Source organism: Gluconacetobacter brunescens, from assembly GCF_048695475.1.
Taxonomy (GTDB): Bacteria; Pseudomonadota; Alphaproteobacteria; order Acetobacterales; family Acetobacteraceae; genus Gluconacetobacter.
Genome location: NZ_JBLHEN010000002.1, coordinates 1,029,736 through 1,087,406, shown reverse-complemented (window position 1 = coordinate 1,087,406; position 57,671 = coordinate 1,029,736). Strand labels below are relative to the sequence as shown.

Sequence of the window (57,671 nt, the reverse complement as noted above, 5' to 3'; positions counted from 1 at the left end):
TGCGGGCGGGGCATGGCTCGGAAGTCTCCGGATCGGTCTGGCGGGGCATCGATACCAGTTGGACCGATGAATTCTTTCGCATTCCCGTTATCGACGATCCTGGAACAACCTATGTTTATTCCAGCGCCGCGAGCTATATGCTTTCGGCCATCGTCACCAAGGTGACCGGGGAGACGCTTCACGATTACCTGCGGCCCCGCCTTTTCATGCCGCTGGGTATCCACGGCGAACAGTGGGATCTTGGTCCCGATGGTATCAATCCTGGCGGCAACGGCCTGAGCCTGACGACCGAGGACATGTTACGTCTCGGTATCCTGCATCTTCAGAACGGGCAGTGGAACGGCCGCGCGATATTGCCGGCATCATGGGTGGCGGCGGCCACACGCCCGCAGGGGGCACCGACCTATGGCTATCACTGGGTGGTCGGGGATGATTATTACGCGGCCCTTGGTGTCTTCGTTCAGGCTGTCCTTGTTTTCCCTGGGCAGGAAAGCGTTCTGGTGATCCAGGGCGCCATGGAGAACAGCGCCGCGATCCTGCCGTATATCAGGCAATATTTCCCTCATGGCTTCGTTGCCGGCGGGCGTGCGTCAGGGGATGCCGGATTGCGGGCACGGTTGCTGGCGTGGAAGGAACGCCCGCCGATCTCGGGATGCGAGGAAGCGGGGCGGGCTGTTGCGGGAACACGATGGCGCGTGCATGCCAACGCCCTGGGTGTCTGTGAGATCGCGTTCGATGGCAGTCCCGGGATGATCGGCTTTACCCTTGTGGATGCGATGGGGTGGTACAGCGTCCAATGTGGCCTGACGGAATGGATCGGCGGGGTCTCGATGATGCCCGGTGCATCCCTGCATCATGGTTATCCGCTTCGCGGTACGCCGATTGTCGCGGGAGCGCGCTGGGTGGCTGCCGACCATCTCGAACTTATCTGGAATTTTCCGGAGACGGCGTTTCGCGATAGGGTTAGTATTCGGTTCGCCGGTGATCGATTGACGCTGGACCGCGAAGTCAACATGAATTCGGGTAGTCGCCGCTGGCCGACATTGCAGGCCGATCTGATGCCTGCCCTGGAAGGACCAGCAGGCGCCTGAAGGGCGGTTGTGTCGGCAGGTCGCCGAGCGGCGCGGTGTCTCGCACCGACGGCGGAAGATGGAACGTATCCTGAAAATCCGTAGGAAGATGTCCCGTCCTATTGGGTGGTGCGGTATGTTTTGCGCGGACAAGGTGTGCAATATGTACAAAGAATATTGAATGATATGTCTTATTACATATTCAATCTGATAGATCGTGCAGGCACCATATTTTCCGATAGCAGAATGACAGGGAATATCATGGTCCAGTATGTCGGCATCGAGAATCTCATACAACTGGTGCGTTCCGTCGGCGTGGAAAGCTTCCTGACCGAACTGGCCGATTATGTCGAAGACGATTTCCGGCGCTGGCCCGATTTCGAGAAGACGCCGCGCCTGGCGAGTCATTCGCGAGATGGCGTGATCGAACTGATGCCGACGGCGGATGCCGCGCTGTACGGTTTCAAATATGTCAACGGTCATCCCAAGAACACGCGCGACGGATTGCAGACGGTGACCGCGTTCGGGGTCCTGTCCGATGTACGGTCCGGCTATCCGCTCCTGCTCTCGGAAATGACGCTGCTGACCGCGCTGCGGACCGCTGCGACGTCGGCGGTGGCGGCCCGCCATCTGGCGCGGCCCGATAGCCGGGTGATGGCCATCATCGGTCTGGGCGCACAATCGGAATTCCAGGCCACGGCCTTCAAGGCGCTTCTCGGGATCACGCATGTGCGGGTTTATGACGTGGACCCGGCGGCTTCCCGCAAGTTCCACGAGAACATGCGTGATGGCGGACTGGATGTGATGGTCGCGAACAGCAGCCAGGATGCTGTCCTGGGGGCCGATATCATCACTACCGTAACCGCGGACAAGTTGCAGGCGACGATCCTGTCGGACAACATGGTTGCGGCCGGTGTTCATATCAATGCAGTCGGCGGGGATTGCCCAGGCAAGACGGAACTCCAGGCCGATATCCTGAACCGTGGGCGCGTGTTTGTTGAATTTCCCGAACAGACGCGCATAGAGGGCGAGATTCAGCAGATGCCCGCAGATTTTCCGGTCACGGAACTTTGGGAGGTCATTGTTGGTCGCGAGCCGGGGCGCCGTTCGGAACGGGACATTACGATCTTCGACTCCGTGGGCTTCGCGACGGAAGATTTTTCAGCCCTCCGCTACCTGCGCGACAAGGTGCGGGATACGGAATTTTATACGGATATCGATTTGCTGGCCGAGCCGGAGGACCCCCGGAACCTTTTTGGACTACTGAAATAGACTCGGTTTGTTAATTTCTGCTGAGAATCGACCCACCCCCTGGGGCCAATCTGGAGCGTATAACATACAAATAATTTGTTATCTTATTCGTTATTGTTGTTATCTGTTATCACGGGGAGAAAACGTCACATCGGCCTGGGGTGTCAGACGCGCCCGTTTGGCACGGGTCCGGCCCTACACCGCAGGAGATCCGCAGCCTGCGGCATTCCTCGATGTCATGATCGCTGCAACAGGATGCAGGAGAGAATGCGGGAATGATCGCTCGTTCCAGCTCTGGTTTTACCAGTAATATTCATGGGGCTGTCAGGTGCCGGTATAGGGGAAGACGGCCTCGAGTAGATGGCTGCACCAGTTGGGCGATTCCGAGGCATCACGAGATCCTCCATACCCACAGCGATCTGCGCGATTGGCCCAACGATGATCAGGACCGTATTGGCGGCTGTGATGATAGGTTCGAGACATCGGAGCTTTCCTCTCCATGACGCACGGACTGATTTCCGAGCGTACCTACATCGCTCGTTCTCCTTCACTCAGAATCGGCAGCCGTCTCATCCGGCGTGAGCATAGGCTTCGCGCACGGCTTCCGGTTGATTGGCAATGGCACGCAGATAGCTTTTAGCTGCGGTATCGGGTGTGCGCTCGCCGCTTTCCCATCCCTTGATGGTTTCCTCCTCCAGACCGTACCACAGCGCGAACTGGCGGCGGCTGAGCCTCAGCCGCTTGCGGATGGCGGCGACATCCACCTCGGCCCTGTGATCGTTGTGAACGGCCCGGATACCGGACCCTCCGAAATCGGCGATGACGGCCTCGACGGTATCGGTATGGGGCAGCAGGACAGCAGCGTGCCCGAGCCCCTGATCTTTCGATTTCGCGATTAGCGCCTCGATGGCGCGCTTGGCGGCCAGCATCGTCATCCCCCGTTTGGCGAGCGCCATTGTGGCGGCGATCGCGTTCAAACTAGGCCAGTCCTTATGGTCCAGGGTCAGGGATCCGGCAATGGCGCCGGGCGAATGAATGAGGCTGGGATCCCGGTGCTCTATGAGAGCCCTGGCGCCAGAGACGACGTTGGCCGAATTACGGCCGTCGCTGGGCGTCTCAGCCACCTGTCGCAATCTGATGTCGGCTGTTCATCCGCACCGCGATCAACCGGGCCGAACCGTGTTTTTGATGACCGACATGGAAACCGGCACGTCGGAAATCGATCGGCTACGGGCGGCACTGGCGGCATCCGAGGCGGCACCCCGGCACCAAGCAAGACAAGATCAATCCTCATGGTCGGCTCACCTTGAACAGGGTCAGTTCTCGCCGGACCCGAGGAGACGCGTACGCAGGGCTGCGTTTTCGGATTCGAGCAGACTCAGCCGGTCGCGTAGAGCCTGCGTACCGGCGCGGATCTCGGCTTCGGTGAAGCGCGGCATGATGTGCTGCGGGCAGTTCCAGTCAAACGCCGCGAGGTGCAGCAGGAAGATCCGTTCCAGCGAGGCGCCATAGGCCTTGTCCGTCACCGCTGCGGCCAGTTCCGGTTCGGCATCGAGCGACACCGTTTGGGCGGTCGCGTAGATCTTAAGCCGGGTCCGGTTCGGATAGTCCATCAGGAACAGGCAGACCCGGTCATTCGCCGCGACGTTGCCGGTGCTGATATATTGCCGGTTGCCGCGGTAGTCGGCGAACGCGAGTGTCCTGTCGTCGATGACCTTGAGGAACCCGGCGGGACCGCCGCGGTGCTGGACGTACGGCCATCCTGTTTCGGAGACAGAAGCCATGTAGAAACTGTCGCGCCGGACGATGAAGTCCTGCTCGCGCCGGCCGAAGCAGTCGAAATCGCGATGGCCCTTGAAGTCCGACCAGAGCCGGTCGGCGCCCATGTCGGCTTGCACCCGGCGAACACTGGGGGTCATTGCGATATCCATGAATCCGTAAGGCATTTCCGTGTCTCGCTTTCTGTCCGTTTCAGTTCGCCGGGCGGCTTGCGCCACGGGCTCGCTTAGCTTGCTTGGAGCGCGGCCTGCTGCGCACGGGCGTAGCTTTCCGCGACCAGGGGCCACCAAGCCATAGAGTGCGCCGATCTCGGCCGCTTCTGGCCGCGCCCAGGTAAGGTGCGGTTCGGACAGCAGCGCGTGCGTGGTGGTCTGTATCACGTCGGAGTGTTCACGGGATTGATCCTTGTTTGATGATGTGCTGTCCGAAAGCTCCGGGCGCGCGGGTCAGTTACAGATTTTGCGGTCGAGGAAGTTGCGGATGAGCGGGGCCATCACGTCGAGCTTGTCCTCGAGCGCGAAATGGCCGCTGTCGAGAATGTGCATTTCGGCGTCGGGCAGGTCGCGCAGATAGGGATGCGCGCCGGCTTCTGGAAAAATATGGTCGTTCTTACCCCAGACGATCAGCGTCGGCGGCTTGCGCTCGCGGAAGAAGGCCTGAAACTGCGGATAGAGCGGCACGTTGCTGCCATAATCGCCCAGCAGATCGAGCTGAATGTCGCGGTTGCCCGGCCGGTCGAGTAACGCCTGGTCGATCACCCAGTTATCAGGGCTGATACGCGTCACGTCACCCATGCCGTCGCTATATTGGAACTTGGTCGTTTCCAGCGTGACCAATCTCTCCAGCGCCTTGCGCCGGGCCGGGGTCTTTTCGGCCCAGTAGGCCTTGATCGGATTCCAAAACGCCTTCAGCCCTTCGGTGTAGGCGTTGCCGTTCTGGACGATCAACGCCTGCACTTTTTCAGGATGCTTGAGTGCGAGCCGGTATCCGATCGGCGCACCATAATCCATGACGTACATGCTGTACTTGTCTGCGCCGACTTGCTGGGTGAGCTTGTCGACGACGTTGGCCAGATTGGCGAAGGTGTAAGAAAACGCCTTATGATCCGGCGCATCACTCTGCCCGTAGCCGGGATAGTCGGGCGCGATCACGCGGTAGCGATCAGCCAGCAATGGGATCAGGTTGCGAAACATGTGCGACGAAGTCGGGAAACCGTGTAGAAGCAGCAGCACGGGCGCACTGCGCGGACCGGCTTCGCGGTAGAAAACCTTCACGCCGTCGATCGTGGTAATCCTGTAGTGGATAACGGGCACCGACGCCGCCGCCAACGCCGGCTTATTTGGAGCGCATTGCGCAAAGGCGGCAACCGGGGTGGTGGCTACAAGAATGGCCAGCGCGCCGACGAGGTTTTTTTTCATCATAATCCTTGCCTTTCGAACATGGTGTCGATGGACATCGGCGTGCTGCTCTTCCAGGAGCAGGCAATGCAGGTGGCCATGGTGTGCGTCGGGTTCACGGCGGCCGAGGCGGACGGCCTGCGCCGGGCCATGGCGACCTTCAAGAACACTGGCACGGTATCGAAGTTCCAGACTCGCCTGCTCGAAGGAATGACGGAGAACGGCTATCCAGAGGAATTCACCGAACGCACCGGCCGGCCTTCGGGTTGGCCCGGCATGGGGCATTGTGGGCGATCAAGGCGCTATCCCGTGAACCTGCGGGATCGCTCGGGTCGGGGCTGAATCCTCCCCATAGGATCGCGCGTTAACGATTTCCGGCGTCCGCGTGAATCGCCCGCTTTTCGGCGGACTCCGGGGGTTAATTGCGCTGTTTCGTGGAGAATCCGAAGAATCGTCGCGGCGGGCCGGGTTGACGACAGGCAGGCGAGAGGGGGAGACGCATTGCCTTGCCAAAATGTTGCTGAGAGAGGACCTGTTGCCTCACCTAAAATGTTCCCTTGGCCATGCGATGCCGACGGCCGATATCCGTGCGAAATTGCTGGCAATGAGTGCCGCGACGATCGACCCTGTCTTGAGCCACAGCAATTGCCGCCACTGGCAGCCCGTGGTGACGATATAGAGGATCGCCTCCATGACCCGGCGCAAATCCGAACGTCGTGGTCTCCCCAGTCGTTTCCTCTCGGGCATCAGCGGCGCAATCAGCGCCCACTCCGCATCGCGCAGGACGTTTGCATACTCCAGCTCGTCCCGGCGATACTGCGCTCGGGTGATTTCAGTTCAGGCCATCTTGATCTCAACAGGTTCTCGCAAAACCCATGAATCATAACCTTCTAAAATCACTCGACTCATTTCCCGTCAGGCTCTAACATGGCCTAGGGCGGATCGACATTCAGGATTCCCAAAGGAATTGATCACTGATTCATAGGTATCCGTGTTGAGGCACGGAGCGTGTGATGGTGGCCAAGCGGTATGAACTGAGCGATGCGCAGTGGGGCAGGATCGCGCTCCTGCTGCCCGGCAAGTCGACTGACCCTGGTCGGTCTGGATCGGATAACCGCCTGTTTGTGAACGGATGTTTGTGGGTATTGCGGTCCGGTGCGCACTGGTGCGACCTCCCGGAGCGCTATGGCAAATGGAAGACGGTGCATCGGCGCTTCAGCCGCTGGTGCCATGCGGGCGTATGGGAACGGGTATTCGACGCGCTCACCGCCGATCGGGACAACCAGTATCTGATGATCGACAGCACCATCGTTCGCGCGCACCAGCAGGCGGCGACCGGAAAAGGGGGGCGTGCGATCAGGCGCTGGGGCGTTCCCGAGGCGGGCTGACGACCAAGGTTCACATGTTGGCCGATACTCTCGGCCGGCCGCTGCGCTTCATCATCACGCCCGGCCAGACCGGCGACATCACCCAGGCATCCGCCCTGCTTCATGGCCAGGGCGCTGACGCCGTGCTTGCCGACAAAGCCTATGACAGCAACGCCTTCCGAGCCACCATCGCGCAGATGGGAGCGGAAGCGGTGATCCCCTCCAACCGCTGCCGCAAGGTCGCCATCCCTCACGATGCGATCGTCTACAAGCTACGCAACCGCATCGAGCGATGCTTCGGCCGCCTCAAGCACTTCAGACGCTTCGCCACCCGCTATGACCGACGCACCATCCACTTCGCCGGCTTCGTCCACCTCGCAGCCGCTATGATCTGGCTACGATGAATGTCGATCCGACCTAGCAGGCTGTCGGGTTGGGGTACCAGCCTCTGGCGATCTGGGGTAAGCTTTCAGGATGAGCAGCTTCATCCCATTTGATCGATCGCAGCCGTATCTTCTGCCGCCGGATGTGAAGTCATGGCTGCCGTCGGACGATGTGGCGCATTTCATCGTGGCGGCGGTGGAGCGGGTGCCGCTGGGGGCCTTTTCGGTGCCCCGGCGGACTGGCGGCAAGGCACAGTATCATCCGCGCCTGATGCTGGCGCTGCTGATTTACGCCTATGCGAACGGCGTATTCTCATCGCGTCGGATCGAACGGGCGACATATCGTGACATCGGTATGCGCTTTGTGCCGGCGAACCTGCATCCTGACCATGACACGATCGCGACGTTCCGGCGCGGCAATCGCACGGCGATCGAGGCAGCGTTCCTGCATGTGCTGGAACTGGCACGCGAGACGGGGCTGATGCGGCTTGGCACGGTGTCGATCGATGGCACGAAGATTGATGCCAATGCCCCGAAATACCGTTCCATCCGTTATGATCGCGCGAAAGAATTGCGCGAGAAGCTGACCGCCGACATCGCCACCCTGATGGAGCGGGCAGAAGCGGCAGATGCGACCAATACGGATCACCAGGCCTTGCCGGAGGAACTGGCCCGCCGGGAGGCTCTGAAGGCAAAGCTGGATGAAGCCTGTGCGCGGCTGGAAGCGGAAGCCCGGGACCAGGCCGAGACCGCCCGGCCCGAATACGAACGCAAGAAGACAGCCTTTGATGCGAAGCGGGGACGGCGCGGTCGGCCGCCGAAAGAGCCGGACGATAAACCGCCACCAGACCGGCAGATCAACCTGACCGATCCGGACAGCAAGCTGATGCGTCGCTCCGACGCCCATGAATACCGGCAAGCCTACAACGCCCAGGCCGTGGTTTGTGCCGAGGGTAGCCAGTTGATCCTGGAACATGGGGTCGTTGCGACGACGGCGGACGCGCCCAGCTTCGCCGCCACCATCCTGGGCATGGAAAAAAGGATCGGCCTGCCACGCACCGTCCTTGCCGACACGGGTTTCGCCAGCGGCAAAGCCATCGGACTATTGCAGGCCAGCGGCGTGGATCCGCTGGTCGCCATCGGACGCATGGACCGGCGCCCTTATGACTTCCGGGCGGAACCGCCACCCAGGGAGCCGCGCCGGATCACCGAGCCCTGGCGCCTGGAAATGAAGGCCAGGCTGCAACAGAACCCGGCAAAAGCCCTTTACGCCTTACGCAAGCAGACCGTCGAACCGGTCTTCGGCATCATCAAAAGCGCCATGGGTTTCACCCGCTTCCACCTCCGTGGCCTCGCCAACGTCGCAACAGAATGGACGCTCGTCGCCCTCGCATAGAATTGCCGCAGCATCACACGGCTGACGGCCGCGTAAACGCCCTCGCCACTTATCACTATAGCAGGGCCCAACCCGACAGCATGCTAAGCTGGATTTTGGCGGTTTTGAGCGTTGAATCGAATGTGAAGAAGCATCGGATTCCTGTGCGCCTTGGGTCGGGCGAGACTCTCCTGCGAAGGAAGCGGGAGATTACCAATGGCGGGAGAGGGCGGCAGCGATGTCGGGTTCAGCGGGATAGCCTCGTGGCTGGCGCGGTTCCGGACGACCTTCACGACGCCGACATGGCGTCGGGTTCTTGTTCTGACATCCGGTGCGATCGTGTCGCCGGGACGACGGACAGTCTGTTCGGCACTGCGTGCGATGGGCCTGGAGGACGCGGCGGATTTCTCCTCCTTTCATCGCGTCCTGAACTGCAATCGCTGGAGCGCCGTAAGCGCCGATGTAAGGCGGCGTTGACGTAACGACTATTTGGCCTTTCGCTGGCGGGGTGCCCATTTCTTTGCCAGGGCAGTGAAGCGGGTTTGGATCAAGTCGACGTTTGGCTGAGTGTGGAGATCATGGGCGTCCCCCAGGGCTTCCAGTGCGTCCTCATGAAATTCATGCGTCGGATCAGTGAGGGCCTCCAGCTTTTCAGCATAGCCCCAGGGGCCTCCCGAGTCCTCGGGCGGACACATTCCGGTGGCCTCGAGCAGGCGTGGATAGCTGGCGTGCGGGTCGGCAGGGGCGATATCGTGGATCCTGACGCTATGCTCCCAGCCATCGCCGAAGTCGTAGAGGTATCGGAAGGACTTGCCTCGCATTTCCTCCAGAGCCTCAGCCAAGGTCGTCTTGCGCGCATCGAGCGGACCATCGAGACCATAGGAGGGGTCGGGGATGCCGAATCCCGTGCGTCCGAAGGTCAGTTCCCACAAGTGGCTGTCGGTCCATGCCAGCGCAGCCTGGAGGACGGTGTGCAAGCGATCGAGCCTGATACCCAGCGGCACTTCGATCATACGGCTCACAGCCGGTGTCACGTCATCCAGTGTGATCGTCATCCGCACGACGAAGGCATTGCTCAAGCAGCATGCTCCAGTTTTTGGATCTCTCTCGCTGCCTGCCAGTTCCAGGGCAGGAGTTCGTCGATCCGGTTAATCGGGTGGTTGCCGATACGTGCGATGACGTCGGTGAACCAGGCTTCGGGGTGCACGCTGTTCAGGCGGCAGGTCTCGACCAGCGAGTAAAACAGGGCCGAAGCGTCGCCCCCCTTGGTCGAACCGACAAACATCCAGTTGCGGCGGCCAAGGGCAACCCCACGCAGGGAATTTTCGACCAGATTATTGCTGATTTCGAGCAGACCGTCATCGCAATAGCGGACCATCGCCGCCCAGCGGTTGAGCGGATAGCGGCATGCCTTTGCCAAGGCACTGTCCGATGACAGCCCCCGCATCCGCGCTTCCAGCCATGGTCGCAAGGTAGCCAGCTTCGGGCATGCCAACTGCTGGCGAACCTGCCGTCGTTCATCGGGAGGCGCCCCCTTGATGGCGCGTTCGATCGCGAAAAGCTCGCCGATCCTTACCACGGCCTCGGCCGCGATCGGCGACGGGTTCTTTTCCAGGATGTCGGTAAACTTGCGTCGCGAGTGGGCCCAGCAGCCGACCTCGGTTACCTCGCGCGGTGCCTTCGTGCTGGGATCACGGTACAGCGTGTTGTAGCCGGCGTAGCCGTCCGCCTGAAGATATCCCCGATAGCCGGCGAGATGAGCTGCGGGATGCTCACCACCGCGACCGATTGTAAAGCGGAACGTTACGGCGGGCGGGCGCATGTCACCGCTCGAACGATCGTCGCGCAGATAGACCCAGAAGTACGCGGTGTGGCTACCGCCCTCGCCTGTGAGCAATGTGACCGGCGTCTCATCACCATGTATCTTGGAAGCTTCGAGAATGTAGGAGAGCAGCCGTTCGCCGAGCGGGGCCATCAGCCAGGCCAGTTTGCGGGACCAGCGGCCCATCACATCGCGATCGATGTCCACGCCCAGGCGACGCAGGATCATCGATTGACGGTGCCAGGGCTGATGATCGACGAAGCGGCTGACGAGAAGATGCGCAAGCAACGCGCTGCTCGCCATCACCTTCGGCAACGGCAGATCAATGGCTGGAGCCTGGCCGATTTTCTCGCAGGAACGACAGGCGATGCGGGGACGAACATGGCGCAGGACGCGGAAGCGGGCCGGAACGTAGTCCAGCACTTCGGTGACGTCCTGGCAGATGATGGTTTCGGCGCCGCCACAACCGCATGGCTGCGGGCGATGCTCCGTCGTCACGCGCGGGATGTGCGCGGGGATCGGCGCCCGGGTTCCAGCTTTCCGTGCAGATTGCGGCTTTGACGCTGCGGGAGCATCATCGTTGGCGAGTTGGGAGGCATCGACCTCTTCGAACATCAGGCGCAGTTGCGCGATGTCCATCTTCTCGGAACTGCGACCGAACTGGATGCGCAGAAGCCGAGCAAGGCGATGCTCCAGCTTTTCGATTGTCAGGGTCTGGATTTTGACGGTCTGCTTCGTTGCCCTCAGTTCGCTCCGTTCCAATTCCATGGCTTCGGCCATCTCCCGCAGCATTTTCTGCAGGAGAACCGGATCTGTGGGGAGGCGATCAAGGTCGAACCGCATGCCTTGAACTATAGCGCGAGCAACGTTCCGATCCTATATAAAACCTCAGTTTTCTGCGGTTTTACCGTTCACGCAAAGGTCGGTGCAGGCACCTCGTCATGGATGATCGCCTGCCTCCAATCGAGACCTTCAATCAGCATCGCCAATTGCGCAGCCGAGAGTCGGGCTGCCGCCCCGTCCTGGGTTCGGGGCCACACGAACTTCCCACGCTCAAGGCGTTTCGCATACAGGCAGAGCCCCGACCCGTCCCAGACCAGCGCCTTCAACCTGTCACCTCTTTTGCCGCGGAACAGGAATACAGCGCCGGAGAATGGATCGAGTTGCAGGATATTACTAACCTGGGACGACAATCCGTCGAAGCCTTTGCGCATGTCGCACGGCGCCAGCGACAGATAGATCTTCGCCGACGGCGGCAGCGTCAGACTCAACGTTCAAGCTCCCCGACGATGTCGAGGACCAGCCTCAGTGCTTCCCGGTCAACGAGCCTGTCGACCGATACGGTGAAGCCGCCCTCCCGCCGAATGTCGATGCGGCCGACCTCCGATGGCTTTGCAGGAGACTCGGAACTCACCAGTTCGACCGGCACGAACCCGGCCATCGCACCGCGCACCAATTGCTTGCGCCATGTGTATAGCTGGCCAGTTCCGATCCCGTAGCGTCGCGCCACTACCGCAACGATAGCGCCTGGCTGCGTCGTCTCTTTCAGAATCGCGAGTTTTTCCTCATTGCTCCAATGCCGCCGCCGCTCCATTCGCACGACCGCTCCACCATCCCGGCATGCGCTCATACGAGGCTCTTTTGACTGCTCAATATCCACTCGCAAGGCCTCCATGTGCCTCGCCAGCTTCACGCTATTCCCGCCCCGAACAAGGTCGGGTTCCGTCGGCGCTTACGGAGCGCCCTGTCCCTGTCCCTGTCCAGGACGCTGATTGTCTGGCTGGTCTCGGTTCTGGTTCCTGACGGTCCGGTCATCATCGGGATCGACGATACGCTGGAACGGCGGACAGGGCGCAGGCTCAGCGCGCGTGGCATTTATCGTGATCCGGTTCGGTCGTCGCGCGGACACTTCGTGAAAGCCAGCGGCCTGCGCTGGCAAGCGTTCATGCTTCTGGCGCCGTTGTCATGGACCGGACGGGTGTGGGGATTGCCGTTCCTGACTGTGCTGTGTCCCTCGGAACGCTACGCGCATGAGCGTGGAACGTCCCACCGGAAGTTGACCGACCGGGCACGGCAGGGCCTGCTTCAGGTCGTCCGCTGGCTTCCCGGACGCAGGATCATCGCCGTCACCGACAGTTCCTACAGCCGCATTTCCTGTCACATCTTGAGGTCAGACGGGATCGGGGGGATCGCCGCATGAACGTCGCACAGCAGGCCGAATTGAAAGCCCTGGTCGAGGCGGGTCCGGATCGACAGCGCGATGGCGTGGTACGCTGGCGCCGTGTCGATCTGCAACGCGTGATCGAAGAGCGCTTCGATGACGGCGAGACACTGAACCTATCTGCATTCCACCATTTCGACGCGGAACCAGCGGGTCCGGGTGCCGGAAATTCCGATGCACCTTGATGCCCTGCTGGTGGACCAGCCGCTTTCGGGCGGTCTGGAACCTTTTCAGCAGGGCACGAGTATGAAGCCGCTCTGCCTTCGTCCGAAGTTGGCGCGAACGTCGGACTGGACCAGCCGGGCCCTCCATCTGCCGCGATGGGCCGAGCTGCACCGTCTGGAACACCGCAGGCGTATTTGGGCGGCATGGATATTCTGGTGCAGTCCTGAATCTTTCCAGTTCCAGGGCAGGAGTTCATGCAGGCGTGAGACGGGCTGATCGTTGATCCGGGCAAGGATTTCGGCGAGCCATGCCTGGGGATCGATATCGTTGAGCTTGGCGGTGACGATAAGGGAATACACGTTGGCGGCGCGCTGCCCGCCACGATCAGAGCCGACGAACAGCCAGGCTTTTCTGCCCAGGGCGATGCCGCGCAGTGCGCGTTCGGCGGCATTGTTGGTCAGGCAGATCCGTCTGTCGTGGAGGAAACGGCAACGGGAACCGTCATCGACAGGCGGGCACCACTGTCACGCATCCAGACCAGTAGGTCATCGACCATGGCGCGATGCGCTCCTGCCGCACGGCGAGACGCTGCGTCGGCGTTGCGCCATTGATGGCGTGCTCGGTCTCGAAGATCGCATCGATCCTGCGCACGGCTTTCACAGCGAGCGGCGCCCACCCAGTCGGCCAGCGTTGAGGTGTCGAGATCGATCCCCTCGCGGGCAAGGGTCTCAGAGCCTGACCTGAAACGCGCGCTGGCGGCGATCCAGCGCGCGTTTCCTGTGCTTCGGTGCTCACGGCCATCAAGGCCGCTCCGCTCGATGCTCGGAAACACACGCTGAACGCGCACTGGTTCCTGATGCTTGCGGATGCACGCGAAAAGTTGGAGGCTTGGCGCAGAGACTACAACGAGGTCCGCCCGCATGGGGCGATTGGCAACAGGACGTCGATCTCGCTGCATATTCCCGGTGACATATCCAGCCCATTACCGTGAAACCACGCCGAAAACTCTACCATCCGGCGGTCCAACGTTTGGGAGCAGATCAGAAAGAGCGGTCAATTCGACAGTCTGTTAGAGGAGTTGCGTCTCTGGGCTAGGTAGCGCGCATAGAGGCTAGAATTCTGACTGTATGTAAGGACAATCTAAGTGTGTCTTCTACATGGGTGGAATGTTTTTTTTATCTGGTTTTTTTACTAGGTGAATGTCGGAGATGGGGTTGCCGAGTTTTTGCGTATTATCGACTGGATGATGAATAACGGATTGTCGCGTGAGCAGGTCAGAGTTATTGCGGCCGCACGGCGAGCAGACATTTTTATCGACGCTTGAGGAGGAAGAGCATGGATCAAGCACATCGTTGGCTTAATGAGAACCCGAGTCTGGGCACTGGGCCGATCCCAATCGAACCTTACATCTCGAAGAGCTATTATGATGCCGAATGTGATAAGATTTTCCGCCAAGTATGGCTCTGTGTCGGGCGGGTTGAAGAATTGCCTCGGCCGGGTGACTATAAAGTCAAACGGATCGAGGTCGCGAACACGTCCGCGATTCTGATCCGTGGCAAGAATGAAGAAATTCGTGCCTATCATAATATGTGCGCGCACCGGGGCAATACGGTGGTGACTGAGAGCGGGGAGGAGACGTTTGGCGGCAATCGTGCTGCCGTGTTGACGTGCCGCTTCCACGGCTGGGTGTATGGCGCAGATGGGGAGCTCAAATCAGTTCCGCAGGAGAGGCGATTCTATCCTTGCTTTCATAAAAACGAAAATGGTCTGACGCCCATTCACTGTGATGTGTGGAACGGCTTCATCTTTATCAATCTGTCGGAAGCGCCGGCTACAGATCTCCGTCAGTTTCTTGGATTATATGCCGATCACCTGGACGGGTATCCGTTCGCCGAAATGGACTATGAATTCAAGTATCATACTTACCTGAACTGTAACTGGAAGGTTGCGCACGACGCGTTTGCCGAAGCTTATCATGTCGATACCATTCATGCGGGTTCGTTTCCCAATACCTTTTCATCCGGATTGCAGAATGTGAAGCTATTGGGGCCTCATCGTACATGCGCAGTGTGCTTGACGGCCGATGCCACTCCGACGCGGATTGGGGCTTTGGCGAATAGTCTTGCTCGTGGGTCGCTGACAACGGTCGAAGGCAAGACGTCTGTCTTGCCTTCGACGATCAACCCCGACGGACGTGGTGACTTTGCCTTCGAGTTGGGAGTGCTATTTCCCAATACATTGATCCACGTCTCCGAAGGAATTTGGTTTACGCATCAGTTCTGGCCGATGGCGCATAACAGAACATTGTGGGAAGGGCGGTATTATGTCCGGGCACCGAAGACGCATAGCGAGCGCTGGGCATTGGAGCACGCAATGATTCTACAACGTAATGCGTGGCTTGAAGACACCGCGACCATGGAAGCCACACAACGGGCGATGGAATCGGGCGCCAAACGCTTTCAGATTCTGCAGGATGACGAAATTCTTATTCGTCACGGTGCAGCAGTCGTCGATCAGTATGTAAACGGATAAAGGGTGTATGAGGTAATGAATAAGTCATGTCTTAAAGGTTTCGAGGAATTGGCAATATTCTCGATGTGGGATCTGGATACACCCGATGCCCGCCAGGCCCAGCGTCAATCTTCATCGCCGGAACAGCTTCAGATGCTTTATGACGGTATTACACCGCATCTTGAAGCGATTATGGAAGAGCTTGATCGTTTCCCGCTTGGTGAATTACCTGAAACCCGTCGATTCCTACTTAATCTGGCATTTTCGATGGCAGAAGTGGCCCCGCATGTTGAATTATACCGCTGCGATCCCAAAGTGCCCTATGCTTTCGAGGAAAAACGTCTGATTGCCATCCATGGAGGACAATCAACGTGGCACGGTAACCCTCCCAGGAGTCGCGAGCGCTGACACAGTGCTATTGAGTGCTATGACGCTTCGCTTGTACAATATGATGATTGTTGAATTCTCTACGAGATGATGAAAAAAATCGTACTTGTGCTTCCTATGAGAAGGGGATCCGGGGGGTGATGGTTATCCTGGACAATTGATAGCGAAGCTTGTCCCATGATCCGTGCCGATTACGAAAAGATAACTGACTTACATAAGTGAGATTGAATTCAAGTAACATAAAGGGAACGTTTTTGTGGCTATTGCATCATCGATCGATGACTACGCATTAGAGTCTGTGCCAGTCGAAGCACGAAAAAGTTGGATTCATCTAGCCTGGAGTACGACGGGCATCGTCACGACGTTGATCGCGGTTTTCATCGGTGCACTCACCACTTTTGTGGCGGGTTTCTATATTGCGCTTTTGGCCAGCCTCATCGTGGCACTCGTTGGCGGATCATTCGGTTGGGCTGTGGGTCACGTGGCATGCGTCACCGGCCTTTCCAGCACCGTGATCGCACGTGATCACGGTTTTGCCCGGCGGGGCGCTATGCTTCCGGCGCTGTTGTTCAGTTGCATGATGATTGGTTTTCTAGCAATGGAAAACCTTTTGCTTTATCATGGTCTTTTGTTTTTCTTTGATCGACCAGACACCATATGGATACGTTTCTCTATTTGTGGTATGATGGCACTTGCCTGGATCGTTCTTACGACTTACGGGTTCAAGATCGTTACGTGCACCTCTTCCGTTTCCCAGATTTTGTTTTTGATTTCTCTCTCAATGATCATTGTCAGTATTGTAGACAAATCGAAGTTGCCGTTTGCGGTCATGGTTGCGTTTCCTAGCCAACTTCCACAAAAAATGCTTGGTGCGATGGCAATAAACAGCAATAGTGACAAACTGATCTTCTGTATCAATCTCATGATAGGGCAAGCTGGGGCATTGGCACTCGTCGATGCGGATCTCGGCCGTTATGCGCGTCGCTCCCGAGATATTGGGATTGCAGCCTTTTTGGGGGTGGGAGCAAATGCCCTCATGGTCGCGCTAGGAGGCATCATCATGTATGCTGGTATGCCGACCCTTGTTACTTATTTCGAGAAGAGTGGCCATGTTTCGGCAGATGCGGCACAAGCTATGGCGATAAGAAGCCCAGACCAGATCGTTGCGGCTTTCATCGTCTTTGGCGGTGTAATTGGTACGCTTTTGATGATCTGTGCCCAGCTCAAAGCGCAGGTACTTAATTCGTATTCGTCGTCTCTCTCGCTTGCTAATCTGTTTGATACATTGTTCGGGGTAAGACCAGGTCGTCTGGCCTTCGTGGTCTTCGCAAATATAATCGCTCTGGTTCTTGTGTTCGGGAATTCTCTCGAAATTTTCGAGAAATTTTTGGCATTTTTTGGTATCGTTAGCACATGCATTGCCACATTGATGGTAGCTGATTTCGTCCTTACCAATGCGCTGGGTGGGCGGGCACCGACAAGATGGGACGTCAACTGGTTAGGGATATTCTCATTCATACTTGGAGTTGTTACCGGGTTGATTGCGCCTACGCGATTCGATCGAATTCCATTTATCTCAGCAGTCGCGGTGACATCGATTGTCTATTCTGGATTACGCATCTTCGAATTCTTTCGTCGTGCGAGACGCAATGCCACCGTCCGCTAAACTCCCGAAACATTAAGTAAATCGTAAGATGGATTATGTTTCAGAGTTTCTGATCTGCTCCCGACAAACTGGATCGTTTTTGGTTAGAGTTTTCCGCGTGCCTTTTCTCTGGCTAAGAGGAGCGGAAAGCGATGAAGGCATCGAAATTTTCGGACGCACAGAAGGCGTTCATTCTGAAACAAGGGGCTGACGGCATCCCCGTCGCGGAGATTTGTCGGAAGGCTGGGATCAGCCAGGCGACATACTTCAACTGGAAGAAGAAGTATGACGGTCTGCTGCCGACGGAGATGCGGCGACTGAAGCTGCTTGAGGATGAAAATACCAAGTTGCGCAAGTTCGTGGCGGATCTGTCGCTGGATCGGGAGATGCTGCAGGACGTGATCCGTCGAAAAATCTGAGGCCTGCTCGCAAGCGCACGCTGGTCGACGCGATGCGTGGGGAGTGGGACATCTCGATCCGGCGTGCCTGCCGGGTTCTGGAAGTCGATCCGTCCACCTACCATTACAAGCTCCGTCGACACGATCAGGCCGCACTTGAAGCCAGGATCAAGGAGATCTTGACCCTGCCCCGAACATGCCCTCAGTTTTGAGTTAGGGTCTGTGGGGTTGTGAAGTGCTCCCCGACTTTGGGCCAGCGTGAACTGGAAACTTCCGGGGTCAAGGCTCAACCGACAGATCCGCCGGAGAGCCGTTCAGTAGCGATATCGGGGGTTGGGCGCTGTGTGGCCGGACCTCGTTGTAGTCCTGACGCCAAGCCTCCATTTTTGCCCGGGCGTCGTCAAGGCTCATGAACCAGTGCGTGTTCAGACACTCGGCCCGGAATTTGCCGTTGAAGGACTCGATGAAGCTATTGTCGGTCGGCTTGCCCGGGCGGGAAAAGTCGAGCACGACCCCCTTCTGATACGCCCATAGATCAAGATCCCGGCTGACAAACTCCGAGCCCTGGTCGACCCGGATGCTCCTGGGATAACCCATTTGCCCGCAGATCCGCTCCAGGGTCTGGACGACATCCTCGCCGCGATAACTGAACCGGGGATCCGTGGCCGGCGAGAAACGGGAGAAGGTGTCGATCACGGTCAGGATCCTGATCTTGCGGCCCGTCGCAAGCTGGTCGTGAACAAAATCCATCGCCCAGCTATCATTGGTGTGCGCCGCAGGACGACGGTCCTCGCGCACTTTCGCCTTGACCCGGCGCCTGGGCACCTTGTTGCGCAGTTGCATGCCCAACTCCTTGTAAAGACGATAGATCTGCTTCGGGTTCACCGCCCAGCCATCCCGCTGCAGCAGGATATGAACACGGCGATAGCCATAGCGCACACGGGTTGCGCAGATCTCCCGGATCCGCTGTGTCAGTTCGGCCTGCGTGCCGCGCTTCGACTTGTAGACATAGAGGGAACGATCGATCTGCAGCACCGCACAGGCGCGCCGTGTCGAGATCTTCCACTCCCCCTGAAGCTTGTCCACGAGTTCGCGCTTGCGCGCAGGCCTCAGAGCTTTTTTGACAGCACGTCCTGCAGCATCGCCTTGTCGAGTGACAGGTCCGCCACGATCCGTTTCAGCTTCGCGTTCTCGTCTTCAAGTTGCCGCAGCCGCTTCATCTCGGACGGCATCAGGCCCGCATATTTCTTCCGCCAGTTGTAGAACGTCGCATCCGAAATGCCGGCCTTCCGACAGACCTCGGCGACAGGTGTTTCCCCTTCCGCCTGCTTCAATACAAACGCGATCTGCGCCTTGGTAAACTTCGATGCCTTCATGAAACTCTCCTCGTCCCGCTTACGGGATCTTACGTGGAAAATTCCAACTCAAAATGGCCGTGTTTTCGCGGAGCATGTCAGTCGGCAAGCGTCAGGTCATCTTGCTCGTCGATCCGGCCTGACAAGCGATCGCCGCCGTGCGGCTTCAGCGTAGCACAGCCAGCCTCTCGAGCCAAGGTGCACCAACGGTCAGGGGGCACCAACGGATAGCATTGGCAGGGCTGACATCAACTTGAATCAGATTATGCCAGACAAGAGAAGCCCAAATGATGCAAATCGGGTAGAAACTGCTCTGGAGGCGTGACACGCAGCGTTCGCGTTCGCGCCGCAAGTCGCCTCAGGGCAGAGGTCGAAAAGTCATCCCGTAGCTGAATCGCCCTTATCATCAGCCGATTCTCCCGCATCAGGAGAATCAGAGCCGGCGCCGCCCGTCACTTCACACACGAGTCAACTGCTACGTCCTTTAGTATTGCGATATTTGTAATTCGACTCTCTTCGAAGTTTCGAGTTTGGAATGTGTTTCGCGCATTGCCTTCTATATAAGAACTGGGGCTACCCGCGCCGTTGCCCGCCACATCAATGGTTTCTACAATCCCATCGGGCGACATTGAGCGTTAAACTTCAAAAGCCTCATCCAGTTTGAGAAAATGATGGCACATGGATCAATGTCTCCTGGTTTTAACAGGGTAATTCCAAGGATATGGTAGCTCATTTGGCAACGTTGAAAATAGCTTTGAGTGACACGCTTGGGTCGCCAAGCTGATCCGGGTGTACTTCTGTTCCATTGGCGACGAGGGCCTTACCTTGCATAAAGTCTTTGGGCGCATTGATGCAGTCGAGGGCTATGACACGACCACGTTTAAGGTAAATGATCGAGAAGCTACGGCTCATTGGATCGCCGCGAACGATCTCCTTCTCATATCCTCCAGACAGTCCAACGGTTTGGAGTCGTAAATCGTATTGGTCGGACCAGAACCACGGGACTGCACAATACGGCTCAAATCTGCCGGTAATGGTCTTGGCGACAGTCCTGGCCATATCATTGGCGTTCTGGACGGACTCCAGGCGGATCGCCCGGCCTCCGGCGAACGCGTTTTCGTGCAGTGCGCAATCACCAACAGCGAATATATGCGGCAACGAGGTTCGACCATAAGCATCGACCGACACGCCGTCTCCGCCGCGTGCGCCAGCCTTGAGTAAAGGCGCTACGGCTGGAACAATGCCGATACCTGCGATCACCATGTCAGCATGCAGGATGGTTCCGTCGGCCATACCAACACCCTGGACCTTGTCATTGCCTTCAATACGATCGATGTGTGCGCCAAGACGGATGTCTACGCCCTGAGCGCGATGCTCGGTTTCGTAGAATCGGGAGAGTGTCATGCCTGTAACCCGAGAAAATATTCTGTCTTGAGATTCCAGCAAAGTTACATGCATTCCAAGTGAAATGAGAGTGGAGGCAGCTTCTAGTCCAATATATCCTCCCCCCACTACGACAAGTCTGGAGTATTTATTTAATTTTTTCTTTATATGATCAACGTCAGATCGATTCCGGATGGAATGGACGCCGGGGAGAGTGGCACCTGGGCATGGCAATGTTCGAGCATCGCCCCCCGTGGCCCAGACGAGATCGCCATAGCTGAGTGGCTCACCTTGTTTTGTAAGGACTGTTCTGGAATTGGGATCAATGGCGACGATCTGGGTTCCAATCAAGACTACTATTCCAATATCGAGCCAGAATGCAGCGGAACGAATCAGGAGCTGGGAGAAGGTCTTCGCGCCGGCCAAGTATTCCTTTGAGAGAGGGGGGCGTTCATAGGGCAGTTCGGGCTCGGCGCAAACCAGCGCGATTGTTCCCGCAAAACCGCTCTGCCGCAGTGCGATCGCTGCCTCTGCGCCACCGTGACCACCACCAACGATCAGGACATCAAATTTTCTCATCGATCATTTTTCTGTTTTAGGAGGGATAGTGTTTTGTTGGTATATATAATTGGTATAACTTGTCACTTCGTTGTTTTATTTTCTAATTTATCTAGTGTGGGGTGTTGTTCTGGAGTCAATACGAAATAGTATCTATGATGTCATTTTATGCTGTACGCAGGCCGCGATCTTTCAGGATTGGGAGCACATTGTCGCGGAAATAGGGGAATTCTGCGACATAATCGACGAAAGACAGCGTTGTGCCCCCAAAACCGCATTCATGCAGAGCGCAAATCCCGTCAGCTACCTCTTCCGGTGTCCCAATGAGTGGGAAGCCGCCATGGCCGACCGCAAAGCGGTCCTTGATTAATTTTAGTAGATCGTGTGGGAAAGATTGCGCATGTGCAAACTGTAGTGCAATGACAAGGTCCAGCGTTTTGGTGTCGCGATGCTCATAGCCGAAATACTGCACGTAATCCTGTGCTTCTTTGCGGGTCGGTCGGCAAACGACGTGGCTGAAGGTTAGAACGTCAACGGCACGTCCTTGGTTCGCAGCCTGCGCTTTCAGTTCAGCAGTTTCTTGGCGTGAGCGTTTGAGGTCGATCGCGGGCGTGAAGAGGAAATCAGCATTGCGTACGGCGAAAATTCGGCCAGTTTCGGAGCCGGCAGCGTTGAGAACCGGCGGTGTCCCGCGAAAGGGACCAGGATCACCGTAGACACCCTTTAATTTGAAAAACTGACCATTGAAATCAAATGGTCTGGGAGAATTCCATATCCGAGAGACAATTTCGAACCATTCTTGTGCATAGGCGTAACGCGTCTTGTGGTCGTCGGGCAGGTTGAGACCGAGCGCTTCATATTCTGGCTTGTTCCAGCCGGCAACAATGTTGATTCCTGCCCGTCCGTGGCCAATTTGATCGAGTGTCACAATCTGCTTGGCCGCGACCACGGGATTGAAGGCGGTGGTATGCACTGTGGATATTACGCTAATACGTTTGGTCGAGGCTAAGAGTGCGGCCGCCCATGTCATGGTTTCAAGCACCTTCCCATGAAAATCGCTGCCGCCCCCATAACCGATCCAGCGCGCGACTGGCAGCATGAAGTCGATTCCGGCGGCATCGAGCATCTGACCAAGTGCCAGATTTTCGTCCCAGCTTCCAATCCATTTTTCAGGTACCGTGGTGATGGACATGCCGCCAGCACAGTTTGATGAGAAGGTTCCAAGCTTAAAGTGTCGATCTTGGCGTAGAGGGTGTGCTGTCGGATCCATGCACGCATACTTTCACATATAGAGCGTCAAAAAAATATCGCTTGGTCAGCGCGACTGCGCCAAAATCGAAACTGCACGTTTAACGAATGCAACAGCGGCTGCTGTCATCAGCGCTAGCCCGTTTGCGCGGTTTCTGGCCCATTGCGGCAAATATCTGAGAATTGACATACGATTTTTTGTGTTTCACTAGGTATTGTAGCGGACTCAATTGATGGAATATGTGATTGAATCGGCGCGGAAAATATAGCTTTTTTAAGAAGCTGGTTCTGGAAGGCGTCGGAAGAAAGGAAGGCTAGTACCCGATGCGGTAGGTCGCGTCGATGAGTGTACGGCCGGGGCCGGGCTCTTGCGGCCGCTGTGCCGTTCCGGTGGGTGGCTGGCGACAGCGTCTATGGCGTCGGGGAGCTGGAAATGGCTTTGCGCCGCGCCAGTCGGGGCTACGTTCTGGGCGTGAATGCTAATCATCACTTCCATTCCTGGCGGCCGGATGTCTGCTGGGCTGGCCAGGCGCGCGAGATTGTCGACATCCTGCCGGACGCCGCCTGGGTCCGCGGTTCCGCCGGACGCGGCATCAAGGGCGAGCGGCTGTATGACTGGCTGTATTGCCGATGGCCGATCTCGAAGCCTCCGAATATTCAGATACCTCAACCGGGACATGGACCCGTGGGCTGCTGGTCCGGCGCAATCCCTCTGATGGCGACCTGGCGTATCTCACGACCTGGTGCCCTCAGGGAACGCCGCTCGAGACTTTGGTGCGCGTCGAGGGTACGCGCTGGCGCATTGAAGAGGGTTTCGAGACCGCCAAGAACGAATTCGGCCTCGACCACAACGAGACACGATCCTGGCATGGCTGGCACCGTCACGTCTCGGTGGTCATGCTGGCTTGAGTATCATTCAATTTCGTGAAAAATGTCGGCCTAGACGGCCCGCGAGATTTCCAGCCCATTGCCGCAAACACCTTCGACAAACTGCCATTCCGGGCTAGTGGGCGCGCGCAGAGGCTAGCGTCGTGCGTATAAGCAGTATCATTCTGTATGCGGAATATCGGAGCCAACAGGCATCCTCGCGGACGTTCAATTCGGGGAAGAATATGGCAAATATAATAGAGATCATGCGTACCGGTGCGACTGCCGCTGAAGACTCCAAGTGCTTCAATCGTCTGCACTGGTCGATTGCACCGGTAGCGCGTGCTAAGCTTGGCGATTTGATCATATATGAGACGCGCGATGCTCTCGATAATCAGATTTCTTTCGATTCAACAAAGGAAGACGTGGCCCAGGCCGATTCCGCGCGCATTCATCCAATGACCGGACCAGTATATATCGAGGGTGCTGAGCCTGGGGATGCCCTTGCGGTAACGATTGTCGATATCGAGCCCGCCTCCTATGGCTACACTGCGGTTACGCCGGGCTTCGGCTTTTTGCGCGACGAAATTCCAGGTCCGTATGTTGTGCATTGGGAGTTGGGTCCGCACTTTGCTAGGTCCGAGCAGTTGCCTGGTATTCGAGTTCCGATTTGTGCTTTTCCCGGTTCGATCGGTGTGCTGCCGGGCAAGGCGGAGACGGAGGAGGCTCTTAGGCGCGAGGCGGCTCTGGCTAGGGCCGGCGGCTTTGCGTTGCAACCGGAACCACAGTGCGCGTTGCCTGCGCATTTGTTTGGCCCTGGGGCGCCTTATGCTGCAGAGGCGATGCGAACCTGCGCGCCGCGTGAAAACGGTGGTAATATGGATGTCAAAGCCATGCAGGTCGGTACCACGGTTATCTTCCCCGTATTTGTAGAGGGAGCAGGTTTATGGACGGGCGACATTCATTATGCTCAGGGCGACGGTGAGGTATGTGGCCAAGCGATTGAAATGGAAGCGCGGGTAACTCTTAGGACCGAGATTATCAAGGGCGGTGGTGGCCATATGCGTTTCCCCCATATTTCCGGTGGCGGCCAATTGCGTAATACAGAGCCATCGCGGTTCTATGCGGTCACTGGTATGCCTGTAAAAGAAGCAGGATTCGTCCCGGTGCATCTTGCTTACCTTGACAGCCCAAAAGTCGCCGGGCTGACGAATCTTTCGGAAGATCTCACGCTGGCCACGCGTGACGCACTTTTGCGCATCATTGACTGGATGGTAGTCAACAAAGGACTGACACGCGAGCAGGCTTACGTTGTGGCCGCTGTGGCTGTGGATCTGCGTATCGGACAGTTGGTCGATGTTCCCAATTTTGTCGTTACCGCAGTCTTGCCACTCGACATTTTTGTCGACGGTTAAGGAGAAAAGCTATGGATCAGACATATCGTGGCCCCGGGATACGGCCCTCTTCGCTTGCTCCCCATATATCGCTGACTCATTGTGAAGCTGGGTACACCAAGTGCTTCCGTAAGGGAAGGCTGTATTTCGGTCGCGTCAACGAAATGCCAGCCTTTCATAGCGTGGACACTCATCGCAGCAACGTCGCGGCGATCGGAACTGGAGAGAGAGCGTTTGCTAGAAACCTGCTTGGGGTTTTCGAACATCTTGCCCGCGGCTGCCTCTATGACACGGGTGGAAAGACCAGATTGTGTTCACAGGAGATGCGTTTCTTTCAGGATCTCTGGAAAGCCCCGTCCAGCCGGACACCTATCCATTGCGATGTGAACACGTCCTGCGCTTTCGAAGAAAAGCGTTTCATGGGCGCCCAGAGCGGGCAACCGATGAGGCCTTACCGTGCCTTGCAGTCTGGAGTATGCTGATGCTGTCGATCGATGCACGGTTGGCGCGGATCGAAGCGATAGAAGCGATTCGAGCTCAGGTCGCCCGTTACGCTATTGCGGCCGACCGCGGAAATGATCCGATGCTTTTTGAGAAGCTATATGCGGAGACGGCGACGTGGGAGGCGCGGGGTTTCGGTCGATATGAGGGGCGGTCGGAAATTTTGCCGGCAATGGTGGAGATCGGTCGGACGCGTATGCTCTGGACGACCCATTACAATGTAGCCCCCCTTATCGAAGTTGACGATGATCTCTCACAGGCACGCTGCCGCTGGTATCTATGGGAATTGGCGCGCATGGCTCAGCCTGACGGGGTTCGAGATCAATGGATTGCCGGAACATATGATACCCGGCTGGCACGGCATGGTGAAGAATGGCTCTTCGTCGAGGTGAATCTGGATCTTAGACTGATCACGGGTACGTCGCAGCCGAGTTTCGGCGACAAGAGAAACGTATGATGCTGCAACGTATCACGATGTCGCGTCTTGATTCTGATGGTATCACTCGCCTCGAGTTGACGGACGGGCGAGTTATTGCCGTCTATGAAATTGACGGGAAATACTATGCGACCGACGATCTTTGTTCTCATGGGCAGGCATCGTTAGCTGATGGAGAACTGGATGGTTTCGAGATCTTGTGCCCATTTCATCTGGGTTCATTCGACATCCGTACCGGTCGGGCAATACGAGCGCCTTGTTCGGTCAATATTGTTGCCTATCAGGTTATAAGTGACGGCGATGATATCATCATTGAGGGCTGAATCTGAGAACCATATTGCAACGAGTTAAGATTCTATTTTTTAGTTTAATTTGTAAAAAAGGATTTTTCACAATAAAAAATCTGCTTCGATATCGAATTTTGTACTATTCTCCAGGTGGGTAGATGTGGCCGGCGGTCCAGTAAGGCAGCAGGATGCGGCATGGTTGTTTAACGTCATCTCTTTGGTACTGAGTCTCTATTTTATAAAATAGAGATTGCGGATAGATAGATGGGAAATTCTTTCGGTTGTCGCACGGTGATTGTGTGTCTCCGGCGACGGCACGGAGTCATTATAAGACCTGACGGCAAAAGGTTGCCACAGTCAGCTTTTCCACTCGTTTTGGTGATGGGGGAGCCAAGAAAGGAAACTATTTTTTCCGCGAGAGAACCCCTGATTATCAAAGATAAGGTTCTGATGGGGCTTTTCGTCGATAGAGTTGAATTCGATTTCTTTGTTCGAGTGGAAGAAAGTGTCCTGGGTTCATCTCATTAAAATCTCAGCAGCTTTCGTAAATAACGAATATTCGAATTGGATTTGGAAAAAAGAAGGGATTCGGATTGTCGGGATCGGAAGAGGTGTGATGGGAGAACAGAATGTGTCGAAATCTAAATAATTGTTACCTGTAATGAGTGTTTGGCTTAATCACTATAACTTTATGAATAAAATATATCGGGATATCCGACAGGGAGACACAAATGTATTCGAGTTCAAAGCGATCATTGCGTTTTGTTCGTAACGGGACGGTACTGGCCTGTTTTTCTGTAACTATGGCAACTGGTACCTCTGCGCTTGCAGCGACTCCAGGCACTCTTCACAAGGCGAAGAAGGCATCGGCCGTGTCGACGGGGCAAGCCCCCGTAGTGACCCGCGCGAAGCCAGTGCCAGCCACGCCCGTGATAAAGAAGGCGCCTGCCACGGGCGCCGCGGCGCCCGAGGAAATCATGGTCGGTGCCCAACGCCGCCTGCAACGCGCGCAGAATGTCGGGATTGTAGTCAATACCTATTCTGGAACGGAGCTGCGCGAGCGGCAGATCAATAACAGTGCGGATATTGGACGCACGACGCCCGGCGTGTTCGTTTCGGCGTCTGCCGCCGGACAGTTCGCGGCCTTCGCCATTCGCGGTGTCACACAGAATGATATTACGGACGGCGTCGAGCCACCTGTTGCCGTCTATATCGACGATACTTATGTTCCGAATATCCAGGGGCAGAGTTTTGGCCTTTTTGATTTGACGAACGTGGAGATTCTCAAGGGGCCGCAGGGCACCCTGTTCGGGCGCAATGCAACAGGCGGCCTGGTCAATTTCAATATCGCAAAGCCGACCGACTATCTCAGCGGCTATATCAACGCGACTTACGGTGCCTATAATCAGACCAAAGTCGAAACCGCAGTTGGTGGTCCGGTCGCCAGACACCTCGAAGGGCGGGTCTCATTCCTCTATAAAAGGAACGATGGGTATATGGTGAACGAATATCCCGGCAAGCCGAACCTCGGCGGCGACGACACGGTTGGAGGGCGCCTGCAACTCCAGTCGCAGGTCACTGACAACCTGAAGATCCGCCTGACGGGGTCGGGCATGCGCAGCAACGATTCGTCTTCGCCCTACAACACCTACGCATCCACGGCGGTTACCGATGCAGAGGGTAGGACGACCAATAGTCTGTTCGCCATCGGGAAAACAAGTCTGGGTTATTATGGACAGCCGGCCGGAAAGTTGGCGACGTCGAGCGACTTTGCTTGTGCCTCCTGCAATCAGGTTCGTCTGTATGATGCCGCGCTACATATCGATTACGATTTGGGCAATACGACCATCAGCTCCGTGACGGATTTCAAGCGGATGACGAAGCAGCTTTTCACAGACGCCGATTCGTCGCCTTCAAATTTCGTGAATGTCGGCCAAGCGGCACAGCAGAACGCCGTTTGGCAGGAATTGCGCGCCACTGGTCATTTCGACAAGCTGATCTGGAATGCGGGCGCGAACTTTCTGTATATCGATACCCACTCACAAGCGGGATATCTGGCGCCCGAAGACAGCCTTTACGCAGTTGGCAACGGATTCACGGGAACCGGCATCGATGACATCAACCAGACCCATCTGATGGACCGTTCCTTTTCCGAATTTGCTCAGTTGGAATACAAGATCACGCCCAAACTGACGGCTACGGTTGGCGGCCGGATCATCGAGGAACATCAGAACTATCACTTGACGTCAGATCGGTATCTCAGCGGTAATCCCTATTCCATCAATGTTACGGATTATTATGCCACGCTGCAGAATCCCTATACGGATACACGCGGCAATACGCTATGGTCGGCGAAATGGGCCTTGAATTACCAGATGACCAGGGACGTACTGTTCTACGCCAATGTCAGTCGCGGCACAAAAGTCGGCAATTTCAACGACAAATATTATGATCCAGCCTCGTCGTTGCCGGCGTCCCAGGTCGCCTACAAGCCGGAAACGCTATGGGATTACGAGGGCGGCATCAAGTCGAGCTTCCTCCATGATCGTATCATGTTCAACCTCTCGGGATATTACTACGACTACCAGAATTATCAGGCCTATACGTTCGCCAATGCCTCGGGTTATGTCCAGAACCGGAACGCGACGATGTATGGCGGAGAATTCATGTGGGGATTTCGCCCCTTAAAAGGGTGGACCGTCACGGCAGGCCTCTCCTTGCAGCATGCCACGATCCATGATCTGGCCATCGCGCCCGGCCTTTACAGGAACACGCAGCCCAGTTTCATGCCGCAGCGTCAGTTTACGGCCCGTTCGGACTACAGGTTCCCCTTCACGGTCGGTGGGGGTACCCTGAACTGGGGCATCGACGTCTACAGCCAGTCGTCCTTCTACACGAATGTGCGGAACTTCACCTCGCAGCGTTTGAATGGATACAATATCTTCGGTTCGCAACTGACCTGGAAGCATCCCTCGGGCTGGTCGTTCGAGGCCAATGTCGCCAACATCTTCGATAAGCGCTACGGTATCACGTCTTATGATCTCTCGACAATCTGCGGGTGCAGTGAAATCGCATACGGTATGCCACGCTGGTGGGGTGTAACTATTGGATATCATCTGTAACCGCACGGAGACCTATGTGGTGACGCACTGCGGCCATCGTCGCCTCTGGCCTGTGGGGAAGTGCAGTAGCGTGTCATATCAACGGTTATAGACACAGACCTGTGTGGTGATCTGCTCCCGACAAACTGGATCGTTTTTGGTTAGAGTTTTCCGCGTGCCTTTTCTCTGGCTAAGAGGAGCGGAAAGCGATGAAGGCATCGAAATTTTCGGACGCGCAGAAGGCGTTCATTCTGAAACAAGGGGCTGACGGCATCTGACCTTGCCCCCTGAAATGCCGTCGATTTGAAGTAAGGTCTGTCCACTGGAGACAGGCAATGAAGAGATCACGTTTCATGCAGGACCAGATCATCGGGATCCTGAAAGAGCATCAGGCGGGTGCGTCGGCGGCCGATCTGTGCCGCAAGCACGGGATCAGCGATGCGACGTTCTACACATGGCGGTCGAAATACGGCGGCATGGAAGTATCGGAGGCGCGGCGGCTCAAGGCTCTTGAAGAAGAGAACGCGAAGCTGAAGCGGCTCCTGGCGGAGAGCGTGATGGACGTCTCGACGCTGAAGGACCTGCTGGCAAAAAACTCGTGACGCCCGGTTTGCGGCGGGAGGCCGTGACCTGGGCGATTACGGAGCGGGGTTACACGCAACGCCGTGCGTGCCGGTTGGTCGGCATCGATCCGAAGACGTGGCGCTATGCGTCGTGCCGTCCGGACGACAAGGCAGCACGTGCCCGTCTGCGGGAACTGGCGGGAGAGCGGCGCCGGTTCGGGTATCGGCGGCTGCACATCCTGCTCGACCGCGAAGGGATCGCCATGAACCACAAGAAGCTGTTTCGGCTGTATCGCGAGGAGGGTCTGTCGGTCCCCGCAAGCGGGGCGGTCGGAAGCGGGCGCTGGGCACGCGCTCGCCAATGGTGCTGCCCGACGGGCCGAACCAGCGCTGGAGCCTGGACTTCGTGTCGGACGCGTTGAACATCGGACGGCGTTTCCGGGTGCTGACGGTGGTCGACGACTACACCCGGGAATGCCGCAGCAGAACGGGTTCGTCGAGAGTTTCAACGGCCGGTTCCGCGACGAATGCCTCAACGAGCACCTGTTCCGCAACCTTGCCCACGCTCGGACGGTCATCGACGCCTGGCGGGCCGACTACAACGCTGTCAGGCCCCACACCAGCCTCAATGGCATGACGCCAGAGGCTTTCGCTCAACACGCCAAAACGGCATACAACAACCCACAGACCCTAACTTAAATCTGAGGGCAGGTTCGGGGCAGGGTCACACGCGATCTGGATCTCTGGGCCTATGCCAACAATGTCACACTGGACTTCTCCCGACCCGGCAAGCCGACGGACAATGCGTTCATCGAGGCCTTCAACGGCCGTCTGAGGGCCGAGTGCCTGAACGCACACTGGTTCCTAACGCTTGCGGATGCACGCGAAAAGTTGGAGGCTTGGCGCAGAGACTACAACGAGGTCCGCCCACATGGGGTGATTGGCAACAGGACGCCGATCTCGCTGCATATTCCCGGTGACGTATCCAGCCCGTTACCGTGAAACCACGCCGGAAACTCTACCATCCGGCGGTCCAACCTTCGGGAGCAGATCACGCGTCAAGCACATCGCGCAGGTCCGTCGCAGGCTTGCGCCAGCGCTTGGCCACTGACAGCAGAAACGGCTGAATGAACAGCCATTCCTCGTCCGTCATATCGGTCCGGTAGCGCTTTGATTGCTTCTCAAATCCGGCCATCCGGCCACGGCTCGCTCGGGTCCACATCCCAAGCTTGAATCAGGCCCAAACCATCGTATCAACACATTCGCAAACAGTCTCTAATAAGTTGGAGATATAAACGATACCAGTCAAGATTATATAATCAGAATGGAATTATTTTTATTAAATTAAATTCAATGAATGCTGTAAATTATTCAATAAAAAAGAGAAAATTCGTCGTTTCGTGAGATGCTCTATGAGGGATTCCGGACAAACAGTGAGATATTTTCCAGCCCCCGACGCAATGTGTCGGAGGGAGCTTCGCGAAAACGGACACGGTAATCTCGCGCGAATTTGCTTAAATGTGAAAATCCAACTGCGAATGCCGCATCGGTAACATTCGTTAATCTCCCTGGGTTGGATAAAAGAGAATGGGCTTTATCAAGTCTCATATTTTTCAAGTAATTCATTGGTGTTTCATTGTAAAAACGCCTGAACCCAGCTTGCAACGAACGCGCGCTTACACCAGAAACCGAAATAAGGTCGGAAAGCGCCACGGCTTCACTAGCATGATTACGCATCCAGCCTTCAACTCTGCGGACGTAATATGGTATACTTCCGCCGGACTTCTTCTGTAAAATTGAAGAATAATTATGCGGTACGGCAGTTAGAAGGAGGCGCATTAGCATTTGTTCTGTGGTCGAAATTACGTAACGGTGCAAATAACTAATTCCACCAGACTGTAAATCTGCACAGATCGACCAAAGTAACTGGGCGAATCCTGCTGCTTGTCCCTGGAGGGAGACAGGCTCCAATGTGAAAACTAACGCATCACCTACTCCGCCCATTTCGTGTATGATCTGAGAAAGGGATGCGGTCGGAATCTTGACGAGGAAATGACGATAGCCGGAATCGAAGCGGATCGATACTTCGCGCCGCAAATCCATTAGGCACATTTGGCCGGGGCGAAGGAGAATCACCTGTCCTCTCTGCTCGATTTCCGCCGTTCCCTCCAGTGAGATCTGGGCGAGTGTCAGTTTCGTGCTCGGAGGAATATCCACGCAGACGCGACTGCCAGGGCGCCCATAGTCGGTCGAATTGAGGCTGAGAGTTTGCAGTGAGACCTGCTTATGCCGGAAATCAAGTGCATCGTGATCACCATCAAGCGTGAGGCCATGTGGTAGATGTACCCGGCTCATATATGAATGAATCTCCTCAAGGTCACGACTGATGAATTGATTATCTATCCCCAATTCTATGGGCACATGCGATACGTTGATTCGCTGGGATTCTGGCACGAAAGAAAACATGGCGCCCTAGTCTCCACCGTCTACCCGCTATCTTCTGGCCTGACCTTGCGGGATTAATCATATCGAGATATCAACAAATGTCCATGAGTAATTCGCATTGCTCACATGGGCTAGTCACCTGGAACTGAAATAAGTATCATTATATGATGCTCCTGTCGCAATGACGGGAGCAGAACGATGGCGGGACGACAGGCAGGTCAGGTGGTGCTGAGTCCGCAGGCGCGGACGTTTCTTGAAGGGCGGGTCCGGCGTCACAAGGCGCCGCGGTCGTTGTCGGATCGCTGCCAGATGATTCTGCTCTGCGCCGAAGGCTTGCAGAGCAAGGAGGTTGCTACACGTCTGGGAGTGCATGAGCACACCGTCGGCAAATGGCGGCGGCGGTTTGTCGAAGATGGCATCGAAGGCCTGACCGACGAATATCGTACCGGCCGGCCCCGCACGGTGTCGGATGCGCGAGTCACGCAGGTCATTGAGCGCACGCTGAACACAACGCCCAAAGACGCGACCCATTGGTCGATCCGATCCATGGCTGGCGAGATCGGCCTGTCGCATACGACCATCCGCCGGATCTGGAGCGCCTTCGGTCTGCAGCCGCATCGGGCCGAAACCTTCAAATTGTCGACGGACCCGCTATTTGTCGACAAGGTTCGGCATATTGTCGGTCTTTACATGTCGCCGCCGAACCGCGCGATCGTGCTGTGCGTTGACGAGAAATCCTAGACCAGGCGCTGGACCGCGAACAGCCAGTCCTGCCCATGGCACCGGGCGTGCCGGAACGACGCACCCATACCTATCTCCGGAACGGCACGACGTCGCTGTTTGCAGCCCTCGACATCGCGACGGGTACGGTGATCGGCAAATCCTACAAACGTCACCGTGCCACAGAATTTCTGGATTTCCTGAAGCGTATCGACGCTGAGATCCCTGATGACCTAGATGTGCATCTCGTGATGGACAACTATGCCACACATAAAACGCCCACGATCAAGACATGGCTCGCGCGCCGCGCGCATTGGCATGTTCACTTCACACCCACGTCGGCTTCCTGGATCAATCAGGTAGAGCGTTGGTTCGCTGAACTGACGCGCAAGCAACTCCAACGCGGCGTGCATTGGTCAACAACCGAACTCGAAGCCAACATCACCACTTTTATCGACGCACATAACAAAAATCCCAGGCCGTATCGGTGAGTCAAATCAGCTGATCAGATCCTCGCCTCGGTGAAACGCTTTTGTCACAAGACAATGAACCGAACTTCAGATTCAGGACACTAGGTGTTTAGTCCCGGGATTTGGTGGTGCATTATTTTCACATGAGTGGAAGGATGCGCCATGGGCCAGGTTCACCACGGGAGCGCCACGACGACAGCGGCAGTCCGTCGAGCGATACAGCATAGTCAAGAGAGCCTGAGGGCTCTGGCGAAGCGTTACGGGATCAACCCGAAGACGGTCGCCAAATGGAAGGGCCGGAGCAGTCTGTCAGATCGACGCACCGGCCCGAAGGTGCCTTCTTCGACCGTCCTGTCGACCGAGGAAGAAGCTATCGTCTTGGCGTTCCGCCGTCATACCTTACTACCTCTGGACGATTGCCTTTATGCGCTACAGGCGACGATCCCACACCTGACGCGCTCTTCATTGCATCGCTGTCTTCAGCGTCACGGCATCTCCCGCCTGCCTGATACCGAAGGCGACAAGCCGAAGCGTGCCAAGTTCAAGACCTACCCGATCGGTTATTTTCACATCGATATCGCCGAGGTGCAGACGGCAGAGGGCAAACTACGCCTGTTTGTCGCCATCGATCGGACCAGCAAGTTCGCCTATGTCGAGCTTCATCAGCAAGCGGGCAAAATGGTTGCAGCGGAGTTCCTTCGGTGCCTGATCGAGACTATTCCTTATAAAATCCATACAATACTGACCGACAACGGCATCCAGTTCACCAATCGGGCCTGCGACACGTATGCCTTCCACCACATCTTCGATCGGGTCTGTGACGAAAACGACATCGAGCACCGTTTGACGAAGGTGAAGCATCCCTGGACCAATGGTCAGGTCGAGAGGATGAGCCGCACGATCAAGGACGCCACCGTCAAGCGCTTCTACTACGAAACGCATGACCAGTTGCGCCAACACCTCGCAGACTTCGTTGCTGCCTACAATTTCGCCCGTAGGCTCAAAACCCTGCGGGGTCTCACTCCATACGAATTCATTTGTCAGCAGTGGCAGAAAGAGCCATCACAATTCATCATAGATTCGTACCACCAAACCCCGGGACTAAACACTTAGCTTAACCTGCTGTCCACGAAACCGGCAGCAGGCCATGACGTCCAGCTATCAGTCTGGATTCACTCCGTGTCTCCCCTACGAGCATTTACGCAACAAAGCCAGTAGAACGCGCCCCTTGCCAAAGGGAGGCTTCTTAGCTATATTCTTAGCTAAGGAGGTGTCTCATGGCCCAGTTTTCGGTTCACGATGCCAAAACCAACCTGTCTCGCCTGATTGCCGACGCGCTTGCGGGTGGTGATGTGGTGATCGCACGTGGTTCTGTGCCAGTAGTGCGCCTTGTGCCGGTGGAGCCGCAGGGTCGTCGCGTGTTTGGGGCGCTTAAAGGCCAGATCACCCTGGATAAGACCTTCAATGAGGTGCTGCCCGACGATGAACTGGACGGGTGGAATCTCGCTTGAGGCTATTGCTTGATACACATGCGTTGATCTGGTGGCTGGCGGGCGACGAGCATTTGAGCCGCCGCGCCCAAGAGGCCATAGCGGATGAGGTCAACGTCATAGCCGTGAGCGCGGCTTCGGCCATGGAGGTCGCAACCAAGTTCCGCATCGGTAAACTGCCGGGGGCGGCCCTGCTGGCACAGGATTTTGAGGCTATTGTTGCTGGGCAGGGGTTCGTTGATCTGCCAATCAGCGTTACTCATGCTCGCATGGCGGGCGAGATGAACATTGCTCATAAAGACCCGTTTGACCGTTTCCTGATTGCCCAAGCGCAGGCCGAGGGTATGACGTTGATCTCCAACGAGGCCTTGTTTGACAACTTCGCCATCAATCGTCTTTGGTGATCGCCTAAAGCGGACGTACGAACGAGGGGATGGTGGATACGAACCGATCTGAACCGGTGGGATCACTTCGCGACAACAGTCATGGCTTTGAATCGGAGCTGTCCTACTCCTGGGAGACAGGAGGCGCTATGATTGGGGAAAGATCAAGCGAGCGCAGAAAAAAACTTTTCAAAACAATTATCTAAGCCCGCTTTATTCTCACCTTGCGATTGTCGCAACTTGAGAAGCAATCCTGCCCCCGCAACCATCTTGATTTGCGATGCAGGAACAGAGCCCGAACCGGAAACGGTCGGGCTCTTTTGCTTTGCCACCGCTGCGATCGTCAGGATGCCGGCAAGATCGCCCCGGACGTCGATCTGCAGTCCCTTGTCGGATGGCGTCAGGATGATCGCCTCGATCAGCGAGCGGATCACCTCGGCCGCCTCCTGGCGCTTTTCGTCCAGCTCGGAATGCAGCATGGTGCAGCGCTGTGACCCGCTCGCGATAGACGACCGCCATGCTGGGATGCAGGACAGGCGGCGGCTCGTCGATGGTGGCCAGGGTCTCCTCGGCCTGGGCTTTCCGTCGCTCCAGTCTCTGGCTGCGTTCCTTGATCCGCTCCTCGGGCAGGGTGCCTTTGAGCAAGGCATCCATCAATGTGTCGAACTCGCGCTCAACGCGCTGGAGTTCTGCCTTGGCGACGCTGATGCCGGCCGAGGCCTCGATCCGCTGCTCGTTCATCCGGCGGGTGAACTCGCCGCAGGTACCCTTGTTGCGGGCAGTGGAGCAGCCAACCAGGGTGCCAGACACCATTGAATAGCCGCCGCCACAGTAGCCGCACCTGGTCAGGCCGGTAAACAGGTATTTGCCGCGCTGGCGCTCGTGCAGGCGGTTGGTGTCGCCGGTGTCGCGATTGATCTTGATCGCCTTCTGCTTGGCCTTGACCTTGTCCCACAGCACCTGGTCGATGATCCGCAATTCCGGCACCTCTTGGATAACCCAAGCGTCCGTTGGGTTGGGCCGGGAGACCCGCTTGCCGGTTTCGGGATCCTTGAGATAGCGCAGTCGGTTCCAGACCAGGCGGCCGATATACATCTCGTTGTTGAGAATGCCGGTGCCGCGCTGGCGGTTGCCGTTGATGGTTGAGAAACCCCAGGCACCGCAGCCCAGTGCCGCGATACCGTCATCATTGAGACGGAAGGCGATGGCGCGTGGCCCCAGCCCGGCCGCGAAGTCGCGGAAGATGCGACGGATCACTTCGGCTTCCACCACGTTGATGGTCCGCTCACCCCGGATGGGTTCGCCATTGGCGTCGAGCCTGCGCACCACGTCATAGCCGTAGGCGTTGCCGCCGCCGGACTTGCCCAGTTCCACGCGTCCCCGCAGGCCGCGATGGGTCTTCTCGGCCAGGTCCTTCAGGAACAGCGCGTTCATCGTGCCCTTGAGGCCGACATGAAGGTGGGAGACTTCGCCCTCGGAAAGGGTGATGATCCGCACGCCGGCATAGTTCATGCGCTTGAAGACGCCGGCGATGTCCTCCTGGTCGCGGGACAGGCGATCCATCGCCTCGGCCAGTACGATCGTAAAGCGTCCACGCTGCTGACCCTGCCCCGAACATGCCCTCAGTTTTGAGTTAGGGTCTGTGGGGTTGTGAAGTGCTCCCCGACTTTGGGCCAGCGTGAACTGGAAACTTCCGGGGTCAAGGCTCAACCGACAGATCCGCCGGAGAGCCGTTCAGTAGCGATATCGGGGGTTGGGCGCTGTGTGGCCGGACCTCGTTGTAGTCCTGACGCCAAGCCTCCATTTTTGCCCGGGCGTCGTCAAGGCTCATGAACCAGTGCGTGTTCAGACACTCGGCCCGGAATTTGCCGTTGAAGGACTCGATGAAGCTATTGTCGGTCGGCTTGCCCGGGCGGGAAAAGTCGAGCACGACCCCCTTCTGATACGCCCATAGATCAAGATCCCGGCTGACAAACTCCGAGCCCTGGTCGACCCGGATGCTCCTGGGATAACCCATTTGCCCGCAGATCCGCTCCAGGGTCTGGACGACATCCTCGCCGCGATAACTGAACCGGGGATCCGTGGCCGGCGAGAAACGGGAGAAGGTGTCGATCACGGTCAGGATCCTGATCTTGCGGCCCGTCGCAAGCTGGTCGTGAACAAAATCCATCGCCCAGCTATCATTGGTGTGCGCCGCAGGACGACGGTCCTCGCGCACTTTCGCCTTGACCCGGCGCCTGGGCACCTTGTTGCGCAGTTGCATGCCCAACTCCTTGTAAAGACGATAGATCTGCTTCGGGTTCACCGCCCAGCCATCCCGCTGCAGCAGGATATGAACACGGCGATAGCCATAGCGCACACGGGTTGCGCAGATCTCCCGGATCCGCTGTGTCAGTTCGGCCTGCGTGCCGCGCTTCGACTTGTAGACATAGAGGGAACGATCGATCTGCAGCACCGCACAGGCGCGCCGTGTCGAGATCTTCCACTCCCCCTGAAGCTTGTCCACGAGTTCGCGCTTGCGCGCAGGCCTCAGAGCTTTTTTGACAGCACGTCCTGCAGCATCGCCTTGTCGAGTGACAGGTCCGCCACGATCCGTTTCAGCTTCGCGTTCTCGTCTTCAAGTTGCCGCAGCCGCTTCATCTCGGACGGCATCAGGCCCGCATATTTCTTCCGCCAGTTGTAGAACGTCGCATCCGAAATGCCGGCCTTCCGACAGACCTCGGCGACAGGTGTTTCCCCTTCCGCCTGCTTCAATACAAACGCGATCTGCGCCTTGGTAAACTTCGATGCCTTCATGAAACTCTCCTCGTCCCGCTTACGGGATCTTACGTGGAAAATTCCAACTCAAAATGGCCGTGTTTTCGCGGAGCACGTCAGCCCTGTGGGTGGTCGATTTCACCTACGTCCACACATGGGCCGGCTTCGTCTATGTCGCCTTCGTGATCGACGCCTATGCCCGGCGCGTCGTCGGCTGGAAGGTCAGCACGTCGGCCACCGCCGACTTCGTGCTGGATGCTCTGGAGCAGGCGATCCATGCCCGCAGGCCCGGACCCGAGGATGGCTTGATCCACCACAGCGACCGGGGCGTCCAATACCTGGCCATGAACTACACTCAACGCCTGGCCGAAGCTAATCTGGTACCCTCGGTCGGCAGCGTCGGGGACTGACAACGCCCTGGCCGAGACCATCAACGGCCTCTACAAGGCCGAGGTCATCTGGCGGCAGCCCTCTTGGCCGGGTGTGTCGGCCGTGGAGATGGCAACGTTGCGCTGGGTCGATTGGTTCAACAACCAACGCCTCTTCGGTCCTATCGGCTATATCCCACCGGCCGAGGCCGAAGCCAACTACTATGCAGCCCTTGAAAATATCAATATGGCTGCGTGAGCCATACCAAATAGCCTCCGGGAAACCCGGGATGCTTCATCCTGCAGGGTCAGGCCGACACGGTTATACGCCATGACTACGCCAACGGGTGCTCGTCTACTCCTGTCGCTTTTCTCGAGGGCATCTATGTTGCTCCGGCGGGCCGTCAGCGCGGGATCGCGCGTGGTTTGAGGGAACAGGCTTCTTCTCTCAGTTGAAGTATGTCGCCTGGCTGATCCCAGCCTTCCGACAAATCTCCGCGACGGGGATGCCGTCAGCCCCTTGCTTCAGAATGAACGCCTTCTGTGCGTCCGAAAATTTCGAAGCCTTCATCGCTTTCCGCTCATCTCAGCCAGAGAAAAGGCACACGGAAAACTCTACCCAAAAACGATCAGGTTTTCGGGAGAAAATTATCAAAATCAAGGGTATTTCAAGGGTAGGATCAAAATCTACCGAAAAAAAAGACATTCAAGTCTGAACAATTGTACGGAGGTAGATCATTTTTTTCAAAAACTTTTCCTAAGAGTATTGTCAGACGGAACTTAGCTTCAGCGACGTTTCGGAATTCAGGACGCCGTCGATCTGGCGGACTTCCCTCAGGGTACGATCGAAATTGGCCAGTGTGTCGGTCCGGATTTCCGCGATCAGGTCCCATGTACCGTTTGTCGTATGCAGGGCGTGGAGTTCCGGCAGTGCGCGCAGGCTGCGGATGACGGCGGAGGTCGAACGGCCGGCGACTTCGATCAGCATGATGGCGCTGATGTCGTCGGCATGTTGTCGGGCGCGGACCGTGAAGCCGAGAATAGCGCCGCTTTCCTGCAAGCGGTCGAGGCGCGTCTGCACGGTTCCACGCGAAACGCCGAGGATGGTGGCGAGCTTGGCGACCGGGGCGCGTCCGTCGCCGCGCAGGACCGCGATTAGCCGTCGGTCGAGGTTGTCATAGGTGTGCATTGATCTTTCTGTTCCGCCGGATGGACATTCTGTCGGGAAAAATAGGTCCAGGCAGGCAGACTGTCTATGGAGGCTGGTGATTTTCAGCGGCACTTTCTTCGTAACGATCGCGTATCCGGGAGGAAGAGATGGTCCGTTATGTCGGTGTCGGCAATTGCGTGCGGTGGCTGCGTGCCATCGGCGTCGCGACAGCCTTGCGGGAACTGGCCGGTTATCTGGAGGCGGATTTCCGTCGCTGGTCGGATTTCGACAAGGTGGCGCGCATCGCCAGCCATTCGCGCGACGGCGTGATCGAACTGATGCCGACCAGTGACGGACGGTTCTACGGGTTCAAATATGTCAATGGACATCCCTGCAATACCAAAGCGGGATTGCAGACCGTCACGGCCTTCGGCGTGCTGTCGGACGTGCGGACGGGGTATCCGCTGCTGCTGTCGGAAATGACGCTGCTGACGGCGCTGCGTACTGCCGCGACATCGGCGCTGGCCGCGAAATATCTTGCCCGCCCGGATAGCCGGGTCATGGCGTTGATCGGGCTGGGCGCCCAGTCGGAATTCCAGGCCATGGCCTTTCGCGAGATCTGTGAGGTGACCGATCTGCGGATTTTCGATGTCGATCGGGATGCCGCCGAAAAGTTCGTGCGTAACATGGATCGGGCCGGGTTGCGGATCGTGGTGGCGAACAGTGTGCAGGAGGCCGTCCAAGGGGCGGATATCCTGACCACCGTGACGGCCGACAAACGGAACGCCACCATTCTGTCGGACAATATGGTGGGCAGCGGCGTGCATCTGAACGCCGTGGGCGGGGATTGTCCGGGCAAGACCGAGTTGCAGGCGGATATCCTGACGCGTGGCCGTGTCTTCGTCGAATTTCCCGAACAGACGCGGATTGAGGGCGAGATCCAGCAGATGCATGCCGATTTTCCCGTGACGGAACTTTGGCGCGTCATTGTGGGCGAAGCGGCCGGGCGGCGATCTGATGCGGAGATCACGATCTTCGATTCCGTCGGTTTCGCGACCGAGGATTTTTCGGTTCTGCGCTATCTCCATGACCAGATCGACGGCACGTCGTTCTATGAGGAGATCGATCTCGTGACGGAGCCGGACGACCCCAGGGATCTGTTCGGGCTGGTGGCTGGAGAGACGATCGGGGAGAAGGACGCTGTCCATGCGTGAGGGGGCGGCAAGGCAGATCCTGTCGGTGCAGGCGCCGCGCGCGGTCGTGATGATCCGGCCGCATCATTTCCATCCCAATCCCGAGACGATGGCGGACAACAGTTTCCAGACATCCGCGACCGCTGCCGCGACGCTTGTGGCCGCCCGTGCCCATGACGAGGTGACGCGGGCTTGTGAAAGCCTGGAGAGAGCCGGCGTGCGCGTGCATCTCTTCGATGATCTGGAGCGGGAGACGCCGGATTCCGTCTTTCCGAACAACTGGTTTTCCACCCATGCGGGCGGGCATGTCGCCATCTATCCGATGTTCGTGCCCAACCGGCGCAAGGAGCGGCGCTGGGACATCATCGAGATGTTGAAGCGGACCTATCGCGTGCAGGACGTGATCGATTATTCGGGGCTAGAGGAGGACGGGCTGGCGCTGGAAGGGACGGGGGCGATGGTTCTCGACCATATCGGGCGGATTGCCTATGCCGCGAAATCGAACCGGTGCAGCGACATCGCGCTGGAACGGTTCTGTACCCATTTCAATTTCGAGCCGGTCGTGTTCGACGCGGCGGATCGCCATAGGCGGCTGATTTACCATACCAATGTGCTGATGTGTGTCGGGACGGGGTTCGCGCTGCTGGGGGCGGACACGGTCGTCGATCCGACGCGGCGGCGGGAGATCGTCGCGCGCCTGGAGGAAACGGGCCGGGTCGTGATTGTGCTGTCGCATGCGCAGGTCGAGGTGTTTGGCGCGAATGCGCTGGAATTGCAGGGCCGCGACGGCGCGTTGCTGGCCCTGTCGCGGCGGGCGCTGGAGGCGCTGGAGCCGGCGCAGGTCGCCCTGATCGAGCGCCATGCGCGATTGCTGCCCCTGGACGTGCCGACCATCGAACTGGCCGGCGGGTCCGTGCGCTGCATGATGGCCGGCCTGCACCTGACGCCCCGCCCCGCGCCGGCGGATCAGAACACCGGCGGCTGAGCCATGATGGCGTCCATATAGGCGCTGTAGAGCGCCTGGAAGACGGGACCGGGCCGTCCGTCACCGATCGGCTGTCCGTCGAGGGTGGCGACTGGCACGGCAATGGTCGAGGCGCTGGTATAGAAGGCTTCGCGGGCCGCCAGGACCGCGTCGGGCGTCACGTCGCGCTCGACAAGCTCCAGCGCCATGTCGCGGGCGATCTTCAGCATCGTCAGGCGCGTGATGCCGGGGAGCACCGCCGACGAGAGGCGCCGGGTCACGATCTGGCCCTCTCTGGTCACGATGAAGACGGTGGACGACGCGCCTTCGGTGATGGCGCCGTCGCGGACCATCCAGGCTTCATTGGCGCCGGCCTGCTGCGCGGCCTGCTTGGTCAAGACCTGGGCGAGCAGGGAGGTGGATTTGATGTCGCACCGGCTCCATCGCAGGTCGGGCAGGGTGACGACCCGCGCGCCCGTTTCGATGATCGGGTTGTACTGGACGGGCTTGAATTGCGCGAACAGCACGACCGTCGGCGCCAGGCCCGCCGGATATTGGAAATTGCGTTCGGCGACGCCGCGCGTGACGTGGAGATAGATCAGGCCGTTCTCCAGGGCGTTGCGGCGGGCCAGTTCCTGTTCGATCTCGGTCCATCGGGTGGCGGAATAGGGATTGGGGATATCGATCGCCCGCAAGGAGCGGTCGAGCCGTGCCAGATGGGCGTCATTGTCGGCGAAGCGCCGTTCGATGACGGCCGTCACCTCATAGACGCCGTCGCCGAACAGGAAGCCGCGATCCATCACCGGAATCGACGCTTCGGCCAGCGGCACGAACGCCCCGTTGACGAAGGCGACGCGGTTGTCCCCTGCATGTGTCATGTCTGTCCGCCTGTTTTCCTCTGGGGTGTGAAGCCTAGTCTCGCAGCAGGTTTAGGCGCGGGACTCTCCGAAATCATGCGCGATCTTCGGCAAGATTATTCAGCGAAGTTATAGTCTTGGCTGACGCATTGCTTGACGACCGGTGTGGCGCGGGACGAGTCAGGGAGGTCGGCAGAGGGGGTTCGCATGACCGGGTTTGATCTTGTCCTTCGCAACGGCACGGTGGTGGCCGGAACCATGGAGCGGGCCGATATCGGCTGCCGCGACGGGCGGATTGTCCAGATCGGCGATCTGGGCCGGGCCGTGGCGCGTGAGGTCGTCGATTGTACGAACCTGCATGTGCTGCCCGGACTGATCGATCCGCATGTGCATCTGCGCGACCCCGGCGACCTGGCTGTCGAGACGCTCGGTGACGGCACGCGCGGCGCGGTGCTGGGCGGGATCGCCACAGTGTTCGACATGCCCAACACAAGGGAATCGGTGACGTCGGTCGCCGTCCTGGATCGCAAGCGCGCCATGCTGGACGGTGCGGTCTGGTGCGATGTCGGGCTGTATGTCGGCGCGACGAAGGCCAATATTCCCGATCTGGCGGCCTTGGAGGTTCAGCCGAATGTCTGCGCCATCAAGGTCTTCGCCGGCAGTTCGACCGGCGACCTGCTGGTAGAGGATGACGAGAGCCTGGAGCGGCTGATGCGCAGCGGCCATCGCCGGGTATGCTATCATTCCGAGGATGAATATCGCCTGCAAGCCCGCAAGGCGCTGTTCCATGAGGGGCAGCCGCATCGCCTGCACATGGAATGGCGAGATGAGGAATGCGCCTTTCTGGGCACGCGGCGGCTGATGGCCCTGGCGCGCAAGACAGGGCGACGCGCGCATATCCTGCATGTCTCGACGGCCGAGGAACTGGCCTATCTGCGCGATTACCACGATCTGGCGACCGCCGAACTGCTGGTCAATCATCTGACGCAGATCGGGCCGGAGGTATATGACCGGCTGGGGGGATATGCGATCATGAACCCGCCGATCCGCGACCAGCGGCATTATGACGCCGCTTGGGCGGCGGTGAAGAGCGGCGGCGTGGATTGTATCGGCTCGGATCATGCGCCGCATTCCCGCGCGGCCAAGGAGCGGCCGTGGCCCAATACGGCGGCGGGGCTGACGGGGGTGCAGACGCTGGTCCCGATCATGCTGGACCATGTCAATGCGGGGCGCCTGTCGCTTGAGCGCATGGTGGAATTGATGGCGGAGGGGCCGGCGCGGGTTTATGGCGCTCTGGACAAGGGGCGGATCGCGCCGGGCTATGACGCGGATTTCACGATCGTCGATATGGGGGCCGTTCGGACGATCGAGGAAAGCTGGATCGTCTCGCCGTGTGGTTGGACGCCGTTCGCCGGGCATCGCTGCGTGGGGTGGCCCAAGGCGACGATCGTGCGCGGGACGGTCGTCATGCGCGAGGACGAGGTGATGGGCAGGCCGGCGGGGCGGCCGGTGCGCTTCGCCGCCGCCTGACGCGGCGGGCGTTCTAGGACCGATCGACATTCAGGCCATCCAGATCATGGCTGAGGCGAGGTGAACGAAGCCGAGGAAATGGATGGTGCGTCGATCATATCGGGTAGCGAAGCGTCGGAAGTGCTTGAGGCGGTTGAAGCACCGCTCGATACGATTGCGTAGCCTGTAGGCGATGGGATCGTGCGAGATGATAATCTTGCGGGTCGGGTTGCAAGGAATGACGGCTTTTGCACCCATCTGAGCGATGAGGGCACGTAACGCATTGCTGTCATAGGCTTTGTCGGCAATGACGGCCGCCCCTTCCTGACCCGCGAGCAGGGCCGGCGCCTGGGTGACGTCGCCAACCTGACCAGCCGTGACAACGAAGCACAGCGGGCGGCCCAGCGCATCGGCCAGCATATGGATCTTGGTCGTCAGACCACCTCGAGAACGCCCCAGCGCCTGATCTTTGGCCCCCCTTTTCCGCTCGCGGCCTGCTGATGGGTGCGAACGATGGTTGAATCGAGCATCAGATACTGATTGTTCCGATCGGCCGTCAGCGTCTCGAAAACCTTTTCCCACACCCCGGCATGGCACCATCGGCTGAACCGACGATGTACCGTCTTCCATTTGCCATACCGCTCAGGCAGGTCTTTCCAATGCGCGCCGGAGCGCAGAATCCAAAGACAGCCGTTCACGAACATGCGGTTATCCGTCCCGCTGCGCCCCGCATCACCGACCTTGCCGGGTAGCAGAGGCGCAATCCTCTGCCATTGCGCCTCGTTCAACTCGTAACGCTTGGTCCCCATCCCACGCTCCGTGCTCCAACACGGTGCTCTATGAATCACTCATTCCAAAAGAAGGAAATCCTGAATGTCGATCGGGCCTAGGACCGATCGACATTCAGGCCATCCAGATCATGGCTGAGGCGAGGTGAACGAAGCCGAGGAAATGGATGGTGCGTCGATCATATCGGGTAGCGAAGCGTCGGAAGTGCTTGAGGCGGTTGAAGCACCGCTCGATACGATTGCGTAGCCTGTAGGCGATGGGATCGTGCGAGATGATAATCTTGCGGGTCGGGTTGCAAGGAATGACGGCTTTTGCACCCATCTGAGCGATGAGGGCACGTAACGCATTGCTGTCATAGGCTTTGTCGGCAATGACGGCCGCCCCTTCCTGACCCGCGAGCAGGGCCGGCGCCTGGGTGACGTCGCCAACCTGACCAGCCGTGACAACGAAGCACAGCGGGCGGCCCAGCGCATCGGCCAGCATATGGATCTTGGTCGTCAGACCACCTCGAGAACGCCCCAGCGCCTGATCTTTGGCCCCCCTTTTCCGCTCGCGGCCTGCTGATGGGTGCGAACGATGGTTGAATCGAGCATCAGATACTGATTGTTCCGATCGGCCGTCAGCGTCTCGAAAACCTTTTCCCACACCCCGGCATGGCACCATCGGCTGAACCGACGATGTACCGTCTTCCATTTGCCATACCGCTCAGGCAGGTCTTTCCAATGCGCGCCGGAGCGCAGAATCCAAAGACAGCCGTTCACGAACATGCGGTTATCCGTCCCGCTGCGCCCCGCATCACCGACCTTGCCGGGTAGCAGAGGCGCAATCCTCTGCCATTGCGCCTCGTTCAACTCGTAACGCTTGGTCCCCATCCCACGCTCCGTGCTCCAACACGGTGCTCTATGAATCACTCATTCCAAAAGAAGGAAATCCTGAATGTCGATCGGGCCTAGAGCACGTCCGGAATTCTGACACGCAACAGATCCTCGAACGCCATTTCAGGCTGAGGCTGAGGGGGTATCTGCCGCCCTAACCGTACAGGATAAAAATCATCCCTCACTATAGAGAGACGTTCATTCGGCACCCAACATGCTTGAATTATATTCAATATTTCGATCCGTTCCGGCAAACATTTCCGTCTTTGGTTTTCCTGGATCCAGTCCTTTCGTCTGCCTTCAGAATGGATTGGAGCATCCCCACGTTGCGCAGCATTATAGGGCAGCTGACTGGCCTGATCCCGAAGGGCCCGGCACATGCCTTCGGCGAAGCAGATCCCGTAGACCGCACGAGGATAGACCCTTTCGAGATTCTCCGGGGTGACCATCCACCATTTCCAAGTGATCACATTCCACATTTTGACCTGCTGTGGAACTTTCACCCAACGGAAAGTAGAGCCTCAGGGAAAGTTAAGCCCCTGGTTGTAGGGTGTGCTATGGGGCCGGGATCTGATATCCCAAGGCCGAATGCGGCCTGGTGGTGTTGTAATCGGTTTCCCAGGCAGAAATGATGGCGCGGGCCTGGGCTATGCTGGTAAAGACCGTCTCGTTCAGCAGTTCGTCACGCATCCGGCCATTGAAGCTCTCCACATAGCCGTTCTGCATGGGCCGGCCGGGGGCGATATAGTGCCATTGCACGCCATGATCCTGTGCCCATTTCAGCACGACATTCGCGGTCAGTTCAGTACCGTTGTCGGATACGATCATCGCCGGCCTGCGACGCTGGACCATCAGCGCCGTCAATTCGCGTACGACACGTGCACCGGAGACGGAAGTGTCCGGCACGGCCGCCAGACATTCCCGGGTCACGTCATCAACGATATTGAGCACGCGGAAGCGTCTCCCGTTATCCAATTGGTCGTGGACGAAATCCAAGGACCAGCGGGCATTCGGTCGGGCCGTCACCAGGATCGGCGCGCGCGTGCCGATCGCCTTGCGGCGGGCCCGGCGCTTGCGCACCGCCAGCCCTTCCTCGCGGTAAAGCCGGTAGACGCGGGTGATCCCCGATCGCTCACCCTCTCGCCGCAAGAGAATGAACAGCCGCCGATAACCGAACCGGCGGCGCGTCTCGGCCAGAGCGCGCAGGCGATCCCGCAACGCGCCGTCATCCGGCCGCACCGAGCGATAGCGTACCATCGTGCGATCCACGGCAATCACCCGGCAGGCCCGACGCTCGCTCATCGCGAAAATTTCTCGCAAATGAGCGACAGCTTCCCGCTTCACGGCGGGCCCTACCATTTTTTTCCAGAAGCTCGCGCAGCGCCGCCTCGTTCAGAACGGACTCCGCCAGCAGTTTCTTCAGCCGCGCGTTCTCGTCCTCCAGCGCCTTCAGCCGCCTGGCCTCAGACACCTCCAGCCCTCCATATTTGGCCTTCCATTTGTAAAATGTCGCCTCGCTGACGCCATGACGGCGGCACACATCCGCCGTCATGCTCCCGGCTTCCTGTTCCTTCAGGATGCCAATGATCTGCTCTTCGCTGAAACGGCTGTGCTTCATCAGTCTGTCCTCTCGATGGGCCAGACTCTATTTCAAATCGAAAGAAATCCTACACAGCAGGTCAGTCAAGGGTCATTCAGAATCCCGCTTCACCCATCAGCAATGCAACCGTCCGGCGATACACCCGCGTCAGCAGCGACATCGGCCGGCTCTGGATAATGGCCGTGCCGGGCTGGCGCGGAGGAATGCGCCCGAATACCTTCTCCGGCTCCAGGATCACGCGATACACGGCCCCATCGGGCACAAGTTGCCCATTATCGTCCTTGCGCGCCTGGATATGACCGCCATAGACCGACGCCGCTTCCGGCGAATCCAGATGCCCGATCGAAGCCGCCGAAATCGCCGTTACCCGTGCCTCCGTCACCGCGCCGTCCGCCCCCGGTGCCCGGAACCAAGCCCGCGCGCCGATGCGCAGCCCCTCGATATCGGCCTCGTCGACATAGGCCTCTATGACGGCGCGCGTGTCGGTGACAAGGGTGCCTATCCGCTCATGGCGACGCAGCGTGTCGCCGGCCCGGATATCGGCTGGAACATCCACCAACCGGCCGGAAAAAGGTGCCCGCACCGTCAGCAGCCGCATGGACGCCTGCAAATGGTCTAGTTCGGCGGTCTGCTGTGCGATCTGGTCGATCGTGTCGTTCAGGGCCGATGTCTGCGTCGGATCGAAATCGCGTCCCGCTAGGCTGGCCTGCAGCGAAACCAGCCGCGCCCGCCCTACCGCGACATCATGCTCCAGCGCGGGCGAGCGCAGGGCGGCGACGGACTGTCCTTTCACCAGTTCGATGCCGTCGACCGGCGGGGCGGTCACCACCCCGGCATCGTCGGTATAAAGCTCGGCCTGCTCGGCCGCCCGCAGGATGGCCGGCACATGCAGGTGCGTCCGCCACGGAACCAGCAGCAACGCCAGCCCGGCCAGTACCGCCAGCGCCGTGACCTGCGCACGCCGATGCCGGTGGTGCGACCGCATCTGCCGCACCCACTCCGCCGCCTCCCGCAGAACCGGCCGCGCGAGGAATACCCACAATTCGATGCCCATCAGCACCGCCCCCAGGGCACGGAACACGGCGTGATAGACCACCAGCGCAATGCCGGTGAACAGGAAGAACCGATAGAACCAGGTCGCGATACTATATCCCAGCAGCAACCCGCCCTGCCGCCGCGAAAACGGCTCCGGCGGCGGCGCGTCCCCTCCGAACAGCAGCCGCCGGGTGCGCCAGCGCGTCCAGGCGAAAGCCCGCTCCTGCAGGTTCGGCACGCCCAGAAGGTCGGACAGGATATAATAGCCGTCGAAACGCATCAGCGGGCTGAGATTGACCGACAGCGTCAGGATCCATGTCGAACTGCCCAGCGTGAACGCCCCGTCGCGCAGCGGGCCGTCAGGCAGCACGCTCCACACGATCGACGCGCACGCCGCCAGCAGCGTCTCCGCCACCATGCCGGCACAATCGATGATCAGTCGGTCCCGCGTCCGCGTCAGACGCCACGCATCGGTGGTATCCGTCCACAGGACCGGCCAGAGAACCAGGAACGCCACACCCATCGACGGCACACGGCAACCGAAATGCCGGGCGGCAATACCATGCCCGCATTCATGCAGGATTTTGCTCAGTACCAGCGCGCAGGCAATGCCGAACGCCCCTTCGGGCGTCATCAGCCGCGCGAATCCCTGGGCGAACGTCGCCCATTGCTGCGCGATCAGCAGCAGGCTGGTCAACGCCAGCAGCCCAGCCCCCACGCAGAACCCGCGCGTGAAGATCCAGCGCAGATGCGGCGCCGCCCACGCCAACAGCCGGTCCGGATTGCACAGCCGGACCCTGAAGAAAAGATAATGATGCAACAGCCACGTCAGCGCGCCCGGCCGGCGCGCGCGTTGCGCCAGCCGCACGCTGTCACCGCGCTGGCCGGGCGTGACCAGTTCCGCCTGCCGCGCGAACAGCAGCATGTCGGTCACGTCCTTCGGCGTGGGCCGAAGGGTCGTCGTCGACACGATGTCCGCGATGATGGCCTGGACATCGGCCAGGTGCCACCGCTGGAGAATTTCCATCTCGACCCAGCCCAGCCGGATATAGCGATGGCGGGCCGGATCATACAGCGTCCAGGTCGGGGCGCCGGCGAAGACCGGGCCGCGCAGCAGTTCCAGGTCGTCACGCAACGCCGGCCAAGCCGGCGGCGGCGGCGATGGCGCGGACGGGGCCGCAGGGGACACGCCGGCCCCGGCGCTCAGAACGAAAACCATTGCCGGACGATGCTCAACGGCTTGCGTAGCGCCCACAGGATCAGGACATGCCGGGGGCCGTAGATGCGCGCGGTGCCCTTCAGCCCCAGCCGCATGTCGGCCCCCATGTCCGCCCGCAGCGTATAGGCAAGGATGCCGGCCGTCGTGGCGCTGCTGCCATACGATGCAAAGACCAGACGGCCCTCGTTCGGCCGGTCGGGCCGCACATTGTCGAAGAACCGCACGGTCGATCCGGGGTCGAAATGCCCGATCTCGGTCACCGGCAGTCGGATTTCGATGCGTCGGGACAGGGCGGGCGCGACCATGAGGATGCGTTCGCCGGCCTCCACCGGCCGCCCGATCCATTCCGAAGGGTCATTATACAGCGCGAGCCCGGTCATCGGCGCCGGGATCGAGGCCTTGCGCAACAGGTCGTCCTGATAGCGCATCTGGGCCTCTTCCTCGTCGATGCGTCCGCGCAACTGCTCGGCCTGGGCCCGCGCCTTGGGGTCCGACATGCCGGCCTGCACCGCTTCGTCATATTCGGTCCGGGCTACCTCCCACGCCTTGCGGGCGACCTGGAACTGGCTTTCCAGTTGCGCGCGTTCCAGTTCCACCACCACCGCACCGGCCCGCACCGGCCCGTTCGGCGGGGCATCGATCTGCCGCACGATCCCGGCAAAGGGCGCGCGGATATAGGCCGGGTCGGCCGCCACCACCTCGGCCGGCGCCAGCACCCAGGAACGGACGGGAAAAAGCGCGATCGCCGCGACCAGCGCGGCACCACCCAGCACCCAGCGCCGCGCGCGATGGCGTGCCGGGGGGCGATAAGGCAGGTCGGCCAGCTGGCGAGCTTCGGCATAGGCCCCGCCGATCAGGGAAAGCAGCCGGGCCTCGCGCGCGGTCCATGGTTCGCTTCGCGCCAGCAGCCAGGTTCCCAGCAGCCCGTGGCGCGAGGCCAGCGGCACCAGCAGGCCATGTGCCCCCAGCCAGTCGCCCCATGCGGCACCGACCTCCGCCGGCAGGTCGGCGGCCGTCAGCGCACGCACCGTGCCCGCCGCGCCGTCGCCCGCGCCTTTGTCATGCCGGGCGACGGCAAGGAATACGCTGTCGATCCAGCGGACATAGGGCGCGGATCGCTCGAACACCGCCACGCCCGACACCGCCGTCACGGCCTGCGTCACCTGCGTGTAAAGGGCCGCCTGCTGATACGGAATCAGTTCCCGAGTTTCGTTGACAAGGACGAAATCCAGTTCCTCGCGCGGGCAGGTCCTGATCCGCTCGCACAGTTCCAGGACCCCCGAAAACAGCAGCAGATCAGCCTGGCGGACATCTCGGCCCGCGATCTCGCGCGGGGGGGTATGCGACATCAATACGGGGTCAGTTCGTCAGGATGGCGTCGCCGGTCATGCCCGGTAGAAGATCCGGCTCCGGCTTGGCCAGTTGCCCATAAACCTTGATGGTCTTGCTGACCGGATCGACCTTGCCCGACAGGCGGCTGACCACCGCGTCATAGGTATGATCGGTCTCGTGGATCCACACGCGATAGGGCGTGCCGGGCTGCAGATGCCGCAATTCCATCGACGAGACGATCATCGACAGTTCCAGCGACGAATCGTCCAGGATATCCAGCATCGGGGTACCCGGCGAAAGATACTGGTAGTTATGGACCAGGATGTTGGAAACCCGGCCATTGAACGGCGCGACGATCGTGCATTGCGCCACCACCGCCGTCGCCATTTCCAGGTCCGCTTCCGCGGCCTCGGCATCGGCCGAGGCCGACCGCAGGTCGGACATGCTCCACTGGCCCAGCGCCTTCATGCGGTTCTGGACCTCCAGCAGGCCCTTGCGCTTGATATATTCCGCCCGTGCATGGGCCAGCGTCGCCTTCTGCTGGCCGCACTGGAACCGTGCCAGCACATCCCCGGCATGAAACCGGTCGCCATCGCGAAACGGAAATTCGGCCAACTGGCCGGACATGGTCGCGCTGATCTGCGCGCTGACCGGCGTTGAAATCTGTACGGCGGGCCGATGGCCGGCCGGCGCCCCGGGCACCGCGCTTGCCCCGCCCGCGACCATGGCTGACTGTACCGGTGCAACCGGTACGGGCACGGCCGGCACCGCCGCGCTTTTGACGGAAGCGGCCACCGGCGGCGTATCGGCCGCCCAGGCGGCCGCACCGGGCACGCCCGTCAGCAGGAGAGACGACAAGGCAACAGCGAAACGCATCGTGATATGATACCCATTACGCGAACCGGACATCGCCGCCGGCATGGAATGCGGCCAGGATGGCACGCCGGTTTTCCGATCGGCCCATTACCCGGCGCTGGCCGCCGGCTCGACCGAGGCAACGGGCTGGCCGGACGACGCGGGCGGCTGGGCATGGGCGACAGGAACGTCTCCGCCATGCGCCGAAGCGGTTTCGGGCAGCGTCAGGTCAGGCAACTGCCCGGCCTCCCATCCCGCGATCGAATGTTCGACCTGCATGGTCAGCCGCGCCAGATCCTGCATGTCCGCATTGGCCGGCACCAGGTCGACACCGACCGAGGCATAGACATTGGCCAGCGCCTGATGTGTCTGCGCCAGGTTGCGGCTGTAGGCCAACTGCCCCAGCAGCGCCGCCATCTGGTGGCGGAGCCGGTCGGCCTTGGATTGCGCGCCGGCCGACGAGGCGACATCCGCCAGCCGCTCCATCTGCAGGCTGACATCGTTGATTTCGCGCGCGGTCTTCAACCCGTCCAGCGCGGTGCGATAGCGTTGCGCGCTCAGATTGACCTGCGTCAGCACCGAAATGCTCAGTGCCAGGCGCCGTGCTTCCGACAGCCTGACATTGCTCTTGGCCATCGAGATGGCGCGCGGCCCCTGCACCATGTTCATCAGATTGATGGTGCCGCGAACGCCGATCTGCCCCCAGATATTATGGACCAGCAGGCTGTTCGAATCGAAATTACCGTTTCCGATGGCGCCGATGCCCGGCATCATCCTCAGGATTTCCTTATAGACATCCTGCCGGTCGATCTTCTGCTGATAGGCTTCCATCCGCAGCTCAGGCCGCATGACCAGCCCCATCCGCTCCAGTGCCACGTTATCCAGCGACATGATCGGCTTCACGTCCTGCGGCAGCGTCGTCAATGTCAGCACTGAATCCTGCGGCACGTCGATCAGCGAGGCAAGCTGGATCCTGGCGCTGACAAGTTCGTCGCGGATGCGGCGCAGGTCGCCCAGAAGCTGGATGATATATTGCTGGTAATCCAGCAAGGTCAGCGGCGATTGCAGATGGGCGTTCGCCGCGTCATGCGACGCCGCCAGCATCGCTTCCGCATCCTTGATGATCGGGTCCAGCCGGGGCAGCATGACCTGTGCGGCCACGGCCTCCCAATAGCTGGTCGTCACCGCCTTCACCAGGTCGTTGATGGCCCGGCGTCGGCGTTCGACCGCGATCAGCGCGCGATAGGATTGCTGGCGCGCGCTGAAATAGCTGATTCCGGCATCCATCATGTTCCACGAGAAACTGATGTCTCCCGTGCCATGGGCGGCCTGTTCGGAATAAGAATAATCGAGCGAACGCTGGTTGGTGAACCAGTCGATACTTTCCGCCGCATTATTATTGCTGCGCTGCGAATACCCGGCATCGGCTGCCAGATGCGGCAGCATCTGCATCAGGGCAAGGTCGATCTGCTTTTCCTGCTGGCTGGCTTCCAGCTTCGCGACCTGCGCGTCGTAATTGTATTTGAGGGCGCGGGCGATGGCTGTCCCCAGGCTCAACCCGCCCTTCAGCGGAACATAACCGGCTGTGATGACAGCCTGGTCCTTGTCCGCGCGGGCGATATGTTCCTGCAAGGACATCGGCTTCGGCCGCACGCCGCAGGCCGAGAGCGCAAGAAGGGCGGAAACAGTCAGGGACACAACCGGAAGCCGTCTCGCGCGTTCGACGTAATGGTGCATTGTATCCGAATTTCAATAAAGCGGTTTCAAGCGCCGAGGCTGCGAAAGCGACCCGCACGCTATAGCCCATCCCGATATACATCGCCCCTATGGCTACGACTTCAGCTTTAAAATATCTTTTTGTTATTTGGTCAATGCCCATTTGTTACAGCGCGAAAAAAAAGGAAAAAAAAGTTAACGCCCGGATTGCCGTGGCCTGAAAATCCTGCATTATTTGGGATATGTAATACAGTGCCTCGTGTTGACTGCTTTGCGAGGCATTTTCATTTAGGGCGGCCCGATGCGTCTGATCTTGGAACAACGCTATCTTTTCGATGGCAGCATTGCGCATATCGCGCATCACCATGCGCACCATGACGGAATCGACACGCACGAGGGCACGGCCGTCGCCGATGCGATGGAGGCCGTGGCGGACGCCCCGCCGGCCGCCGGCACATCCCGCCCCGAACCCGGCCATACCGACCACAGCCAGGCCCCCACCCTGGCCGACAGTGCCGCCGCCGCCGGCCCGCTGACCGCGATCGTCTTCGTTGATTCGCGCGTTACCGACTGGAAGGAACTGACGGCCTCGCTGCCCGACACCGTCGGCGTCGTCGTCGTCTCGCCCGACAGCAACGGCATGGACGTGGTCTCGCGCGTTCTGGCGCACCAGCAGGACCTGCAATCGGTCAGTTTCCTGACCTACGGCCAGCCCGGCGCGGCGGAACTGGGCAGCAGCACGATCAACGAGGCCACGGTCGCGGCCGACAGCCGGCAGGTCACCGGCTGGGGCGACGCGCTGGCGCCGGGCGGCCAGATCCTGTTCTGGGGCTGCGATGTCGGCCAGGGCGCCGACGGCCAGGCCCTGGTCGATGACCTGCATACCCTGACGGGCGCGGACATCGCGGCCTCCACCGACAAGACCGGCCTGGCCACCCTGGGCGGCGACTGGACGCTGGAACAGACGGCGGGCATCAGTTCCGCCCAGGTGGGCAGCCCGTTCTCGGCACAGGCGCAGGCCGACTACCAGTCCGTCCTGGATTCCTCGGTCCCCAATGCGACCATGACGATCGCGCTGGCCGGATCGCAATCCGATATCCTGCTGGGCAATACCTTTACCGAAAACCTTACCTTCAAGAATGACGGCACCGGCACGGGATATTCGCCGTTCGTCGAGGTTTTCGCGCCGAACAATTCAAAGCAGGTCACGCCGCTGCAATCGCTGAATGTCGTCTCCCTCGCGGCGGATGGCTCGGCCACGGTGCTCGAATCCCTCTCCCCCACGGCGGTCACCCTGGTGAAGCAGGACGGTGTCGTCGGGGCGACCAACCCGCTGACCAAGCAGTGGGTCAACGCTCCCAGCGGCATGGTGGCGGGTGATACGATGTACGTCGCCGCCCTGCCGTTCGGCAGCTATACCGTGGGCCAGCCAACCATAGACATGCAGGCGACCTTCGGAACCACCACGGCGTCCGTCACCAGTGCGCTGACGGGCGTGACCGCGGCGGATGGCACGACGGGCGGTGACGTTTCCATATACGCGGCAGGCGGCTACCAGCTGGGCGCATCCGCGACCGGCGGCACGCCTGTCTACGGCAGCACGGCGGAGGCCTCTTCGCCGCTGGACCTGCTTAACATCCAGTCGCAGGTCATTACATCGGAGGGCGAGGACGAAAGCCCGACCGGTTCCGATTTCGTCAACTATTATCAGGTCACCGTAACGCCGGGCGATATCACGACGGACAACGCGATCGGCAAGGCGACCATTACCGTCAAGCTGCCGGATCAGGTAACGTATAATACGAGCGGTACGATCTCCGTGACAGGTTCGTCCTCCACGCCATCTTACAAGACCCCCGTCTATACACCCGATCCCGCCGCGACAGCGGGACAGGGCGGCACGGTCTCCGTCGAACTGGACAACATCTCGGCCGCGAACGGGACAACGACGATCAAGATCCCCGTCTATGTGGGCCAGACCGACGTCAGCGGGGCGCAGATCCTGACAGCCGATACGACAACCGGCAACGTGGCCCCCCAGCAGATCCCCACACCCACCGAGGCCTATAGTGCGGGAACCTGGACCGCGCCGGCCAATTCGCCGGATTACGTCGCCGATAGTCCGGTCAGCTTCACGGATGTCTCCATTGCCGCCGCGCCCGGCGCCACCAGCACGTTCGACGCCAAGGCTTTCGCCATCCAGGAAACCGCGACCGATACCGCCACGGGCAGTTCTACCGAAAACAGCACGACCGAAGTCATGCCGGGCGATACGATCTCGCATAAGGTCAGTCTCGAAAGCTCGGACTACTACGCCTCGAACCTGCAGACATTGACCGAAACGATCCAGGACGGGCAGACGCTTTTGGCCGGCAACGGCGCCACCCTGAAATACACGGACATGACAGGCGCGTCCCAGACGGTCACGTTCGCGGGCATAACCAGCCCTGTGACCAGCACGCAAGCGGGTACTGGCGATCAAATCTCTACTGGCACCGGCTCGAACTGGAGTTACGTCGCGGATCTGACGACCGGCATCACCACGGTTTCCTACAACCTGGCGGACAACCCGAACATGAAGGCCGGCACCACCGCCAGCCTGACATATACCACGCAGGCCAATACGACCTTTATCGACCCCCTCCACGCCGGCCAGCCGGTTACCGAGGGCGACACGCTGAAGACCAGCGTTACCGCGACCGCGAACCTTCTCGATACAAGCGGCAACCCGATCCTGGTAAATGGCACGTCCGGCGCGGCGGAATACGCGACTGACGATTCGCAGACCACATTAACCGTGCCGGAAAGCGCGCCCACCCTGGCGGTGTACGCGATCAACGGCAGCACGACAAATGCCGCGACGACGCCCATCAAGGCGGGCGACCTTGTCACCTACGCGGTAACCTACCCGCTGAAGACGGGCACGTACGCGGGGCTGGACCTGACATCCTACCTGCCGGAGCCGCTATTCGCCACCACCGACCCGACGGTATCGGGAACCGTGCCCGCGACGGCGCCATATAGCGAAGCGTCGTCCGAAGCCAACGTGGAGCAGACTGCGGGATCTTATTATGTAACATCGACCGGCCCGGCCATTACGATTGCCTCGGCCACGGCGGCCAGCGGGCCGAACAGCGTGGAGTTCAAACTTAACCCCGTCACGACCTCCACCAGCGACCAGACGGTCACGATTCTGTACACGGTGAAGGCGACCGACGCGCCCTATGCCGATGGGCTGCAGATGACCAGCCAGGAACAGTCCAACTTCACCGATGGCCAGGGCGGAACGACCGCTGTCTCGAAAATCGTCCAGTCGACGGTCGGCTCGCCCCAGGCGGAGCTGAAGACTGGCGTCGTGTCGATCGTGCATGACGGGACCGATAGCGGGGCGATTAACTACACGTTGCAGGACCCGTCGCTGACCAGTGGCTCGACCGACCCGACTAAGTCTTACGAGGCGGCCAATACAACCGCAGCCGGAGTGTCGCCATTCGTTAACAGCACAGATCCCAATACAAGCGGCCTGGTGCAGCAGGACGACCTGAACGCGACCGGCGCCAATGGTGGCGATACCGCCCGGATTGCCACCACGGTGGAAAATTCCGGCAGCGGAGACATGTACGCCCTGACCGTCAGCGGCACGACACCGACCATCCCGGGCATGACGGCAGCTCAGGTCCAGGCCCTGATCACAAACATGGCCGTTACCACCTCCGGCGGTGCGACCTATGCCCTGACGGGGCCGGAGCTAACGGCCTATTTCTCGACCAGCGGGCTGAACCTGTCCACCGTGCTGAACAGTGGTGGCAGCACGACAGGCGAAGTCCTGGCGGCCGCGACCAAGGACAGCAGCGGCAATATCACCGCCGCCAACAGCCTGACCATTACCTACGATCTGAGCCTTCCCGACGGGATCGATGCCGGATCGGTCGTCACCGCCGGGGCGCAAGTCGTATCCTATACCAACACCGCCAATACGGATGCGACGAACTTCGTCAACAGCAGCGGCGTGCAACTGGGCGCCACCGATGGCAGCGATATCAGTGACGCCGCGACCATTACCGTGCAGTCACCCACCATCTCGCAGGTTCTCAGCGCATCGAGCATCAACGGTGTTGGCGGCACGACAGATTTCAACGGCATGGACCAGGCTGGGGCTGATAAATCCGTCGAGACCGTGGCGGGCACGGAACCGGCTGACAATACCGTCGTGGCGGGCGAGCAGCGCACCACCACTGTCACGGTCAATGTGCCGCAAGGCCAACTGACCAACGGATCGGACGATGTCACGGTCACGGTCACGCTGCCCAAGGGTGTGACTTATGTCGACCAAAGCGGTGCCGTAACTGCGGACAGCAACGTCGTGTTGTCCGGGGGGACCCAGGGTGTCAAGTCGACAACCGACACGAACGGCGTCACGACCCTGACCTTCGATCTGGGCAAGACCGTCGCAAACACGACCAGCAGCACGGCGCCGATC

General features: G+C 59.1%; 39 protein-coding genes and 16 pseudogenes (2 of these 55 only partly in view). 29 read left to right on the top strand and 26 right to left on the bottom strand.

Annotation, left to right across the window (positions count from 1 at the left end; genetic code table 11):
• Together ACMAUO_RS17195 and ocd (ACMAUO_RS17190) are read left to right on the top strand one after the other, a co-directional pair.
• A protein-coding gene (locus ACMAUO_RS17195) for a serine hydrolase domain-containing protein (RefSeq protein ID WP_420358123.1) crosses the window boundary here: on the top strand, positions 1–1,091 show its 3' portion. Its footprint begins 382 nt before the window's first position; only the last 1,091 of its 1,473 coding nucleotides appear in the window; its start codon lies off the left edge, out of view; its stop codon occupies positions 1,089–1,091.
• Positions 1,092–1,226: 135 nt separating this feature from the next.
• Positions 1,227–2,342, top strand: coding sequence for an ornithine cyclodeaminase (ocd, locus tag ACMAUO_RS17190; protein ID WP_420358122.1), 1,116 nt, complete (start codon positions 1,227–1,229; stop codon positions 2,340–2,342).
• 548 nt (positions 2,343–2,890) lie between these two features.
• On the opposite strand, the gene ACMAUO_RS17185 is transcribed toward ocd (ACMAUO_RS17190), so the two are convergent.
• From ACMAUO_RS17185 to ACMAUO_RS17175, 3 genes are all read right to left on the bottom strand, one after another.
• A complete protein-coding gene (locus ACMAUO_RS17185) occupies positions 2,891–3,298 on the bottom strand; it encodes a helix-turn-helix domain-containing protein (RefSeq protein WP_420358121.1) in 408 nt (135 codons plus the stop codon).
• A 339-nt stretch (positions 3,299–3,637) separates the two neighbouring features.
• On the bottom strand, positions 3,638–4,252 hold the full coding sequence (locus ACMAUO_RS17180; protein WP_420358120.1) for a pyridoxamine 5'-phosphate oxidase family protein: 615 nt from the start codon (positions 4,250–4,252) through the stop codon (positions 3,638–3,640).
• A 294-nt stretch (positions 4,253–4,546) separates the two neighbouring features.
• Complete coding sequence (locus tag ACMAUO_RS17175; protein WP_420358119.1) at positions 4,547–5,521, bottom strand: alpha/beta fold hydrolase; 975 nt, start codon at positions 5,519–5,521, stop codon at positions 4,547–4,549.
• Positions 5,522–5,542: 21 nt separating this feature from the next.
• Here ACMAUO_RS17175 and ACMAUO_RS17170 point away from each other — a divergent pair.
• Positions 5,543–5,746: pseudogene (locus ACMAUO_RS17170) on the top strand (OB-fold nucleic acid binding domain-containing protein); the annotation flags it as partial.
• 393 nt (positions 5,747–6,139) lie between these two features.
• Here ACMAUO_RS17170 and ACMAUO_RS17165 read toward each other — a convergent pair.
• Positions 6,140–6,328, bottom strand: a pseudogene (locus tag ACMAUO_RS17165) (transposase); the annotation flags it as partial.
• Between the two features lie 182 nt (positions 6,329–6,510).
• Here ACMAUO_RS17165 and ACMAUO_RS17160 point away from each other — a divergent pair.
• From ACMAUO_RS17160 to ACMAUO_RS17150, 3 genes are all read left to right on the top strand, one after another.
• Positions 6,511–7,268 (top strand): IS5 family transposase gene (locus tag ACMAUO_RS17160; protein ID WP_420358118.1). Its coding sequence is split into 2 segments (ribosomal slippage): positions 6,511–6,853 and positions 6,853–7,268, totalling 759 coding nucleotides; the frame shifts between segments, so codons are not numbered across the junction.
• A 70-nt stretch (positions 7,269–7,338) separates the two neighbouring features.
• The gene (locus ACMAUO_RS17155) at positions 7,339–8,643 is read left to right on the top strand and encodes a transposase (protein ID WP_420356365.1); all 1,305 of its coding nucleotides are present in this window, start codon (positions 7,339–7,341) and stop codon (positions 8,641–8,643) included.
• 195 nt (positions 8,644–8,838) lie between these two features.
• Entirely contained in the window at positions 8,839–9,099 is a 261-nt protein-coding gene (locus ACMAUO_RS17150) for a transposase (RefSeq protein WP_420358117.1), read from the top strand.
• A gap of 8 nt (positions 9,100–9,107) precedes the next feature.
• On the opposite strand, the gene ACMAUO_RS17145 is transcribed toward ACMAUO_RS17150, so the two are convergent.
• The 4 genes from ACMAUO_RS17145 to tnpA form a co-directional block, all read right to left on the bottom strand.
• Positions 9,108–9,701, bottom strand: a complete 594-nt coding sequence (locus tag ACMAUO_RS17145) for a plasmid pRiA4b ORF-3 family protein (protein WP_420355401.1) — start codon at positions 9,699–9,701, stop codon at positions 9,108–9,110.
• Positions 9,698–11,212: an IS66 family transposase gene (gene tnpC, locus ACMAUO_RS17140; protein WP_420355400.1), complete on the bottom strand. Its 1,515-nt coding sequence runs from the start codon at positions 11,210–11,212 to the stop codon at positions 9,698–9,700. The genes ACMAUO_RS17145 and tnpC overlap by 4 nt, the downstream gene beginning before the upstream one ends.
• Positions 11,213–11,355: 143 nt before the next feature.
• A complete protein-coding gene (gene tnpB, locus ACMAUO_RS17135) occupies positions 11,356–11,715 on the bottom strand; it encodes an IS66 family insertion sequence element accessory protein TnpB (RefSeq protein ID WP_420355399.1) in 360 nt (119 codons plus the stop codon).
• Positions 11,712–12,119 (bottom strand): IS66-like element accessory protein TnpA, encoded by a 408-nt coding sequence (tnpA, locus tag ACMAUO_RS17130; RefSeq protein ID WP_420355398.1) that lies wholly within the window; start codon positions 12,117–12,119, stop codon positions 11,712–11,714. Before tnpA ends, tnpB begins: the two co-directional genes overlap by 4 nt.
• On the opposite strand from tnpA, the gene ACMAUO_RS17125 reads away from it, so the two are divergent.
• Positions 12,120–12,644, top strand: coding sequence for a transposase (locus tag ACMAUO_RS17125; RefSeq protein WP_420358116.1), 525 nt, complete (start codon positions 12,120–12,122; stop codon positions 12,642–12,644).
• Positions 12,638–12,760, top strand: a pseudogene (locus ACMAUO_RS17120) (IS630 family transposase); the annotation flags it as partial. The gene ACMAUO_RS17125 and the pseudogene ACMAUO_RS17120, both read left to right, overlap by 7 nt.
• Positions 12,761–13,060: 300 nt before the next feature.
• On the opposite strand, the pseudogene ACMAUO_RS17115 reads toward ACMAUO_RS17120, so the two are convergent.
• Positions 13,061–13,502: pseudogene (locus tag ACMAUO_RS17115) on the bottom strand (IS66 family transposase); the annotation flags it as partial.
• Positions 13,503–13,653: 151 nt separating this feature from the next.
• Between ACMAUO_RS17115 and ACMAUO_RS17110 the strand changes: the two are divergent.
• From ACMAUO_RS17110 to ACMAUO_RS17090, 5 genes and pseudogenes are all read left to right on the top strand, one after another.
• Positions 13,654–13,821: pseudogene (locus ACMAUO_RS17110) on the top strand (integrase core domain-containing protein); the annotation flags it as partial.
• Between the two features lie 344 nt (positions 13,822–14,165).
• A complete protein-coding gene (locus ACMAUO_RS17105; RefSeq protein WP_420358115.1) occupies positions 14,166–15,362 on the top strand; it encodes an aromatic ring-hydroxylating oxygenase subunit alpha in 1,197 nt (398 codons plus the stop codon).
• Positions 15,363–15,365: 3 nt separating this feature from the next.
• Positions 15,366–15,749 (top strand): hypothetical protein, encoded by a 384-nt coding sequence (locus tag ACMAUO_RS17100; protein ID WP_420358114.1) that lies wholly within the window; start codon positions 15,366–15,368, stop codon positions 15,747–15,749.
• A 235-nt stretch (positions 15,750–15,984) separates the two neighbouring features.
• Positions 15,985–17,394 carry a purine-cytosine permease family protein gene (locus ACMAUO_RS17095; RefSeq protein WP_420358113.1) on the top strand — a complete coding sequence of 470 codons (1,410 nt, stop codon included), beginning with the start codon at positions 15,985–15,987 and terminating at the stop codon, positions 17,392–17,394.
• A 131-nt stretch (positions 17,395–17,525) separates the two neighbouring features.
• Positions 17,526–17,950, top strand: a pseudogene (locus ACMAUO_RS17090) (transposase); the annotation flags it as partial.
• Positions 17,951–18,050: 100 nt separating this feature from the next.
• Here ACMAUO_RS17090 and ACMAUO_RS17085 read toward each other — a convergent pair.
• From ACMAUO_RS17085 to ACMAUO_RS17075, 3 genes are all read right to left on the bottom strand, one after another.
• Positions 18,051–19,147, bottom strand: a protein-coding gene (locus tag ACMAUO_RS17085) for an IS3 family transposase (protein WP_420358101.1) whose coding sequence is annotated in 2 segments (ribosomal slippage) — positions 18,051–18,895 and positions 18,895–19,147 — 1,098 coding nt in all. Because the reading frame shifts where the segments join, the coding sequence is not laid out codon by codon here.
• Between the two features lie 708 nt (positions 19,148–19,855).
• Entirely contained in the window at positions 19,856–21,088 is a 1,233-nt protein-coding gene (locus ACMAUO_RS17080) for an NAD(P)/FAD-dependent oxidoreductase (RefSeq protein ID WP_420358112.1), read from the bottom strand.
• Positions 21,089–21,233: 145 nt separating this feature from the next.
• On the bottom strand, positions 21,234–22,337 hold the full coding sequence (locus ACMAUO_RS17075; RefSeq protein WP_420358111.1) for an LLM class flavin-dependent oxidoreductase: 1,104 nt from the start codon (positions 22,335–22,337) through the stop codon (positions 21,234–21,236).
• A 339-nt stretch (positions 22,338–22,676) separates the two neighbouring features.
• On the opposite strand from ACMAUO_RS17075, the pseudogene ACMAUO_RS17070 reads away from it, so the two are divergent.
• From ACMAUO_RS17070 to ACMAUO_RS17040, 7 genes and pseudogenes are all read left to right on the top strand, one after another.
• Positions 22,677–23,221, top strand: a pseudogene (locus ACMAUO_RS17070) (IS701 family transposase); the annotation flags it as partial.
• A 227-nt stretch (positions 23,222–23,448) separates the two neighbouring features.
• Complete coding sequence (locus ACMAUO_RS17065) at positions 23,449–24,597, top strand: acetamidase/formamidase family protein (protein ID WP_420358110.1); 1,149 nt, start codon at positions 23,449–23,451, stop codon at positions 24,595–24,597.
• A gap of 460 nt (positions 24,598–25,057) precedes the next feature.
• On the top strand, positions 25,058–25,534 hold the full coding sequence (locus ACMAUO_RS17060; protein WP_420358109.1) for a nuclear transport factor 2 family protein: 477 nt from the start codon (positions 25,058–25,060) through the stop codon (positions 25,532–25,534).
• On the top strand, positions 25,531–25,836 hold the full coding sequence (locus ACMAUO_RS17055) for a non-heme iron oxygenase ferredoxin subunit (protein ID WP_420358108.1): 306 nt from the start codon (positions 25,531–25,533) through the stop codon (positions 25,834–25,836). The genes ACMAUO_RS17060 and ACMAUO_RS17055 overlap by 4 nt, the downstream gene beginning before the upstream one ends.
• A 695-nt stretch (positions 25,837–26,531) precedes the next feature.
• The gene (locus tag ACMAUO_RS17050; protein ID WP_420358107.1) at positions 26,532–28,922 is read left to right on the top strand and encodes a TonB-dependent receptor; all 2,391 of its coding nucleotides are present in this window, start codon (positions 26,532–26,534) and stop codon (positions 28,920–28,922) included.
• A gap of 314 nt (positions 28,923–29,236) precedes the next feature.
• Positions 29,237–30,163, top strand: a pseudogene (locus ACMAUO_RS17045) (IS3 family transposase).
• A gap of 24 nt (positions 30,164–30,187) precedes the next feature.
• Positions 30,188–30,466, top strand: a pseudogene (locus ACMAUO_RS17040) (integrase core domain-containing protein); the annotation flags it as partial.
• A gap of 49 nt (positions 30,467–30,515) precedes the next feature.
• Here the strand turns inward: ACMAUO_RS17040 and ACMAUO_RS17035 are convergent.
• Positions 30,516–30,659: a transposase gene (locus tag ACMAUO_RS17035; protein ID WP_420358106.1), complete on the bottom strand. Its 144-nt coding sequence runs from the start codon at positions 30,657–30,659 to the stop codon at positions 30,516–30,518.
• Between the two features lie 215 nt (positions 30,660–30,874).
• Positions 30,875–31,930: an AraC family transcriptional regulator gene (locus ACMAUO_RS17030; protein ID WP_420358105.1), complete on the bottom strand. Its 1,056-nt coding sequence runs from the start codon at positions 31,928–31,930 to the stop codon at positions 30,875–30,877.
• Between the two features lie 177 nt (positions 31,931–32,107).
• Between ACMAUO_RS17030 and ACMAUO_RS17025 the strand changes: the two are divergent.
• The 4 genes and pseudogenes from ACMAUO_RS17025 to ACMAUO_RS17010 all read left to right on the top strand — a co-directional run bounded on the left by ACMAUO_RS17025 (position 32,108) and on the right by ACMAUO_RS17010 (position 34,993).
• A pseudogene (locus ACMAUO_RS17025) lies at positions 32,108–33,204 on the top strand (IS630 family transposase).
• A 57-nt stretch (positions 33,205–33,261) separates the two neighbouring features.
• Entirely contained in the window at positions 33,262–34,212 is a 951-nt protein-coding gene (locus ACMAUO_RS17020) for an IS481 family transposase (RefSeq protein ID WP_420358104.1), read from the top strand.
• 164 nt (positions 34,213–34,376) lie between these two features.
• Positions 34,377–34,610 (top strand): type II toxin-antitoxin system Phd/YefM family antitoxin, encoded by a 234-nt coding sequence (locus tag ACMAUO_RS17015; RefSeq protein ID WP_420358103.1) that lies wholly within the window; start codon positions 34,377–34,379, stop codon positions 34,608–34,610.
• Positions 34,607–34,993 carry a type II toxin-antitoxin system VapC family toxin gene (locus ACMAUO_RS17010; RefSeq protein WP_420358102.1) on the top strand — a complete coding sequence of 129 codons (387 nt, stop codon included), beginning with the start codon at positions 34,607–34,609 and terminating at the stop codon, positions 34,991–34,993. Before ACMAUO_RS17015 ends, ACMAUO_RS17010 begins: the two co-directional genes overlap by 4 nt.
• A gap of 143 nt (positions 34,994–35,136) precedes the next feature.
• Here ACMAUO_RS17010 and ACMAUO_RS17005 read toward each other — a convergent pair.
• Together ACMAUO_RS17005 and ACMAUO_RS17000 are read right to left on the bottom strand one after the other, a co-directional pair.
• Positions 35,137–36,691, bottom strand: a pseudogene (locus ACMAUO_RS17005) (recombinase family protein).
• A protein-coding gene (locus ACMAUO_RS17000) for an IS3 family transposase (RefSeq protein WP_420358101.1) occupies positions 36,672–37,768 on the bottom strand; the annotation gives its coding sequence in 2 pieces (ribosomal slippage) (positions 36,672–37,516 and positions 37,516–37,768; 1,098 coding nt in all). Before ACMAUO_RS17000 ends, ACMAUO_RS17005 begins: the two are co-directional and overlap by 20 nt.
• A gap of 83 nt (positions 37,769–37,851) precedes the next feature.
• Between ACMAUO_RS17000 and ACMAUO_RS16995 the strand changes: the two are divergent.
• Positions 37,852–38,356, top strand: a pseudogene (locus ACMAUO_RS16995) (IS3 family transposase); the annotation flags it as partial.
• 192 nt (positions 38,357–38,548) lie between these two features.
• Here ACMAUO_RS16995 and ACMAUO_RS16990 read toward each other — a convergent pair.
• Positions 38,549–38,668, bottom strand: a pseudogene (locus ACMAUO_RS16990) (transposase); the annotation flags it as partial.
• 198 nt (positions 38,669–38,866) lie between these two features.
• The gene (locus ACMAUO_RS16985) at positions 38,867–39,286 is read right to left on the bottom strand and encodes an Lrp/AsnC family transcriptional regulator (RefSeq protein WP_420358100.1); all 420 of its coding nucleotides are present in this window, start codon (positions 39,284–39,286) and stop codon (positions 38,867–38,869) included.
• A gap of 128 nt (positions 39,287–39,414) precedes the next feature.
• Between ACMAUO_RS16985 and ocd (ACMAUO_RS16980) the strand changes: the two genes are divergently transcribed.
• Both ocd (ACMAUO_RS16980) and ctlX read left to right on the top strand, forming a co-directional pair.
• Positions 39,415–40,461, top strand: a complete 1,047-nt coding sequence (ocd, locus tag ACMAUO_RS16980; protein ID WP_420358099.1) for an ornithine cyclodeaminase — start codon at positions 39,415–39,417, stop codon at positions 40,459–40,461.
• Positions 40,454–41,425 (top strand): citrulline utilization hydrolase CtlX, encoded by a 972-nt coding sequence (gene ctlX / locus ACMAUO_RS16975; RefSeq protein WP_420358098.1) that lies wholly within the window; start codon positions 40,454–40,456, stop codon positions 41,423–41,425. The genes ocd (ACMAUO_RS16980) and ctlX overlap by 8 nt, the downstream gene beginning before the upstream one ends.
• Here the strand turns inward: ctlX and ACMAUO_RS16970 are convergent.
• Positions 41,407–42,282 (bottom strand): D-amino-acid transaminase, encoded by an 876-nt coding sequence (locus tag ACMAUO_RS16970; RefSeq protein WP_420358097.1) that lies wholly within the window; start codon positions 42,280–42,282, stop codon positions 41,407–41,409. The genes ctlX and ACMAUO_RS16970 overlap by 19 nt on opposite strands.
• A gap of 186 nt (positions 42,283–42,468) precedes the next feature.
• On the opposite strand from ACMAUO_RS16970, the gene ACMAUO_RS16965 reads away from it, so the two are divergent.
• Complete coding sequence (locus tag ACMAUO_RS16965) at positions 42,469–43,791, top strand: dihydroorotase (RefSeq protein ID WP_420358096.1); 1,323 nt, start codon at positions 42,469–42,471, stop codon at positions 43,789–43,791.
• Positions 43,792–43,821: 30 nt separating this feature from the next.
• On the opposite strand, the pseudogene ACMAUO_RS16960 reads toward ACMAUO_RS16965, so the two are convergent.
• From ACMAUO_RS16960 to ACMAUO_RS16930, 7 genes and pseudogenes are all read right to left on the bottom strand, one after another.
• A pseudogene (locus ACMAUO_RS16960) lies at positions 43,822–44,579 on the bottom strand (IS5 family transposase).
• Between the two features lie 94 nt (positions 44,580–44,673).
• Positions 44,674–45,431: pseudogene (locus tag ACMAUO_RS16955) on the bottom strand (IS5 family transposase).
• Positions 45,432–45,989: 558 nt separating this feature from the next.
• A pseudogene (locus tag ACMAUO_RS16950) lies at positions 45,990–47,052 on the bottom strand (IS3 family transposase).
• Positions 47,053–47,128: 76 nt separating this feature from the next.
• The gene (locus ACMAUO_RS16945) at positions 47,129–49,288 is read right to left on the bottom strand and encodes a site-2 protease family protein (RefSeq protein WP_420358095.1); all 2,160 of its coding nucleotides are present in this window, start codon (positions 49,286–49,288) and stop codon (positions 47,129–47,131) included.
• Positions 49,273–50,637 (bottom strand): efflux RND transporter periplasmic adaptor subunit, encoded by a 1,365-nt coding sequence (locus tag ACMAUO_RS16940; RefSeq protein ID WP_420358094.1) that lies wholly within the window; start codon positions 50,635–50,637, stop codon positions 49,273–49,275. The genes ACMAUO_RS16945 and ACMAUO_RS16940 overlap by 16 nt, the downstream gene beginning before the upstream one ends.
• A 10-nt stretch (positions 50,638–50,647) precedes the next feature.
• Positions 50,648–51,496: an efflux RND transporter periplasmic adaptor subunit gene (locus ACMAUO_RS16935; RefSeq protein WP_420358093.1), complete on the bottom strand. Its 849-nt coding sequence runs from the start codon at positions 51,494–51,496 to the stop codon at positions 50,648–50,650.
• An 87-nt stretch (positions 51,497–51,583) separates the two neighbouring features.
• Positions 51,584–53,173 carry a TolC family protein gene (locus tag ACMAUO_RS16930; protein WP_420358092.1) on the bottom strand — a complete coding sequence of 530 codons (1,590 nt, stop codon included), beginning with the start codon at positions 53,171–53,173 and terminating at the stop codon, positions 51,584–51,586.
• A gap of 319 nt (positions 53,174–53,492) precedes the next feature.
• Between ACMAUO_RS16930 and ACMAUO_RS16925 the strand changes: the two genes are divergently transcribed.
• On the top strand, positions 53,493–57,671 hold the start of the coding sequence (locus ACMAUO_RS16925) for a DUF4347 domain-containing protein (protein ID WP_420358091.1). It continues 11,574 nt past the right edge of the window; the window shows 4,179 of its 15,753 coding nt (coding positions 1–4,179); its start codon is at positions 53,493–53,495; its stop codon lies off the right edge, out of view.

What these genes read in the sequence shown, in the direction of transcription:
- ACMAUO_RS17065 (WP_420358110.1), top strand. Translation starts at nt 23,449, where the DNA reads ATGCGTACCGGTGCGACTGCCGCTGAAGACTCCAAGTGCTTCAATCGT.
- ctlX (WP_420358098.1), top strand. Translation starts at nt 40,454, where the DNA reads ATGCGTGAGGGGGCGGCAAGGCAGATCCTGTCGGTGCAGGCGCCGCGC.
- ACMAUO_RS17155 (WP_420356365.1), top strand. Translation starts at nt 7,339, where the DNA reads ATGAGCAGCTTCATCCCATTTGATCGATCGCAGCCGTATCTTCTGCCG.
- ACMAUO_RS17075 (WP_420358111.1), bottom strand. Translation starts at nt 22,337, where the DNA reads ATGGATCCGACAGCACACCCTCTACGCCAAGATCGACACTTTAAGCTT.
- ACMAUO_RS17055 (WP_420358108.1), top strand. Translation starts at nt 25,531, where the DNA reads ATGATGCTGCAACGTATCACGATGTCGCGTCTTGATTCTGATGGTATC.
- ACMAUO_RS17035 (WP_420358106.1), bottom strand. Translation starts at nt 30,659, where the DNA reads ATGGCCGGATTTGAGAAGCAATCAAAGCGCTACCGGACCGATATGACG.
- ACMAUO_RS16965 (WP_420358096.1), top strand. Translation starts at nt 42,469, where the DNA reads ATGACCGGGTTTGATCTTGTCCTTCGCAACGGCACGGTGGTGGCCGGA.
- ACMAUO_RS17015 (WP_420358103.1), top strand. Translation starts at nt 34,377, where the DNA reads ATGGCCCAGTTTTCGGTTCACGATGCCAAAACCAACCTGTCTCGCCTG.
- ACMAUO_RS17060 (WP_420358109.1), top strand. Translation starts at nt 25,058, where the DNA reads ATGCTGTCGATCGATGCACGGTTGGCGCGGATCGAAGCGATAGAAGCG.
- ACMAUO_RS17030 (WP_420358105.1), bottom strand. Translation starts at nt 31,930, where the DNA reads ATGTTTTCTTTCGTGCCAGAATCCCAGCGAATCAACGTATCGCATGTG.
- ACMAUO_RS17175 (WP_420358119.1), bottom strand. Translation starts at nt 5,521, where the DNA reads ATGATGAAAAAAAACCTCGTCGGCGCGCTGGCCATTCTTGTAGCCACC.
- tnpC (WP_420355400.1), bottom strand. Translation starts at nt 11,212, where the DNA reads ATGGAATTGGAACGGAGCGAACTGAGGGCAACGAAGCAGACCGTCAAA.
- ACMAUO_RS17105 (WP_420358115.1), top strand. Translation starts at nt 14,166, where the DNA reads ATGGATCAAGCACATCGTTGGCTTAATGAGAACCCGAGTCTGGGCACT.
- ACMAUO_RS16935 (WP_420358093.1), bottom strand. Translation starts at nt 51,496, where the DNA reads ATGCGTTTCGCTGTTGCCTTGTCGTCTCTCCTGCTGACGGGCGTGCCC.
- ACMAUO_RS16945 (WP_420358095.1), bottom strand. Translation starts at nt 49,288, where the DNA reads ATGGTTTTCGTTCTGAGCGCCGGGGCCGGCGTGTCCCCTGCGGCCCCG.
- ACMAUO_RS17050 (WP_420358107.1), top strand. Translation starts at nt 26,532, where the DNA reads ATGTATTCGAGTTCAAAGCGATCATTGCGTTTTGTTCGTAACGGGACG.
- ACMAUO_RS17150 (WP_420358117.1), top strand. Translation starts at nt 8,839, where the DNA reads ATGGCGGGAGAGGGCGGCAGCGATGTCGGGTTCAGCGGGATAGCCTCG.
- ACMAUO_RS17180 (WP_420358120.1), bottom strand. Translation starts at nt 4,252, where the DNA reads ATGGATATCGCAATGACCCCCAGTGTTCGCCGGGTGCAAGCCGACATG.
- ACMAUO_RS17020 (WP_420358104.1), top strand. Translation starts at nt 33,262, where the DNA reads ATGGGCCAGGTTCACCACGGGAGCGCCACGACGACAGCGGCAGTCCGT.
- ACMAUO_RS17080 (WP_420358112.1), bottom strand. Translation starts at nt 21,088, where the DNA reads ATGAGAAAATTTGATGTCCTGATCGTTGGTGGTGGTCACGGTGGCGCA.
- tnpA (WP_420355398.1), bottom strand. Translation starts at nt 12,119, where the DNA reads ATGGAGGCCTTGCGAGTGGATATTGAGCAGTCAAAAGAGCCTCGTATG.
- ACMAUO_RS16940 (WP_420358094.1), bottom strand. Translation starts at nt 50,637, where the DNA reads ATGTCGCATACCCCCCCGCGCGAGATCGCGGGCCGAGATGTCCGCCAG.
- ACMAUO_RS16970 (WP_420358097.1), bottom strand. Translation starts at nt 42,282, where the DNA reads ATGACACATGCAGGGGACAACCGCGTCGCCTTCGTCAACGGGGCGTTC.
- ACMAUO_RS16985 (WP_420358100.1), bottom strand. Translation starts at nt 39,286, where the DNA reads ATGCACACCTATGACAACCTCGACCGACGGCTAATCGCGGTCCTGCGC.
- ocd (WP_420358099.1), top strand. Translation starts at nt 39,415, where the DNA reads ATGGTCCGTTATGTCGGTGTCGGCAATTGCGTGCGGTGGCTGCGTGCC.